Source organism: Actinomadura sp. ATCC 39365 (genome assembly GCF_054392275.1).
In genome coordinates this window covers 3,418,798-3,473,881 of sequence record NZ_CP184335.1, presented here as the reverse complement: position 1 = coordinate 3,473,881, position 55,084 = coordinate 3,418,798, and the positions used below count along the sequence as shown (strand labels likewise).

Here is a 55,084-nt window from a genome sequence, read left to right as displayed (position 1 = left end):
CCAGCAGGCGACCGTTCGGGTCGTATTCCCGCTTGACCGGCCAATAAGCATCACCGTTGTACAGCTCCCAGAACTGCTCACGGGCGTAGAAGGAGGTCGAGTAGAGCGACTTGTGGCCGTCCAGCTCGTGTACCGAGTCCTCGATGAGCCTGTTGTAGTAGCCGTCGAACTGGCCGCGCGGCAGCGGGACCATGCCCCAGAAGCCGAAGTTGACGTAGAGCTTGCCCGGCTCCAGCGGGTACAGCGGCCACTGGGAGCTCGCCCGCAGCGGGCACATCCAGACGGGGGTCATGCCCACCTTGTCGTGGAAGAACTCCAGGAACTGCGCGCCGCGCTCGATCGGCACCTCGACGTCCTGGATGACCGACTCCTGGACGGGCTGGTCGCGCCAGCGGTCGACGCGGGCGGTCAGGCCGGTCCGCCGGTCGAGGGCGACGAGCCTGCGGTAGACGTCGGAGCGCATCCAGCGGCGCGGCATCAGCGAGCGGACCACCGGCTGCTGCACGCCGAACGCCCGCGAGCACCAGAACCAGTCGGTGTCCCAGCGCCACAGGTAGTCGTGGATGCTCAGCCAGTCGCGGCTGCGCTGCCTGATCGACTGGTAGTAGATGCGCATGCCGGTGTAGTCGGAGACGTAGGGCGCGCGGTCGGCGAAGCGGCCCAGCGTGATGTACATCTCCTCCGGGTCGAAGAAGACGCCGTCCACGAAGTCGACCTGCTCGCCGTCGTGCACCATGCTGTCGCAGATCTCCTGCATGGCCAGCATGCACTTGGCCGCGTCGGTGAACCTGATGTGCGTCAGGTGCACGTACGGCTGGACCTTGCGGAGCTTGATCCGGATGCGCAGGGCGTAGCCGAGCGTCCCGTAGGAGTTGGGGAAGGCGCGGAACAGATCCTGGTGCTCGTTGTCGTCGCGGGCCACGATGATGCGGCCGTCGCCGGTGAGGATCTCCAGTTCCTCCACCGACTCGTGCGGGAGACCGTCCCTGAAGCTGGTCGACTCGATGCCGAGGCCGGTCACGGCGCCGCCGAGCGTGATCGTCTTGAGCTGCGGCACCACGTACGGCATGAGCCCGTGCGGCAACGTGGCCTCGACGAGGTGCTCGTACGTGGTCATGCCCTGGACCTCGGCCGTCATCGTCGCCGGGTCGACGCTGATGACCTCGTCGAGGTCTCTGGCCGACAGCTTGGCCGTCCTGCCTCCGTCACGGAACCTGAACAGGTTGGACGTGGACTTGGCCAACCGGGGAGCGGCGTCGCCGGGGATCTCGGCGTAGGACTGCCGGATCTGCTCTACTGCCCGTTGGTGTGTCGACATCGTCGTCGTCACGGAAGCACCCCCTTGAGCTGGTAGAGATCGTCCGTAAGACCGTATCTCCCGCAGCCCGGCTCGAACAGACCGGGGTCGTTAAAGACACGAAAACTGTTCATCGTGCCAGGTGAAACGCCTATGTGGCAGGCAAATGCGGAAATCTCCTGCGAACCAGGGGTGAGACCCCATTGAGCACGGCATGCACTTCTCGTCCCTCCAGTGCCGCTGTGAGGTTGTCCAGCGTGGCCGTGAGCAGGCGCGTCGTCGCCTCGGGCGTCACCCCGGCGGCGTGCGGCGACAGCAGCACGTCCGGCAGATCGCGTAGCGGATCGCCGGCGGGCAGCGGCTCGGTGTCGAACACGTCGAGCGCGGCCCCGCCGAGGTGCCCGTCGCGCAGCGCGGCGACCAGCGCCGCCTGGTCGACGACGCCGCCCCTGGCCGCGTTGACCAGCAGCGCACCCCGCTTCATGCGGCGCGGGTCGATCAGCCCGCGGGTCTCCTCCGACAGCGCGATCACCACGACCAGCACGTCGCTGCCGGTCACCAGCGTCTCCAGGTCGGCGCGGCCGGGCGCCTGCCGCGGGGACCTGGTCCAGTAGAAGACCTCGCAGCCCAGGGCGCCGAACAGGCGCACGCAGTTCTCGCCGATCGGTCCGTACCCGACGACGCCGACCCGGCGGCCGCTCAGCTCGCGCGGGCGCAGGCCCTGCTGCGGCCACTCCCCCGCGCGTACGGCGGCGTCGGCGGCCCCCAGCCGGCGCGACAGGGACAGCGTGGCGGCCAGGCACCACTCCGACACCGCGACGGCGCTGACGCCAGGCGTGTTGGCCAGCGGCACCCCGGCCTCGGCCAGGGCGGCCAGGTCGTGGCCGTCGACGCCCACGGAGGGCTGCTGCACGAAGGCCAGCGCGGGCGCGTGCTTGACCGCCTCGGCGTCGAGCACGAGCGTGGAGGTCCAGTCGCCGAGCACGATCTCGGCCTCGGGCAGCGCGGCCAGCAGCCCGGCCCGGTCACGGGTGGCGGGCACGCGGACCGTCACCCGGTCGCCGAGCGGGGCGAGCAGACCGCGCGTCGCCTCCTCGGGGAGCGGCGGCAGGGCGAGCAGGTTCCAGGGGCTCATGCCTTCACAGTAAAGCTGTCGATCACCTGTCGCATCAGTCCCCTGTTGCGCAGCCACTGGTCCTGGGCGACCGTCCAGGACAGGATGTAGGCCGTCTCGCCGGACACCACCGCGCGGCGCACCTCGTGGTAGGTCATGCCCGGCCTGATCCAGTGCGTGCCGGCGGCGCTGGCGGCGGTCCAGGAGAACTCCCACTCGACCGCCTTGACGCCCCGGTGGTCGACCACGCGGCGGCCGCGGCTGATCACCTCCTGGCCCTCCTGCCGCAGCGTCTCCTCCGAGTCGCGCAGGATCTGGTTGGCGTCGAGGCTGGAGAACAGAGCCTGGACGCCGAGGTGGGCGTTGCCGTCGCGGCGCGTCCACTCGGTGGAGGACTCGCGCAGCGCGCCCCGCCAGCCGATCGGGCGCAGGATCGACCAGCCGTCCCGCGAGGTCCACGCGCGTACGGCCGGGCGCACCCGCCGCACGGTCGGCGTGGGGGTCGCCGACGGCGTCCGGCTCGTCGTGGGCTGCTGCGAGGGGGACGGGCTCAGCGGGCTGGCCGCGGCGGCCGGCTGGGCGGTGCGCGGGGCGCCCTCGGCGGGCGTGGCGAGCTTGAAGTAGGCGACCGCGCCGCCCGCCACGACCACCACGGCGGCGGCGGCCACGGCCAGCACGGCCCGCCCGCGCCCGCTGCCCGGCTTCTTCTCCGGCAGGTCGGTGTAGGCGGGCTTGGCCGCCACCTCGATGGCCGCGAGCAGCCGGTCGGCCTCCTCGGCGTCCACCCGGTCGGCGGGCTCCTTGCGCAGCAGGCCCTTCAGGATCGGATGCATGACCGGCGGGATGCGCCGGTAGTCGGGCTCCTCGTTGAGCAGCGCGTTGATCGTCGCCATGGCCTCGCCGCGGTCGAACGGCGAGCGGCCGACCATCGCGGCGAACAGCGTCGCGCCGAGCGACCACAGGTCGGAGGGCGGTCCGGCCTCGTCCGCGCGCACCCGTTCGGGGGCCAGGAAGCTGGGCGAGCCGGTCACCATGCCCGTACTGGTCAGCGAGGCGTCGCCCTCGACCGTGGCGATGCCGAAGTCCATCAGCACCACGCGGCCGTCGTCGGCGAGCAGGATGTTGGCGGGCTTGACGTCTCTGTGCAGGATCCCGGCCTCGTGGGCGGCCTTGAGCGCCGACAGCACCTGGCGGCCCACGTCGGCCGCCTGCCGTACGGGCAGGGCCCCTGAGGTGGCCACGACCTCTTCGAGCGAGGGGTGCGCGACCAGCTCCATGACGATCCAGGGCCGGCCGCCCTCCTCGACCACGTCGTAGACCGCGACCACGGACGGGTGGTTGAGCTTGGCCGCCGTACGGGCCTCGCGGGCGGTGCGCATGAGGTGGCGCTCCTGCTCGCCCGGCGACAGCCCCTCGGGCAGCAGCACTTCCTTGATGGCCACCTGCCGGTTGAGCAGCGTGTCGTAGCCCTCCCAGACGACGCCCATACCCCCGCGGCCCAGTTCGCGCAGTAACTGGTAGCGCCTGGCGACAAGCCCGTTGCTCTCCGAAACCATGTCCTACCCCTGTAGCGGCGCGAGCGCCTGCTGCAGACAGCCGCTTGACACCGGCGATCTGTAGACCACCCGAACAGTGGGCAAGTTTCCCATACCTCCCACGAGTTCGCGGGAAGGACGCAAAAGGCCGCTTGCCACGACTTGCCGAATGTTGTTCTACTGAGGCAGGTTCGGAGCCGTGAAGCCGAGCGTTTGCCTGCGCAACTGTCGAGGAGATGTCCATGTCGAAGCGTAGTGGCGGCCCGCTGGCCGGAGTGCGCGTGCTGGAGCTCGCGGGGCTGGCCCCGGGGCCGTTCGCCGGGATGATGCTGGCCGACCACGGCGCGGAGGTGCTGCGGGTCGACCGGGTGAAGGCCGTCTCCGACAGACCCCGTACGGACGTCATGGACCGCGGGAAGCAGACGATCGGCCTGGACCTGAAGTCACCCGAGGGCGTGGCCGCCTTCAAGGAGCTGGCCCGCAACGCCGACGTGGTGATCGAGGTCTTCCGTCCCGGCGTCGCCGAACGGCTCGGCATCGGCCCCGCCGACCTGCACGCGGTGAACGAGCGGCTGATCTACGGCCGGATGACGGGCTGGGGCCAGGACGGCCCGCTCGCGCCCACCGCCGGCCACGACATCGACTACATCGCGATCTCCGGCGTGCTGTCGATGCTCGGCCGCGAGGACGGCAAGCCGACCCCGCCGATCAACATCCTCGGCGACTTCGCCGGCGGCGGCCTCATGCTCGCCTACGGCGTGCTGCTGGCCCTGTTCGAACGCGAGCGCACCGGCAAGGGCCGGGTGATCGACGCCGCCATGGTGGACGGCGCCGCCCTGCTGTTCTCGATGTTCTACCAGGCCGCGCAGAGCGGCTTCTGGGGCCCGCGCGGCACCAACCTGCTCGACACCGGCGCTCCCCAGTACGACACCTACGAGACCGCCGACGGCGGCTTCCTGGCCGTCGGCTCGCTCGAACCGCAGTTCTGGGACGCCATGGTGAGCCTGATGGGCCTGACCGGCCTGCCCGACCGGAACGACAGGATGCAGTGGCCCGCGCTCAAGGCCCGGCTGGCCGAGGAGTTCGCCAAGCGCACCCGTGCCGAGTGGGAGGCCCTGTTCGAGGGCTCGGACGCCTGCGTCTCGCCCGTCCTTTCCATGGCCGAGGCCGCGCGGCACCCGCACAACGTCGCCCGGGGCACGTTCGCCGAGGTCGGCGGCGTGACCCACCCGGTGCCCGCGCCGCGCCTGCTCGGCGTGCCGGCCCCGGACCTGTCGCCCGCCACCCGCCTCGCGGACCTGTCCGCGTGGGGGTTGCCGGCGGCGGAGGCGGACAAATTGCGGGAGCAGGGCGTGCTGGCCTGAGCCTTCGTCAGGGGCGGGACGGCGTCGCCGGCCGCGCGTGGGCGGCGTAGTCCTTGAGGCGGATCGAGTCGTGCAGGCGCACCCCCTTGCTGCTGATCTTGGTCGCGGCCCTGGTCAGGGCGACCGGCACGTGGTTGACCAGCCGGACGCCCTGGGCCAGCGCCCACACGTCGAAGCGGCTCCCCGGGACGATCCCCCTGGCCGCGCGGCGGGCGAAGGCGCGGCTGCGGCGCACGTACTCGCCGATCTCGGCCTCGTAGGCGGGGTAGGCCGTGCGGTGGTCGCCGCCGTGCGCGGCCAGCTCGCCCGCCAGCACGTACGCCCCCACGACCGCCAGGCTCGTGCTGCCGCCCACGGCCGGCCCCGGGCAGTAACCGGCGTCGCCGGCCAGCGTCACCCGGCCGCGTGACCAGGAGTCGAGCCTGAGCTGGGTGATGGAGTCGAAGTAGAAGGCGGACGTGCGGTCCACCTCGTCCAGGATCCTGGGGACCTGCCAGCCGAGGCCGCCGAACCGCTCGCGCAGCAGTTCCTTCTGCCGGGCCACGTCCCGGTAGTGGTAGTCGAGCGGCTCCGGCGTCCTGAACAGGAATCCGGCCCGCGCGTCGTCCATGTGCGCGGCGCTGTAGACGGCGGCCATGTAGCCCTCGCCCGCCATGGCCTCCATCCGGCCGTCGAGGCCCAGGAAGTCGGGGACGGAGGCGACGGCGAGGTACGCGCCGATCCAGGTGGCGAAGCGCTCCTCGGGGCCGAAGGTCAGGCGGCGCACGTTGGAGTGCAGCCCGTCGGCGCCGATCACCAGGTCGAAGCGGTCCTGCCGGCCGCTGTCGAAGCACACCTCGCCGTCCTGCGAGATCGAGGCGATGGAGTCGCCGAAGACGTAGGCGGCGTCGTGCCGGGTGGCCTCGTAGAGGACCTCGCTCAGGTCGTCGCGCATGATCTCGATGTGCCGGTCGGAGACGGCGGCGAGGATGCGGCGCAGCTCCAGCCGCACGGGCCGCGCCCGGCCCTCGCGGTGGACGGTGAGCCAGTCGGTGCCCGTCTTCTTCTCCGTGACCGGCTCCAGGAGGCCCATCTTCTCGACGATGTCCATGGCGGGCCGGAACAGGTCCACCGCGTGGCCGCCCGCCTTCCTTAGCGCCGGGGCGCGTTCGACGACCGTGACCTCGAAGCCGTACCTGGTCAGCCAGTACGCCAGCACCGGCCCGGTGACGCTGGCGCCCGAGACGAGGACCTTCATGGCCCCCTCCTTACTTAACGGTTGGTAAGTCCACGCTAGCACGCGTCCTTACTTAACGGTAGGTAAGGGATAAACTTCAGGCATGCCCAGTGACACCAAGTCCCGCATCCAGGCGGTGGCCCGCGAGCTGTTCGCCGAGCAGGGCGTGCAGAACACCAGCCTGCGCCAGATCTCCGACCGGCTGGGCATCACCAAGCCCGCGCTCTACTACCACTTCGCCTCGCGCGACGACCTGGTGCGCAGCATCGTGCAACCGCTGGTGGAGGACTTCGAGCGCTTCACCGCCAGGCAGCGGCCCGGCGACCCGCGCGCGCTGCTCGACGACTACTTCGAGCTCATGTGGCGCCACCGCGACGTGACGGGGATGATGGTGCGCGACATCTCGATCCTGGCCTACCTCGACCTGGGTCAGCGCATGTTCGAATGGCGGCGCGAGCTGATCGCCCTGCTGCTCGGCCCCGACCTCACGCAGGCCCAGCAGATCCGCGCCACACTGGCGCTCGGCGGCATGGCCGACTGCACGGTCGAGTACGCCGGCCTCCCCCTGGAGGAGGTCAAGCCGACGGCCGTCGCGGCGGCGGCCGAGGCGCTCGGCCTGTGACCCCCGGGCCTAGACGGCCACGTAGAGGTCGGCGCCCTCGAAGTGATGGACCTCCAGGTCCGTGGTGAAGGCACGGGAGGGCTGGCCACCCGAGTCGGTGTGCCGCCACACCTGCTGCCACGCCTCGATCAGCGCCTGCGGCAGCTGCCCGCGGGCCTCCAGCCTGATCGACTTGGCGGCCGGCACGCGCACCGCCACCATGCCCTCGGGCAGGCGCGGCACCGTGCGCACGCCGATGCCGACGATCTGCGTGTAGGCGCCGGTGTGGTCGCTCTCGTAGTCGGTCAGCACCGCGTAGAGGTTCTCGTCGATGCGGCCCGGCACGTGCGCGAAGGCCCCCGGTGCGCCCGCCCGCTGCCACAGCGCGGGCAGCGCGGCCCGGGCCGGATCCGCCTCGTCGGCGTTCGTCGTGCGTACGGCGAAGCCCACGACGGTCAGCTCGGCCCGTTCGACGATGTCCACGACTTACCTCCCCCAAATGTGTCCCCGGCCGATCATAAGCCCCGGAGAACGGGGGAAACCCCTTGTTAGACCTGTCACCCCATAAGATGGATGAACGTGAAGTTTCTCAACGACCAAGAGCCTCGTTACGATTTGACTTACAGCGACGTGTTCATGGTGCCGTCGCGCTCCTCGGTCGGATCGCGGCTCGCGGTCGACCTCTCCACGAACGACGGCACAGGCACCACGATCCCCGTCGTCGTCGCCAACATGACCGCGGTCGCCGGCCGCCGCATGGCCGAGACCGTGGCCCGCCGCGGCGGGATCACCGTGATCCCCCAGGACATCCCCCTCGACGTCGTCGCCGACGTGGTCGACTGGGTCAAGAAGCGCGACCTGGTCCACGACACGCCGCTCACCCTCACACCGCACGACACCGTGGGTGAGGCGCTGCAACTGCTGCCCAAACGCGCCCACAACGCGGTCATCGTCGTCGACTGGGACAACCGGCCCGTCGGCGTCGTGACCGAGGCCGACTGCCAGGGCGTGGACATGTACACGCAGCTGTCGGAGGTCATGTCGAGCGAGCTGCTCACGCTGCCCGCCGGGCTCGACCCGCGCGGCGCCTTCGACCGCCTGCACGAGGGCCGCCACCGCCTCGCCCCCATCGTGGACGACGAGGGCCGGCTGGTCGGCATCCTCACCCGTACGGGCGCGCTGCGGGCCACGCTCTACCAGCCCGCGCTCGACGCCCAGGGCCGCCTGCGCATCGCCGCGGCCGTCGGCGTGAACGGCGACGTCGCCGCCAAGGCCAAGGAGCTGCTGGAGGCCGGGGCCGACTGCCTGGTCGTGGACACCGCCCACGGCCACCAGGAGAAGATGATCGCCGCCCTGCGCGCCGTCCGGGCGCTCGACCCCGGCGTGCCGGTCGCGGCGGGCAACGTGGTGACCGCCGAGGGCGTGCGCGACCTGGTCGAGGCGGGGGCCGACATCCTCAAGGTCGGCGTGGGGCCGGGCGCCATGTGCACCACGCGGATGATGACCGGCGTCGGGCGTCCGCAGTTCTCGGCGGTGCTCGAATGCTCGGCCGAGGCCCGCCGGCTCGGCAGGCACGTCTGGGCGGACGGCGGCGTCCGGCACCCCCGTGACGTGGCCCTGGCGCTGGCGGCCGGGGCGTCCAACGTGATGATCGGCTCGTGGTTCGCCGGCACGTACGAGTCGCCCGGCGACGCCCGCACCGACGCCGACGGGCGCAAGTACAAGGAGAACTTCGGCATGGCCTCCTCCCGGGCCGTACGGCTCAGGACGGCCGAGGACTCCGCCTACGACCGGGCCAGGAAGGCGCTGTTCGAGGAGGGCATCTCGACCTCGCGCATGTACCTCGACCCCAAGCGGCCCAGCGTGGAGGACCAGATCGACGGGATCGTCGCGGGCCTGCGGTCGTCGTGCACGTACGCGGGCGCGGCGAACCTGGAGGAGTTCCACCAGCAGGCCGTCGTCGGCATCCAGAGCTCCTCCGGCTACGCGGAGGGCATGCCGCTCCACCAGAGCTGGTGACCTCCCGGCGCCGGTGCCCCCGGCGACGCGCCCGCCGAGCGGCCCGGCGCCGGGAGAAGAGGCGGCCATGAACGACGGCCGTACCCCGACGGCATAGAGTCGTCGGGTTATTGTCACCGTCAACAGGAGCACATTCGTGGCACTCGAGAAGCCCGAGATCGACTTCCCCGAGGGCAACCCGCCCGCCGACCTGGAGATCGTCGACCTCGTCGAAGGCACTGGCCCCGAGGCCAAGCCGGGCCACAACGTCAGCGTCCACTACGTGGGTGTCTCGTTCTCGTCCGGGGAGGAGTTCGACGCGTCGTGGAACCGCGGCCAGGCGTTCGAGTTCCCGCTCGGGGGCGGCCGCGTCATCGCGGGCTGGGACCGCGGGGTCGCCGGGATGAAGGTCGGCGGCCGTCGCAAGCTCGTCATCCCGCCGCACCTCGGTTACGGCGACCGTGGCGCGCCGCCGCGCATCAAGGGCGGCGAGACGCTGATCTTCGTGGTCGACCTGCTCGGCGTCAGCTAGACCGGGAACGGGCGGGCCGCCGACGGCGGCCCGCCCGGCTACCCCTGCTTTGGAAAACCCGGGACATATCGGGTGGGGAAATGTCGGCGTGGTGAGGCACGATAGCGGTGTGCTTCTGATCGACGTGGTCCGGACCTCCGACGCGGTGACGCGCACCTCCGCACGGCTGGGCAAGGTCGGGCATCTGGCCGAGCTGCTCGCCCGGGTCGGCCCGGACGAGGCGGAGATCGCCATCGCCTACCTGTCGGGCGACCTGCCGCAACGCCAGATCGGCGTGGGCTGGCGCTCGCTGGAGGACGTCCCCCAGCCCAAACTCGCCGCCACCGCCACCCTCACAGCCGTCGACGCGCTGCTGACCCGGATCAAGGCCGTCTCCGGCCCCGGCTCGCAGGCGGCGCGCAGGGCGCTGGTCGCCGAGCTGTTCGCCGGGCTGACCAGCCAGGAGCAGCAGTTCATGCGCAGGCTGCTCAACGGCGAGCTGCGCCAGGGCGCCCTCGACGGCGTGATGATCGAGGCGCTGGCCAAGGCGTCCGGCGCGCCGTCGGCCGCGGTGCGGCGGGCGCTCACCCTGCGCGGCTGGCTGCCCGCCGTGGGCGCGGCGGCGCTGACCGGCGGCGTGGCGGCGCTGCACGCGTTCAAGCTGGAGGTGGGGCGGCCGGTCTCCCCCATGCTCGCCGGCAGCGCGCCCAACGTGGCCGCCGCGCTGGAGAAGGCCGGCTCGCCCGCGTCCCTGGAGTGGAAGCTCGACGGCGTACGCGTGCAGGCCCACCGCTCGGGCACGCAGGTGCGAGTCTTCACCCGCACCCTCGACGACATCACCGCGCAGGTGCCCGAGCTGGTCGAGGCGGTGCTCGGGCTCGACTCCGCCGACCTGGTGCTCGACGGCGAGGTCCTCGCGCTGCGGCCGGACGGGCGTCCCCACCCGTTCCAGGTGACCGCGAGCCGCGTCTCCAGCAAGACCGACGTCGCCAGGCTGCGCGAGCAGACCCCGCTCAGCGTGTTCTTCTTCGACGCGCTGCGCGCCGACGGCGCCGACCTGCTCGACCTGCCGTACTCGCAGCGCCAGGAGGCCCTGGCCCGCGCCGTCCCGCCCGGCCTGCTGACGCCGCGGCTGATCACCGCCGACGTGGCCGAGGCGGAGAAGTTCTTCACCGACGTGGTCAAGGCGGGCCACGAGGGCCTGGTGGTGAAGTCCCTGTCCTCCCCGTACGCGGCCGGCCGGCGCGGCGCGGGCTGGATCAAGGTCAAGCCCCGGCACACACTCGACCTGGTGGTCCTGGCGGCCGAGTGGGGCCACGGCCGGCGCGAGGGCAAGCTGTCCAACCTCCACCTGGGCGCGCGCGATCCCGAGGGCGGGTTCGTCATGCTCGGCAAGACGTTCAAGGGGCTCACCGACGAGCTGCTGGCCTGGCAGACCGAACGCTTCCTCGAACTCGCCGACGGCCCCACCGACGAATGGGCGGTCAAGCTGCGGCCCGAACTGGTCGTGGAGATCGCCTTCGACGGCGTGCAGCGTTCGCCGCGCTACCCCGGGGGGATGGCGCTGCGCTTCGCCCGGGTGCTGCGCTACCGCCCGGACAAACGCCCCGAGGACGCCGACACCGTAGCCACCGTCCGCTCCCTCATGCTCTGACCCGCGTGCTTGCCGGGCTGTACGTCCGGAGCGGTGACGGCACGCGGAGGTAGGCGAGGGCTTTGCCCGGCGTTGCCGTCGAATCCCCCGCTGCTCCCTCTCCCGAACGGACGGTACGTCCGGGAGAGATGAAATGCTGCCCCGCCTTACCACCGCAGCCCCCGCACACCCTCCCGCGAACAGACTGCACGCCCCAGACGCAGGCGGAGCGGCACGCCAAGGCGGTGAGCAGGGATTGCCCACCTTGCCGCCGGACTCCCCACCCCCGAACGGACTGCCCATCCAGGGAGCGGGCACATCAGCATGCCAAGGGCCGGCGAGCAGGGTTCCGCGCATCCCCCCGCCCCCTCCCCGGACGGACTGCACACATCCAAGGAGCAGGCAGAGCGGCGACTGAAGAGCGGTGAGGAGGGGCTGGCGGTCTTGTCACCGGGGCCCTCTGTTCATGGCGCGGGCGGATTCCCTCGGTCATGACCCGAGGCTGAGTTGAGCCATTCGCGCCCTGAGTTCGCGTTGGGCCGTTCGCGGCCTTAGGTCAGGCGTGGGCCGTTCGCGATCTGAGGTCGGAATGGCCTGAGGTGTGGTGTTAGACGAGTTCTGTCGTTCTCCAGAAACCCCAAGATCCTCGGCGTACGCTCGGCGTTCTGGGCCTCTTGCGCCCTTAAGTGAGATATGTCACTGTATGTCGCATTAAGTTGTCTTTACCTGCTGTTTGTCGCATATGTTCATCCTCGCCCGCCGGATCCCCCTCCCTTGCGGGCGGACAGGCCGTCACACGCCTCTCACCCCCCTTGACCTGGCCTTTCCCTTTCCTGTCCCCTAGCTAGGACCGTGGTTTACCTTGGGCCAGCACTCCCACAAATCGTCCCCCAACGACCGCAAGCTCTCACCGGGCAAGCGCCGCTGGACCGCCATCGCCGCTGGGGCCGCCGTAGTGGCCGCCGCATCGACCACCGCCTGGGCCGCCGTCGGCAACGACGCTCCCAGCACCACCGCCGCCAAGGACGCCGCCACGGCGACCACGTCCACCGGCACCCCCAACCCGCCGGTCGCGGCCAACGTCTCCCAGGCCAGGACCACCACCCCGGCTCCCACGGCTTCGAGCCCCAGCGCCTCGACCTCCACCGCTTCGGGGCCGAGCGCGAAGGGCGTCCCGAACTCCCCGCACGGCGCCACCCCCGCGCCGAAGGCCCCCGCCGCCGCCCGGCCCGACGCCACCGAAACGTCGGCCTCCGACACAGCCGCGTCCGACGCGACAGCGTCCGACACGGCGAAGAAGACGGCCAAGACCGTCAAACCGGTCAAGCTCCGGGCCACGAAGCCGAAGGTCCGCGTCCTGTCCTCAGGGACGTGTGGCGCCTCGTACTACGGCGAGCCCCAGATGACGGCCAGTGGCGAACGCTTCAACCCCTCCGCCATGACCGCCGCCCACAAGACCCTCCCGCTGGGCAGCCGCGTCCGCGTCACCAACCCGCGTAACGGCTCGTCGGTCACCGTACGCATCAACGACCGCGGCCCGTACGTTGGCGGTCGGTGCCTCGACCTCTCCACGGCCGCGTTCGACGCGATCGGCAGCCTGGGCGCGGGCGTGATGACCGTCCGCTACGAAGTCCTGGCCCGCTGACCGACTCCGGTCTCTCCTCGGCCCCGCCCCCGCTCGTTCGTCACCCGGGGGCGGGCCGGACCCTCCTCAGCACCGCCCCCACGAACCCCCACAAATGCCCCGCCCCTGACCCCCGACAGCCCGAAGACGTCCCCCGATATCCCCGGACGTCCCCCGGCGGCCCTTGAGCCGTTCCTCGGCTGTCTCGTAAATCGCGGTCCCGATACCGCGGTTCCGATGTCTCGGGCCCCCGACCCGAATCCCCCGGCCCCTGATATCCCGGGGGCGCCCCCAAGCCCCCGAAGGTCCCCCGACTGCCCCGGACGTCCCCCAACGTCTCTCGGGCCCGATATCGCGGCGCCTGCCCCGGATCCCCCGGACGTCCCCCGACATCCCTCGGGCCCGATATCGCCGGGCCTGCCCCAGATCCCTCGGTCTCGCCCATTCCCGGACGTCCCCCGACGTCCTTCGGGCCCAATCGGCGTTTCCGGCCCCAACGTCTCTTGGTCCTGATCCAGATCCTCGGACGTCCCGATCCAGCCTCCCGGATATCCCCCGACATCCGCTATCCGCGAGGCACCCCGCATCTGCAGTCCGTGCGTCCGTTCGGTGGCTCCAGCCGGGCGTCGCACTTACCCAGCCCGTGCGCACGCCGCAGTTGCGCCGAGAGCTTGCTCCCCCGCGTGCTGCCGGGAGGCGTTACTTGACCAGCCGGACCGTCAGCGGGTAGCGGAAGCTGCTCTCCGCCAGCGCCGAGATGCCACCGACGATGCCCAGGACGACGGCGCCGACCCAGATCACCGGCAGCAGCACGATGCCGATGACGGTGAGCGGCAGGATGCAGGTGGCCCCCACCACGGTGAGCTGGAAGTTCAGGGCCTCCAGCGCCTGCCGCCGCAGGTACGGAGAGGTCTTGGCCGCCGTGAGCAGCAGGATCAGCGGGCCCACCACCGGGATCCCGATGGCCATCAGCAGGTGGCCGAAGGCGGCCTGGACGCGTTCGTTGCTCTCCGAAGCCCGTTCCGGACGGACCGGCCGAGGCATTGGCGGCGCGAATCTGGGCACCGCCATCGCCCCGTACAGCTCGTTCATGATGGGCAACAGGTCGCCGTGGGTACGCGCGGTCATCGCACGTTCCAGCCGGTCGTCGAACTCCAGCTTGTCGAACCGGCCCTCCGCGTAGGCGGCCTTGACGTGCTCGACGACGTGCTCTCGGTCCTGGTGGGTGACGCGCAGATGAGCTGGCGGCACCTGTCCCGGCCCGGGGGTCTTGGGTACCCCAGCCATGATGGTCATGCCTCTCCTTGGAATCGGCAGTCAACTTTCATACTGCGTCCTCGGAGCCGGACGTGCCATCGGGAGAAACCCCGAGCTGTCCCCGAGATCATCCCCGACACCGGCGCTCCGGACGGTATAAAAAGGATCCATGAGATGGCGAGACCGCTACGGTATCCGTCGGCTGCGCGGGCAGAAGATCGCGCGGTTCGACCGCGAGGCGACCGATGCCGACATCGAAGCGCTCATCGCCTTCGCACGTTCGCGGCGTGGCGTCGAGTTCTACGTCGAGCCTGAGACCTTTGCCACCGACACGACCGCTGTGGCGGTGGCCGACGACGGCGAGTGGACCAGGCGCAGGGTCGGGTCGCCCGCGGTGATCCACAAGGTGGCCCGAGATCTGGCGTTACCGGTGTACGACGTGCAGCTGACGGGCTATCCCCCTCGGATGCGGGCGTACAACGAGCGCCGGCGCCGCGAAGAAGGCAGCCTGTAGTTCTGGCGGGAAGGGTGCTGGTGGAGGCCACCGGCACCCTTTCTTCATGCGCTCCCACCCGCCTTCGGGTGCCGGTCGGGCCCCGGCGGCGACGGGGCGTCGTCGAGCAGGCCGAGCATGGGGATCAGCCAGCCGCCGTTGGCCGGGCCCATGGCGGTGTCGAGCTCGGCGGGGGTGGGCAGGCGGTCTCGGACGACGGCGGGTGAGAGCATGCTCTGCAGGGCGTGCATCAGGAGATTGGCCATCGAGTAGTGGGGGTCGGTGGTGAGGGCGCGTTCGAGGGCGATGGTGGCCAGGATGTTGTCGCCCGCGCGCCAGGCCGCCATGGCCAGCAGGGAAGCGGCCGGCGGGACGAAGCGGGGCTCCAGGCGGCGGGTGAGGTCTTTCCACAGGGGCAGGTGGGCCTCGCGCATCATGGTCCAGGCTTCGTCGCGGACTCTGATCACGGTCAGGGCCAGGCCCAGCCGGGCGGCTGCGATGTCGTCGAGGCGGACGCCGCCGGCGTGGGCGGTCAGCGTCGCGCGGACTTCGGCGAGCGCCTCGGCGACGTAGCCGCGGGCGAAGGTGTCCAGGTCGGGGGCGGCCGTCAGGCGGGCTCGCACCTCGGCTACGGCGGTGGCGGTGGCCTGGCGCATGGCCAGGCGGACCGGGCCGGTGGCGGGGGCGATCGTGCGTTCGAGACTGCGGCGGTCGGGGAGGGCGACCAGGCCCCGCACCGTGGCCTCGGCGGCGATCTGGCTGGTGGTCGGGTCGTACGGGGTGCCTTCGGGCGGGCAGCAGCGGGGCAGGTCGCAGACGTAGGACCAGTAGCGGCCTTCGTGGGCGCGGAGCGCCTCGCCCACGCGGATCTCCGACGCGGCGGCCAGCAGCCTGGCCTCGTCGACGGCGGGCGTGACCGTGTCGCCGCTGCCGTAGCCGACGATGACCAGCTCGGTGACGCCTTCACGGGAGAGGAGGCCGGTGAGGGGGTCGAGGGTGCCCCGGGGGAACGGGAGGTCCCACCTCGCGGCCACCTTGGCCTGGCCGCGGTGGAGGCCGATCACGACCAGGCTGTCGTGGGGGTGGAAGCCGACCAGGTAGGGGACGGCGGCCAGGATGTCGGCCGGGCTGGTCAGGGTGAGGCAGGGGGCCGGGGCGTTGGTCGTCATGAGCGTCAAGGGTGCCGGGTAGGCACGTCCCGAAAACGCCCGAGCGCGGTTCTGTGGACAACGAGCGCCCCGACGCCCACCCCTGTGGACGACCGCGGGGGTGAAACAGACCGGCAGGTCAGGGGCGGGGCCGCGGGTGGAGGTCAGGCGGGCGGGACCACGCGGGTGGGGATCAGGCCGGTCGGATCACACGGGTGGGGATCAGGCTGGTGGGGTCAGGTGGGTGGGGCTGGAGGTGGGGTCCAGCGGTGGGGTGGGGGCGATGCGGGCGCGTACGAGGAGGGCGGCGCCGGCCACCGCGGCCGGCATGGCCACCACCGCCACGAACGGCACCAGGAACAGCAGGAACCCCACCACCCCGAACCCCAGCGTGGTCGCCATGTTCCGGCGCAGCAGCGCGAAGCGTTCCTTCCTGGCCACCCCCGGCGTTCGAGGGCCAGCGTGGTCAGCTCGACCGTCAGGAAGAACCCCGAGATGAAGGCCCCGACCACGGGCACCACCGTCTGGCCGATCACCGGCACGAACCCCAGGAAGAACAGCGGCACGGTGAACAGCAGCACGTAGAACAGGGTGACCAGGCTGTCCCTGATCGAGCGGGGGAGCGTACGCCACCACGGCTGCTCCACCGCGCCGGGCAGCGGGTCGGCCTCGGCCGAGAGGCGTTCGTAGAACGGCTCGCCGATCGCCAGCGTCAGCGCCGCGAACGTCAGCACCGCCAGCGCCAGCCCGCCGAGGAACAGCGCGATGCCCACCAGCGTGCGGAACAGGTCGGCCCAGCTCCACGAGTCGGCGAACGGGGTGAAGAACTCGGCCAGGTCGCGCGCGTGGGTGCCGAGCAGGATCAGCGCCGCCACGTAGACGGCGAACGCGATCACCGCCGGGATCAGCCCGAACAGCCACCACCGGCCGTGCCGCGACACCCAGCCGAGACCCTGGAAGAAGAAGCCGACGCCGGCGGCGAAGTCGCGCAGAGATCGCATGCCCGGCAGGCTAGCGCCAGAACGACGTGATCGCGTAACCCAGTTCGTCGAACAGCTCGCGCAGCAGCGGCAGGGACACCCCGAGCACGTTGCCGTGGTCGCCCTCGATGCCCTCGACGAACCAGCCGCCGCGCCCCTCGATGCTGAACCCGCCGGCCAGGCCGAGCGGCTCGCCGGTGGCGACGTAGGCGGCGATCTCCTCCTCCGACGGCTGGCCGAAGCGCACCACGGTGGAGGCCACCTGCGCCGCCTGCCGGCCCGCCGGCACGTCGATCACGCAGTGGCCGGTCACCAGACGGCCGGTGCGGCCGCGCATGATCCGCCAACGCTCGACGGCCTCCTCGGGCGTGCCGGGCTTGCCGTAGGGGCGCCCGTCGAGCTCGAGGATCGAGTCGCAGCCGATGACCAGGCCCTCCTCCAGCCCGCTCGCGACCGCCTCCGCCTTGGCCCTGGCCAGGACGAGGCTGAGCGCCGCCGGCGAGTGCGCGGAGAAGGCGTCCTCGTCGACCCCGGAGACGATGACCTTGGGGTCGAGGCCGGCGTTGCGCAGCACGGTGAGGCGGGTGGGCGAGGCAGAGGCCAGAACGATCACCGTCCCAGCTTACCGAAGGCCCGCGCGGTCACCAGTCGTGGTTGGGGGTGCCCCTCGCGGGCTGCCGGTCGGCCGGGTCGTACGGGCCGCTCTGGGCCGGGACGGTGCCGCCGAAGATGCCGCTCAGCAGGCCGTCGAGCAGGTGGCCGAGGCCGCCGGGCAGCGAGGCGTGCTCCTCGCGCAGGTCGGCGGCCAGGGCGGAGGCGTCCATGTTGGCCTTCGCGGCGCGGCCGGCCAGGAGGGACATGACCATGGGGGCGACGAGCGGGAGCAGCCTCATGATGGTGCCGGAGCTGACGCCGGCCAGTTGGGAGAGCCCGGCCGCGGCCCGTTCGGTGCCCTGGCCGCCGAGGACGTGGCCGAGGATGCTGTGGCCGTCGCGGGTCAGCGAGGCCACGTCGCCGTTGAAGGGGTCGGCGTCGACGTGGTCGTCGAGGGCGCCGCGCAGGGCCTCGGCGCCGTCGGGGTGCTCGGCGTTGCGGGCCATGCCGCCGATCACGGTGCCGGACACGGCCTCGACGACCTTGCGCGCCGTGGCCGTGTCGGTGCCGAGCATGCCGGCGATCTGGTCTACGCCTGAGTCGCCGAGCTGGGCGAGGAGCTCGTCATTCAGTGTCAAGGCAGTCCCCCGATCCGAGTCGCGGGAGACGTTCCCCGGCCGTGATCGAGGCAAGGCCGGGGTTCCCCTAAGTCTCGGAAAAAGGCGGGTCTGTCGGGGCTCAGTCGAGGGCGGGCTGCTTGCTGCCGCTGGCCAGGCCGGCGGCGGCGTACGCGCTCGCCTCGTCGAGCGTCTCGTGTTCGAGCAGGGCCGCCACGATGCCGTCGAGCCGTTCGCGGTTCTCGGTGAGCACCTGGACGGCGCGCTCGTAGCACTCGTCCACGATGCGCCGCGCCTCCTCGTCGACGGTGGCCAGCGTGGCCGGCGACGCCTGCGGCGAGGAGCCGTCGTTGGGCAGGATGGTCAGCGGGCCGATCTTCTCCGACATGCCCCAGCGGCCCACCATGCCGCGCGCGATCATGGTGACCTGTTCGAGGTCGTTCTCGGCGCCGGTGGTGATGATGCCGTAGACGACCTGCTCGGCCGCCATGCCGCCGAGCGCGCCGGTGATGCGCCCGCGCAGGTACGGCTCGTCGTAGGCGTAGCGGTCGGTGTCGGGGGTGGACAGCGTGACGCCGAGCGCCCGGCCGCGGGGGATGATCGAGATCTTCCTGACCGGGTCGGCGCCGGGCTGGAGCATGCCGAGCAGGGCGTGCCCGGCCTCGTGGAAGGCGGTGCGGGTGCGCTCCTCCTCCGGCATCACGATGCTGCGGGCCGCGCCGAGCTGGAGCTTCTCCAGCGCGTCCGCGAAGTCGGACATGTCGACCTTCTCCTTGCCGCGCTTGGCGGCGAGGAGTGCGGCCTCGTTGACCAGGTTGGCCAGGTCGGCGCCGGTCATGCCGGGGGTGGTCTTGGCGATGCGGTCGAGGCTGACCCCGCCGTCGAGCGGCACGCCGCGCGAGTGGACCTCCAGGATGGCCGTGCGTCCGGCCGCGTCGGGCAGGCCCACCTGCACCGTACGGTCGAAGCGCCCGGGACGCAGCAGCGCCGGGTCGAGGATCTCAGGCCGGTTGGTGGCCCCGATGACGATCACGCCCTCGGCGCCGGAGAAGCCGTCCATCTCGGTGAGGATCTGGTTCAGCGTCTGCTCGCGCTCGTCGTGGCCGCCGATGCCGCCCGCGCCGCCGCGGGCCCGTCCGATGGCGTCGATCTCGTCGATGAACACGATCGAGGGCGCGACCTTGCGGGCCTCCTCGAACAGGTCGCGGACGCGCGAGGCGCCCACGCCGACGATCATCTCGATGAACTCGGAGGCGCTGGCCGAGAAGTACGGCACCTTGGCCTCGCCCGCCACGGCCCTGGCCAGCAGCGTCTTGCCGGTGCCGGGAGGGCCGGCGAGCAGCACGCCCTTGGGCAGCTTGGCGCCCAGCCTGCGGTACTTGCCGGGGTCCTTCAGGTAGTCGACGACCTCGACGAGCTCGTTCTCCACCTCGTCGATGCCGGCGACGTCGTCGAACGTGACGCGCACCTTGCCGGCCTCGACCGGCTTGGCGGCCTTGGACTTGCCGAGCCCGCTCAGGCCGCCGCCCATCATGCTGGCGCCGCGGCGCATGATCCAGATCCACAGGCCGGCCAGCAGCAGCACGGGCAGCAGCGACAGCAGCAGGTTGGAGAAGAAGCCGCGGGTCAGCGGCTTGGACGTGGTCTCCACCTGGGCCGACTTGAGCTGCTGGTCGAGCTGGTCGGTGTTGGCGAAGGCGGGGATCTCGGTCTGGAACTTGGTGTAGGACTCGTTGCTCTCGGGGTTCTTGGCCGCGCTCCTCAGGTCGCCCTCGACCGACAGCCCCTGGGCGTAGATGTCCTTGACGTTCTTCGCATCGACCTGCTTGGTGAACTCGGTGTAGGAGATCGTCTCGACCGAGTTGTTGTCGACCAGCGAGGAGACGACGAAGAAGCCCGCGTACACCACGAGCAGGGTGACGACGAAGCGCCACCAGTTGATCTTCGGCCGCCCGCCTGGCGAACCGGGCAGGCCTTCCGAGCGCCAGGGCGGCTTGACCTTGCCCTTGTTCGGTGCCTGCGGCGGTCCAGAGCGTTCCACGGCGTCACTCCCCCACATCGCCGCATACATGATCTTTCTAGCCTAGAACACGCACTCCTGAGACCACGCGGCCAATATCACGCCAACGCTTTCTCTGCGAGTCAGGCACTGTGACGAACGCAAGTCCCGGCTTGCTCATTCCCCCGTCCATCACCACGACGGCCGCTCGGGAGGAATGTTTGCCGTATTTGACGCGGTATACGAGCATCCATCCGGTTTTGACACGTTGTGAGGCGAGCCAACTGATCTTGGAGCCCTTGGGGTGGTGGTTGAGCGTCCAGCGGGCGGCCAGCAGCGCCGTGTCGCGCGGCGACCGCTGCTCCATGATCGGCAGCGGGCAGGTCACGAGCATGCCGCGCAGCTTGCCGCCGCGCACCGCCGGCAGCACCTGCTTGCTGGTGAACGGCGCCGCGCCGTGCGCCTTCCACGGCTTGCCCAGCCGGGGCACGGCCAGGCCGGTGCGCCTGTCCTTCACCAGGCGCCTGGCCGGCCGGGGCAGGGCCATCCGCTTGACCCGGCCGGTCAGGCGGGGCACCCGCGGGTCGGCGTACAGGGCCTGCATGGCGGTGTAGCCGGGCGCGAGCGAGGCGCCCGGCGACGGGGCCGGGGTCGCCGTGAGGGCGGACGTCGGCGTGAGGGGCGACGTCGGCGTGAGGGTGGGCGACGGCGTGGGGGCCGGAGCGGATGAGGCGGGTGCGGACGAGGCGGGTGCGGCCGGCGGCGCGGTTACCGGCCCCGCCACGACCTCGTCCGGCCCGGAGGGGAGCGCCAGGACGATCACCGTGGCGGCGACCGCCACGGCCGCCACGACGGCGAGCCCCCGATATATCGACCGCATCCGGACATCGCCGATGCGGGAGCGCCTGGGCGGTGAAACAGGGTTCGCAGGGCGGTCTGTGGTTCTCACTCGTGAACCCTCGGTCTCATCTTCCCCATGGAGCACGACGGGAGCGTACGACATATCCCGCCATTGCGTGTGTGAAGCGACCGAAGTGCAATCATGGCGAGGTGGAACAGGTGGAACTGCGGTTCGGCGAGGACTCCCGGTTCGCCCAGACGCACACGAATCTCTCGGCGGTCAGGTGGGAGCCGTCGGGCCTGTGGGTGGCCGGCGACGAGACCGCCACCGTCGAGCGGCTCACCTGGACCGGCGACCACTTCGGCGACGAGCGCTCCTTCTACCTGGCCGACTACGTGGACCTGCCCGCCGGACGCTTCGACGAGGCCGACATCGAGGGCCTGGCCAGGGCCGACGGCCATCTGTGGGCGGTCGGCTCGCACAGCCTCAAGCGCCGCAAGGCCAAGCCGGGCTCGCCGGAGAAGTCGATCAGGAGGCTGGGCACGGTCCTCCGCGAGGAGAACCGGTTCATCCTGGTCCGGCTGCCGCTGGACGGGACCGGGGAGCGTCCGCTGCCGGGCGCGATCCTGTCCGGCGAGCGCAACGTCGCCGCCATGCTGGCCGGCGACCGCCATCTGGCGCCGTTCCTGGCGCTGCCGGGCAAGGACAACGGGCTCGACATCGAGGGCATCGCGGTCGTGGGGGAGCGGGTCTACCTGGGGCTGCGCGGGCCGGTGCTGCGCGGCTGGGCGGTGGTGCTGGAGATCCGTCCGGTCGACGACGGCGGCGGCCGGTTACGGCTCGACGGGCCGTACCGCAAGCACTTCCTGGACCTCGGCGGGCTGGGCGTGCGGGACATGTGCCCGCACGGCGGCGACCTGCTGCTGCTCACCGGCCCCACGATGAGCCTGGACGGCCCGGTGCGGGTCGTGCGCTGGCGGGAGCGGCAGGGCGGCGGGCTCGTGCCCGCGCACGACCTTGAGACGGTCCTGGAGCTGCCCTACGGCGTCGGCGACGACCATCCGGAGGGGCTGGCCGTGCTGCCCGACGGCCGGCTCATGGTCGTCTACGACAGCCCGTCGCCCGCCCGGATCACCCCGGCGGGCGGCGTGCTGGCCGACGTCTTCACGATCTAGCGACCCGCCCGAGAAGCCAGGGCGCCTCGGCGACGAACGTGCACGAGCCCGGCTCGATCTCGGTGAATCCGGCGTCGCGCACCACGGGCAGCCCGGCGGCCACCTTGGCGTCGAAGTCGTCCCTGTCGGGCGCGGCGCGCACGGAGACCGCCAGGCCGTCCGCCCGCCAGGCGGCCCGCTCGGCCTCGTCGCTGGCCCACCAGGCGAGCTGCGCGGCGTGCCCGGCCTGGGCCATGGCCTTGCCCGCCGACATGGTCAGCCTCGGGTTCTCCCACAGGACCGGCGGGCCAGGCGGATCGCCGGGCTCGGCGGTGTCGCTCAGCTCGGTGCCGCCCACCTGGAGCCGGGCCAGGTCCTTGGGCCAGGCGTCGAGCGGGACGGGCGGGTGCACCCGCACCTCCGCCGTGCGGTGCTCGACCGTGCGGCCGGGGAGCGCGGCGGCCCTGCGCCACTCGGCGCCCCTGGCGCGGCGCACCACCTTGCGGATCTTGCCGGTGGACTGCCAGGCGTGCAGCTCGGCGGCCCACTCCCCCGGGTCGTCCAAGAGGCTCAGCACGGCCATGGCGGCGGCCTCCAGCGCGTCGGTGCGCTCGGGGGGAGCGGCCCTCTCGATCCTGACCACGAGGGGGAGGACCATCAGTTCGGTCTCGTTCATCACCGTCTAGCATGCCGGATGGCCAGGGACATTCCCGCGGCCAGCAGGCAGAGGGCGCCGGCGGCGTACCAGGCCAGGTCGTAGGCGCCGAGATGGTCGCGGGTCAGGCCGGCGCCCACGGCGGCGACTGCGGCGCCCACCTGGTGCGAGGCGAACACCCAGCCGAACACGACCGCGCCGTCCTGGCCGTAGATCTGGCGGCACAGGGCGACGGTCGGGGGCACGGTGGCCACCCAGTCCAGGCCGTAGAACACGATGAAGATCAGCATGCTGGGCTCGGTGGTGGCCGCGAACAGGCCGGGCAGCAACATCAGCGACAGGCCGCGCAGGCCGTAGTACACGCCGAGCAGCAGCTTGGGGTTGACCTTGTCGCTGAGCCAGCCGGAGGCGACCGTCCCGGCGATGTCGAAGATCCCGATGATCGCGAGCAGGCCGGCGGCGACCGGCTCGGCCATGCCGTGGTCGTGCGCGGCGGGGATGAAGTGCGTGCCGACCAGGCCGTTCGTGCTCATGCCGCAGATCGCGAAGCCGCCGGCGAGGAACCAGAAGGGCCGCGTGCGCGCGGCCGAGCGCAGCACCGTCAGCGCCCGCGCCGCCGCGTTCCCGCCGGCCGGCCCGGTCCGTACGGCGCCCGCCTCGGCGCCGAGCGCCGTCGTGCCCACCTCCTCGGGGTGGTCGCGCAGCAACCACCAGACGAACGGCACCACCGCGAGCGCGGCGCCCGCCACCGTCAGGGAGGCCACCCGCCAGCCCGGCCCCTCGGCGAGCCAGGCCAGCACGGGCAGGAAGATGAGCTGCCCCGTCGCGCCCGCCGCGGTCAGGATGCCGGTGACCAGCCCCCGGTGCCGGACGAACCAGCGGTCGGTCACCGTGGCGGCGAACACCAGCGCCATCGACCCGGTGCCGAGCCCGATGAACACGCCCCAGAACAGCAGCAGGTGCCAGCTCGCCGTCATGATCACGGTGAGCCCGCTGCCCACCGCGACCAGCAGCAGGGCCAGCGACACCACGCGGCGCATGCCGAAGCGGTCCATCAGCGCGGCGGCGAAGGGCGCGGTCAGCCCGTAGAGCACCAGGTTGATCGACACGGCCAGCGAGATCGTGCCCGTGCTCCAGCCGAACTCGTCGTGCAGCGGGGTGATCAGCACGCCGGGGGTGGCGCGGAAGCCCGCCGCGCCGAGGATGGCCACGAAGGCCACGGCCGCGACCCACCACGCTCGGTGGATCCTGCGGGTCCGCGTGGGGGCGGGGGTGGTGCTCAACGTCATGCGCCAATCCTGATTCATGGCCTTTTGACGGCGTGAGTGGCCCGAAAGCCAATATGTGCAAGAATCGGGCCATGGCCCATCGTGTCGCGGTCGTCGTGCTGAACCACTTCGCCCCGCTCGACCTCGGCGTGCCCGGCCAGGTCTTCGAGTCGGCCGAGACGCCGGACGGCGAGAAGCTCTACGAGGTCGTGACCTGCTCCCCCGACCGCGAGCCGGTCCGCTGCACGGCCGGCTACACCGTGCTGCCCGACCACGACCTCGACGTGCTCGACACGGCCGACACGGTGCTGGTGCCCGGCATCCACGCGGGCCGGGCGATGAAGGACGGCACGATCACCGCCGGCCTGCGGGCGGCCCTGCAGGACCGGCCGCGGGTCATGTCGATCTGCACGGGCGCGTTCGTGCTGGCCGCGGCGGGCCTGCTGGACGGCCGTCCGGCCACCACGCACTGGCGCGAGGCGGGCCGGTTCGCCGCGCTGTTCCCGCAGGTCAAGCTGGACCCCGACGTGCTCTTCGTGGACGACGGCGACGTGCTGACCTCGGCCGGGGTGGCGGCGGGCCTCGACCTGTGCCTGTACGTGATCAAGCGCGACCACGGCACCGAGGTGGCCAACCGGACCGCCCGCCGCTGCGTGATGCCGCCCTGGCGGGACGGCGGCCAGGCGCAGTACATCGAGCGCCCCCTGCCGCACGACGGCGCCGGCGGCACCGCCGCGACCCGCGACTGGATGCTGGCCCACCTCGACGCCCCGCTCGACCTCGCCGTGCTGGCCGCCCACGCCAGGATGAGCGTGCGCACCTTCACCAGGCGCTTTCGCGAGGAGACCGGGATGAGCCCGGCCAAGTGGCTGTCCGGCCACCGCGTCCGCCATGCCAGGCGCCTGCTGGAGACCACCGACCTCGGCGTGGAGGAGGTGGCCAGGCGCTCCGGCTTCGGCACGGCGGTCTCGCTCCGGCAGCACCTGCACGCGGCCGTCGGCGTCGCGCCGCTGACCTACCGGCACACCTTCCGCAGCTCCTGAGAGCCCTACTCGAACAGGTCGGGCTGCTCGCGCACGATCTGGTCGTGCAGCGGCTGGTAGTTGATCCAGCCGACCAGGTCGTTGCCGATCTGCTGGTGGGTGAGCGCGGCGTTGTCGGGCTCGATGGGAACGACCTGCCCGGCGGCCTTGGCCAGGAGCTGCACCTGCGCCGAGCGTTCCATGGTGATGAACCACCAGGCGGCCGCGTCGACCGTGTCGCCGACGGTCAGCAGGCCGTGGTTGCGCAGCACGAGGGCCTTGTTGCCACCCAGGGTCGCGGCGATGCGCTTGCCCTCCTCCAGGTCGGTCACGACGCCCGTGTAGTCGTCGAACAGCGCGTTGTCCTGGTAGAAGGCGCAGGCGTCCTGGGTGATGGGCTCGATGGTCTGGCCGAGCGCCGACAGGGCGCGGCCGTGGATCGAGTGGCTGTGGGCGGCCGCGACGACGTCGGGACGGGCCTGGTGGACCTGGGAGTGGATGGCGAAGGCGGCCTCGTTGACGTGGTAGCGGCCCTCGACGACCTGGCCCTCGTGGTTGACCAGGATGAGGTCGCTGACCCTGACGTGCTTGAACGACATGCCGAACGGATTGACCCAGAAGTGGTCGCTCAGCTCGGGGTCGCGGGCGGTGATGTGCCCGGCCACGCCCTCCTCGAAGCCGAACCTGCCGAAGATGCGCAGCGCCGCCGCGAGCCGTTCCTTGCGGTGCCGGCGCTCCTCCTCGATCGTCTCGAACGTCGGCGGCAGGCGGAAGATGAGGTTGTCCGGCATGGCTCTCCTCGTGCACAGAATGTTGTTCTGACCGCAGACTAACGCTTGAACGGCGCGCCCGCCGTCCGCGACCTGGCCAGGATCACCAGGGCCTCGCCGAGCAGGCCGACGCCGATCGACAGCGGGATCGAGCGCACCTCCTCGTGCATGCCGGTGGCCAGCGCCAGCGCGCCCACGCCGAAGCTGATCGCGAACGTCACGGCCCACACGACCAGCGTCCGCCAGGTGTAGCGCTGCCAGAGCACGCCGTCCTTGGGAAAGACCTGCGTGGTGGCGGCACGCAGGGCACCGAAGGCGACGCCGATCAGGGCGGTGACCGCCAGCCACGTGATGTCGAGCGCGGTGGGGCGCAGGTCGAGCAGGCCGTGGAGGCCGATGCCGATGAGGATGACCGGCGGCGCGTACACGTCCTTGGCGACGAGCGGCTGGCCGATCATGCGCCGGACTACGGCGTAGACGACGAGCGCGGCGATTAGTAGCACGTCCATGCTAAATAAATTAGCAGGGCCGTGCTATAAAGGACAACATGCCGAAAGTCGTGGATCCCGAGGCCCGCCGCGACGAGGTGGCCGACGCCGTGTTCCGGGTCGTGCGCCGCGCCGGGTTCGAGCAGGCGTCGCTGCGGAACGTGGCGGAGGAGGCCGGGCTCGCCATCGGCTCGGTCCGCCATTACTTCGCCGGGCACACCGAGTTGATGACCTTCGCGATGCGCGCCTCGATCGAGCGGGTCGGCGCCCGCCTGGAGGAACGCGTCGGCCCGCTGCTCGCCGCACAGAACGGCGCGGAGCGGACCGAGCTGGTGGAGCAGATGTTGTCGGAGCTGCTGCCCCTGGACGAGCCGCGGCTGGAGGAGGCGGCGGTCTGGCTGGCCTTCACGACGGCCGCGCGCACCCGGCCGGAGCTGCGGCCGCTGGCCCGCGAGGCCTACGACGGCATGCGCCGCCTGGTCGGCCGGATCATCGAGGGCATCGCCGCGCACGGCCGCCCGGGCGCCGACGTCGAGGTGGAGACCGAACGGCTGTGCGCGCTGATCGACGGGCTCACGGTCGAGGGCGTGCTGCACCCCGAGCGGATGACGCCCGGCCTGATGCGCCGCTGTCTACGCCGCCACCTCGACACCCTTGCCGAACCAGGTCTCTAGCGCCTGCGTCAGCGTCTCGTCCGGCGTGCCCGCCCAGGCCACGTAGCCGTCGGGGCGTACCAGCACGGCCTCGGCCGGGCACGACGGCACGGTGACCGTCTCGACCCGCTCGTGGCGCACGCGCAGCTCGCCGGTGCGGTCGAGCAGCAGCGGCCGGGCCCGCAAGGCGGGCTCCGCGGGCAGGTCGGCCAGGAACCGGCCGGCGAGGGGATGCCCGCCGCCGGGCGTCGGGTAGGGCAGGTCGGAGCCCGCCATGAGCGCCGCGACGCGCCGCCGGTTGGCGTCGTCGCCCAGCAGCTCGGCGAACAGCGTGCGCAGGGCGGTCACGTCGGGGCCGGGCGCGGCCAGGGCGAGCTGGGCGCTGGAGTGCACGGCCACCCGCTCGGCGGCGGGCCTGCGCTCGGCGTCGTAGGTGTCCAGCAGCCCCTCGGGCGCCCAGCCCTGGAGCTCGGCGGCCAGCTTCCAGGCCAGGTTGGCGGCGTCCTGGAGGCCGAGGTTGAGCCCGGGGGCGCCCATGGCCGAGTGCACGTGGGCGGCGTCGCCGGCCACGAAGACACGGCCGGCCCGGTAGCGGTCGGCCACCCGGGTCTCGCGGCCGTTCAGACGCCGCAGCAGGTGGGGGCCCTCGCCGGTGGGCGGGGCGAGCGGCAGGTCGGCCCCGAGCACGCGGGCCAGGCTCGCGCGCAGCTCGCCGATCGTCATCGGCACGTCGTCGCCAGGGGTCTCGCCGCCCCACTCCATCGCGGTGACCGAGAGCTCGCCCGGCCCGGTGGGGAGCATCGCGTACGCGCCGCGCTCGGTCCGGTGCCAGGTGTAGAGCACGAACGTGCCGTGGCCGGGCACCTCCATCTCGGCCGTGCCGGGCCGCACGTCCGCCCCCGGCACGGTGACGTGGGCCGTGCGGCTGACCACGTCGGGCGCGCTCACCCCCGGGAAGCCGATGCCGGCCCGCTTCCTGACCAGGCTGTGGGCCCCGTCGCAGCCCACCAGATAGCGCGTACGCAGCTCGCCGGGGCCTTCGGGGCCCGTCACCGCGAGCGTGACGCCCCCGGCGTCCTGCGCGAAACCGGTCAGCTCGTGGCCGCGCCGGATATCCACGCCCAGCTCGGCGGCCCGCCGCTCGAACAGCTCCTCCAGCTCCGGCTGCCGGACGGGGAGCGCGCGCAGCGGGTTGCCGTCGAGCCCGGCCAGGTCGAGCGGCATGGCGCCGAAGACGAACGCGGGCACGGGCACGGGCGCCGCGGCGAGCCCGCGCTGGTGCAGCAGGCCGACGACCTGGCCGATGATGCCGTTGGCCTTGGGCCGGCCGCTGCGGGCGGGCAGGCGTTCGAGCACGACGGACCGGATCCCGGCCAGGCCGAGCTCGCAGGCCAGCATCAGGCCGTTGGGACCGGCGCCGGCGATGACGACGTCCGCGATCGTGGAGTCCGCCGAGGTCACGAGGTCTCTCCTTCGGTTCGGGGGTGGGGGGACGGCAGTCCCGCGGCCAGGCGGTGCAGCGCCTCGCGCAGCACCGGCACCAGCGGGACGGGCGGGTCGGAGCGCAGCCAGTGGCCCACGGCCACCTGCACGGCGGCGCTCACGGTGGCCGCCACCAGGTGCGGGTAGAGGTCTTCGTCCGGATCGGTGCCCGTGCGCTCGGCCACGGCCGCGGCCAGCTCGCCGTCGGCCGCGAACTGGGCCTTCAGCGCCTCGGCGCGCAGCGCGGGCTCCTCGGCCAGCAGCCTGGTGAGGGCCAGCCGGTCGGCGTCGGGCGGCCCCGGGCTGGTCATGGCCTGTTCCCAGGGCTCGGCGACGGCCGCGATCAGCGCCTCCCACAGCGGCTCGGCCGCCGGGCGGGCGCGCAGCACGGCCACCGTCCGCCGGACGCGGTCGGTGTGGCGGGCGGCCAGGGCCTCGTACTTGCTGGAGAAGTAGTTGTTGAACGTGCGTGGCGACACGCCGACCCGCTCGGCGACGTCCTCCACCCGGACGTTCTCCAGCCCGCGCTCCAGGGCGAGCCCGAGCGCCGCGTCCATCAGCGCCTCGCGGGTCGCCTGCTTCTTCCGTTCCCTCAATCCGGTCACCCTTTCAGATTACGCACTTTTGCTGATCGCGCAATCTTTCTGAATAAGCAATTTTTTACCTAACGGGAGCGCCGTGGAGCAGGCGTTAGATTGGAGCCATGTCCACCACGCTGACCATGGAGTTCGCCGGCACGGTCAGGGCCGACCGCCACGGGCCCGTCGACCGGCTCGGCGACGCCGCCGCGATGACCGGATGGCTCCGCGAGCACGCGGCCGACCTGGGCCTGCCGCCCGACTTCAGCGCCACGGAGGAGCTGCGCGAGCAGACCGTACGCCTGCGCCAGGCCGTCAGGGCGCTGCTGGCCAGGGCGATCGCGCCGGAGCCGCCGAGCGTCGCGGACGCGGCCACGCTGCCCGGTTTCGCCGAGTCGCTGGCCCTCGTCAACGCGACCGCCCTGGCCGCCCCCACGGCCCCGCACCTGTCGTGGACCGGCGAGCCGGCGCTGACCATGGTCCCCGCGGTCAAGGCGAACCCGTCCACGCGCCTGCGGGGGCGGCTCGCCGTCGCGGCCATGGAGTTCCTGGCCGGCCCCGAGCACGTCCTGCTCCGCACCTGCGGGGCGCCGCGCTGCGTGCTCTATTTCGTCAAGGAGCACCCGCGCCAGGAATGGTGCTCGCCGGCGTGCGGCAACCGCGCACGGGCGGCGCGACACTACCGGGAGCACAAGAAATAGCCCCCTCTAACGCCAACGAACGACTTTTGCCGTTATATTGATTTCTAACGGCCACTCGGTCGCGCAACCGTTAGAAGGGGAGAGTCGTATGTCGTTCCGGACCGGGCACGTCGGGCTCAATGTCACCGACCTCGACAGGTCGAAGGAGTTCTACGGCCGCGTCTTCGGCTTCACCGTCGCCAGCGAGTCCGCCGAGGACGGCCGCCGCTACGCCCTCCTCGCCCAGGACGGCAAGCTCGTGGTCACGCTCTGGCAGCAGAGCGACGGCCGCTTCCCCACCGCCCTTCCCGGCCTGCACCACCTGTCCTTCCAGGTCGAGGACCTCGACGCGGTGCGCAGGGCCGAGCAGGTCATCAGGGAGATCGGCGCGAAGCTGCACCACGACGGCGTGGTCCCCCACGGCGAGGGCACCTCCTCCGGCGGCGTGTTCTTCGAGGACCCCGACGGCATCCGGCTGGAGATCTCCGCCCCCGGCGCCGCCGGCGACCGTCCCGCTCCCACCGCCGGCGCTCCCACCTGCGGATTCTTCTAAATGAGACACCCAGGGGAGATCGCCGTCCAGGCCCGCGCCGGGGTGCGGACGCCGGGCGCGTTCGGCAGCTCGCGCACCCGTCCCGAGATCCCCGAGGTGGCCGCCGCGTTCCTGGGTGCGCAGCACCTGCTGGTCGCGGGCGCGGCCGACGACCTCGGGCAGGTGTGGGCCGACGTGCTGACCGGGCCGCCGGGGTTCGCCGACGCCGACGACGACCGCACGATCACCGTCCGCGCCCTGCCCGCGGCGCCGCTGCGGGGCCTGTTCACGGCGGAACGCGACATCGGGCTGCTGGCCATCGAGCCGCACACCCGGCGCCGGATGCGCGTGAACGGCACCGCCGTGCAGGCCGGCGGCGGCCTGGTGATCTGGACGGAGCAGGTGTACTCCAACTGCCCCAAGTACATCCAGGCCCGCGAGCCCACCGCCGCGCCCGGCGTCCCGGAGGTCGTCGGCGGCGGGACGCGGCTCGCGCCGGGCCACGTCGAGTGGATCGAGCGGGCCGACACGTTCTTCATCGCCACCCGCGCCGCGGGCCTGGGGGCCGACGTCTCCCATCGCGGCGGCAACCCGGGGTTCGTCCGGGTGACCGGGCCCGGGTTGCTGGAGTTCCCGGACTACGTCGGCAACTCGATGTACATGACGCTCGGCAACCTGGAGCTCGACCCGGCCGCCGGGCTGCTGTTCGTCGACTGGGACAGTGGCCGGACCCTCCACCTGACCGGGCGGGCGGAGGTGGACTGGGCCGCGGAGCAACGGTCGGTGCGGTTCGGGCTGACCGCGTACACGGAGGTGGCCGGCACGGTCGGGGCGGGCTGGACGCCGCCGGAACACCACCGCTTCAACCCGCCCGTCACCCGCTGACGACGGGCGGCGGGCTCACAGGTTCTCGGGCATCGAGGTCATGCCGTTCAGCAGCGGGACGAGCTGTTCCTCCTCGTAGTCCAGGTGGGCCTCCAGCTCGGCGGCCAGCCGGTCGAGCTCGTCGCCCGCGTCCGTGCCGGCCAGGTCGCGGACGCGGGCGACCAGCCGGGCCACCACGCGGTGCTCGGCGCCCAGCCGGGCCAGGACGCCGGCCAGCTCGGGACGCTCGGCGGCCAGGTGCGGGAACAGGACCGCGTCCTCGCCCTCGTGGTGGGCGTGCAGGGCGTCGCAGAAGGCCAGGCAGTGCGTACGCAGGTCGAACCCCTCGCCACCGGCCCGCAGGCGTGCCAGCTCCCGCCGGAAGCCGTCGTGCAGCTTCACCAGCTCGTCGCCCCACGCGATCAGGCGCTGTTCCGCGCTCATGCCCCCACCACCGCCCTCGCCCGGTGGACGGCCGCGAACACGGCGGCCAGCAGGGCGGCCCCGGCGGCGACGCCGAAGCTCCAGCCGGCTCCCCCGGCGGCCGACACGGCCGCGCCGACGGCTCCGGCCAGGCTGCTGCCCACGACTCTGACCAGCGCGTTCACGCCGCCGGCCGCCGCGGTCTTGGCCGGTTCGACGTGCTCGACGGCCATCGTGCCGAGCGCCGCGTAGACCAGGCCCACGCCGAGGCCGAGGACGGCGGCGGCCCCGTACAGGTCGGCGGCGGTGTCGCGGAAGAGCACCAGCCACACCGCGGCGGCGGTGACCAGCGCGGAGCCGCCGGAGACCAGCGCCGCGGCCGGGAAGCGCCGCATCAGGGGCCCGGCCAGCATCGAGACGGCGAGCATCAGCACCGTGGTGGGCAGCAGGTACAGCCCCACCTGCAGCACCGAGGCCCCGAGGGCGCCCTGGGCGACCGCCGACAGCGTGGTGATCGCCCCGAACAGCGCGAACCCGATGAGGAACGAGGCCACCGTGGCCCCGACCGTGCCCCGGTGCAGCAGCATGGGGATCTCGATCAGCGGCGCGGCGGTGCGCCGGGCCGTGGCCACCCACGCCACCGCGAGCACCACCGCCCCCGCGAGCAGCCCCCACGTCGGCGGCGACGTCCAGCCCCAGGCGCCGCCCTTGCTGATCGCGAGCAGCAGGCAGACCAGCCAGCCGGCGACCAGCACGGCCCCCACCAGGTCGGGACGCCCCGCGGGCCCGGCCGGCACGGCCTCCCGCACCAGGGCCGCCACCAGGACGAAGCTCAGCGCGCCCAGCGCCGCCAGGATCCAGAACATGGCCCGGTGGTCGCCGCCGACCAGCCCGGCCAGGATCATGCCGCCGCCGCTGCCCACGCCGATGGTGGCGCTCAGCACGCCGATCGCCGTGGCCAGCCGGTGGGCGGGGACCGCCTGCCTGGCCAGCCCCATGGCCAGCGGGAGCAGCGCGGCGGACACGCCCTGGAGCACCCGTCCCGCGATCACCGCGCCGAGCGTGCCGGACAGGGCGGCGACCGCCGCACCGGCCACGAGCAGGGCGAGCGCGGACAGGGCGACGGCGCGGCGGCCGTACATGTCGCCGAGCCGGGACAGCAGCGGGATCGCGACCGCGCCGGACAGCAGGCCGGCGGTGAGCGTCCAGGAGACGGAGGTGGGTGACGCGCCGAGCTGCCTCTGGAGCAGCGGGAGCATCGGCACGACGACGGTCATCTGGAGTGACCCGACGGCGACGGCGAACGCCAGGACCACCACCGCCGTCCAGGAAGATGTCTTTTTATACATGTATAGAAAGTAACATGACGGCATGCCCGCACGCACTGGAAGGCCGCCCCGGATCTCGCGGGCGGACATCGTGGCAGCGGCGCACCGGGTCATCGAGGCCGACGGAGTCGGCGGGCTGACCATGCGCAGGCTGGCCAAGGAGGTCGGCAGCACGCCGATGGCGCTCTACCACCACGTCCGCGACAAGGAGGAGCTCCTGCTGCTCCTGCTCGACGAGTACGCGGCCGGGCTGCCGCGCCCCGACCTGCCCGCCGACCCGCGCGAACGCGTGGTCGTCGTGGCCCTGGCCATGCGCGACGGGGTGGCCGGCTGCCCGTGGGCGGTGGACGTGCTGCGCGCCGACGACCTGCTCGCGGTCGGCGCGCTGTGGTACCCGGAGAAGATCATCGACGCGGCCCTCGACGCGGGCCTGACGGCCGAGCGCGCCGTGCACCTCTACCGGATCATCTGGCACTACACGGCGGGCGAGATCGCCGTCCGCGCGGCTGCCGGGCGCAGGCGCGAGGAGGGCGGGCCGACCTACCGCGACCAGGTCTTCGCCGGTCTCGACCCGGCCGCCCTGCCCCGCCTGGCCGAACTGGGCGGCCGCTGGGCCGAGCTCACCGCCGAGGACACCTACGAGCTGGGGCTGCGCACCCTGGTGGACGGCCTGCTCCCCCGCCCCGGCCACCCGGCAACGGGTTGAGTCAGGCGCCGAAGGTGCGGCGGTAGGCGGAGGGCGAGGTGCGCATGGCGCGCGTGAAGTGGTGCCGGAACGTCGCCGGGCTCTCGAACCCGACCGCCGCCCCGATCTCCTCCACCGGCACCGCCGTCGACTCCAGCATCGGCAGGCTCGCCGCCACCCGCTGCGAGATGACCCACCGCAGCGGGCTGGTGCCCGTCTGCCGTTTGAAGTGCCTGATGAACGAGCGTTGCGACATGTGCGCCACCGCGGCCAGGTCGGCCACGCCGATCGGCTCGGCCAGGTGCTCGAGCACCCACCCCATGGCCCTGGCCACGCCGCCGTCGTCGGCCACGGGTGTGACGGCGGCCTCGATGAACTGGGCCTGGCCGCCCTCCCGGTGCGGCGGGACGACCAGGCGGCGGGCGACGGCGTTGGCCACGTTCGGCCCGTGGTCGGTGCGTACCAGGTGGACGAGCAGGTCGAGGCCGGCGGCGCTGCCCGCGCTGGTCAGCACGTCGCCGCCGTCCACGTACAGGACCGAGGGGTTGACGCGGACGGCGGGGAAGCGTCGCTGGAGCAGGTCGGCGTACCTCCAGTGGGTGGTGGCCTCGCGGCCGTCCAGGAGACCGGCGGCGGCCAGCGCGAACGCGCCGGAGCAGATCGACACCATCCGGGCGCCCCGGCCGTGGGCCAGGCGCAGCGCCTCGACCAGCTCGCCCGAGACCTCGCCCCGGACGTCGGCCACGCCGGGCACGATGACCGTCCCGGCCCCGGCCAGGACGTCGAGCCCGTGCGCGGCCTGCATGGTGAACCCGCCGACCACGCGCAGCGGCTCGGCGGTCTCCGCGCACACCTTGAGGTCGTACCAGGGCACGTCCAGCTCGGGCCGGGGCAGCCCGAAGAACTCCACCACGCACCCCAGCTCGAACGGCGCCATCCCGTCGAAGGCCAGCACGGCGACCGTGGGCAGCCGGACGGGAACCGGAAGCGGCAGCCGGACGGGGGCCGGAAGCGGGGCGGCGTGGGTGGAGGGCGGTCGGCCGGAGGTCGGAAGCGGCACATCCGCATATTAACCGCCCATATCCGGCGCGAGCAGGTTAGCGCTCCGCTCCCTGCGGCAGGAGTGATATATGCATATTTCGGGGGTAGAGACCGTTTTCCCCGATCACCGCTACGAGCAGGCGGAGATCACCGAAGCGTTCTCCCGTCTGACGGACTGCGACGAGGAGTTGCTGCGGCACTTCCACGCGGCCACCGGCGTCGTGGGCCGCAACCTCGCACTCCCGCTGGACGGCTACACCAAGCTCGACTCCTTCGCCCGCGCCAACGCCATGTACGTCGAGGTCGCCCTCGACCTGGGCGAACAGGCCGTCAGAGGCGCCCTCGAAAAGGCCGACGTGCCGCCGGAGAAGATCGACCACCTGCTGTTCTGCTCGACCACGGGCCTGGCCACGCCCTCGCTGGACGCCAAACTCGCCCAGCGCCTCGGGCTGCGCGGCGACGTCAAGCGGGTGCCGGTGTTCGGCCTGGGCTGCGCGGCCGGGGCCTCGGGCCTGTCGCGCCTGCACGACTACTTGCGCGGCTGGCCCGACCACGCCGCCGTGCTGGTCTGCGTGGAGCTGTGCTCGCTGACCATCCAGCGCGACGACTCCTCGATCGCCAACATGATCGCCAGCGGCCTGTTCGGGGACGGCGCGGCGGCCGTCGTGGCCACCGGGCGCGGCCGGGGCCCCGAGGTCGTCGCCACCCGCAGCAGGCTCTACCCCGACACCGAGCACCTGATGGGATGGGAGGTGGGCGACCACGGCTTCCACATCGTGCTCGACGCCGATCTCACCCACTTCGTGGACCAGGTGCTGGCCGACGACATCAGGGTCTTCCTGGCCGACTACGGCCTGACCCCCGACCAGGTGCCGACGTGGATCTGCCACCCCGGCGGCCCCAAGGTCATCGACAAGATCGTGCAGAGCCTCGACCTCGACCCCAGGGCCCTGGACGTGACATGGCGGTCGCTGCGGACGTACGGGAACCTGTCGTCGGTCTCGGTGCTCCACGTGCTCCAGGAGACCCGCGGGCACCCCGGGCTGCCCGCCGTGCTGATGGCGCTGGGCCCCGGCTTCTCCGCCGAACTGCTCCTGCTGCACTGGTGACGGCGACCGGGCCGCGGCCGGACGAGGTCGATAACGACCGGACGACGGCCGGTAACGACGGGGCGACGGCGGCCTCCTCCGGGCCCGCGCGACCGTCCGCGCCGCTCATCCCCGCCCAGCTCATTTATCCGTATTTGTCACAACTGATCACGTGACGATCGCGGTTTGTGCTCGCTTGCGTCTCCGGCCCGGCCGCTCCGGCGCCGATCTCCGTCATAGGACGCGGAGGTGGTTGCGATGAGATGTCGCCCCTTAGCCATTCGTCCCCTGGCCATCAGCCTCGGGCTCGCCGCGCTTCTCGGACTCGCCGCGTGCGGCGGCTCCGGCGGATCGTCGAGCGGCAGCGCCGCGCGGGCCCCCCTGTCCGACACGCAGCGTCAGCCCGTGCCGAGCGCGTCCCCGGCCGGCACCCAGGAAACCGAGCAGGACACGACCACGGCGCAGATCTCCACCTTCGCCCTGGACGTGGACACCGCCTCGTACGGCTACGCCCGCCGTACGCTCCAGGAAGGGCGCTGGCCCGCGCCCGCCGAGATCCGCCCCGAGGAGTGGGTCAACGCCTTCGGGCAGGACTACGCGCAGCCCGCCGACGACGGCTTCGCCGTGCACGTGGACGGCGCGCGGCTGCCCGGCCGCGACGAGGCCGTGCTCCGCGTGGGCCTGCAGACCCGGGCCTCCGACTCGGCCGCGCGCCGCCCGGCCAACCTCACGTTCGTGGTCGACGTCTCCGGCTCGATGGCCGAGACCGGCCGCCTCGACCTGGTCAAGTCGGCCCTGCACAAGCTGCTCGACCAGCTCGCGCCCGGCGACCAGGTGTCGCTCGTGGCGTTCAGCGACGAGGCGGAGGTGCTGGCCTCCATGACGCCGCTCACCGCCCGGAGCCAGCTCCACGCCGCGGTGGACGAGCTGGCCACCGAGGGCGGCACGAACCTGCAGAGCGGCGTCCTGGCCGGGTACCGGGAGGCGTCCCAGGCGTTCCGGGCCGCCGCCACGAACCGGGTCGTCCTGCTCTCCGACGGCCTGGCCAACCAGGGCGAGACCGAGTGGCGGACCATCGTGGAGCAGGTCAAGGAGTACGCGGGCAAGCAGGTCACGCTGCTCACCGTCGGCGTCGGCCGCGACTACGGCGACGAGCTGATGGAGCAGCTCGCCGACAACGGCGACGGCATGGCCGTCTACGTGGACTCCGAGCAGGAGGCCGAGAAGGTCTTCACCACCCGGCTCCCGGCCAACATCGAGGTACGGGCCCGCGACGCCAAGGCGCAGGTCGTCTTCAACCCCTCGGTCGTGGAGAGCTACCAGCTCATCGGCTACGAGAACCGCGCGATGTCGGCCGAGGAGTTCCGTGACGACAGCCGCGACGGCGGCGAGATCGGCCCCGGCCACTCGGTCACGGCCCTGTACGCCCTCCACCTCAAGCCGGGCGCGCGGGGCCAGCTCGCCCAGGCGACCGTGCGCTGGCAGGACCCCGACACCCGGGCGGCCTCCGAGGCCGGCAAGTCGCTGCGGGCCGACGAGCTGAACCCCTCGATCTGGACCGGTACGCCGGTCCGGCTGCAGGTGGACGTGGTGGTCGCGGCCTTCGCGGTCTACCTGCGCGACAGGAAGGCGTTCGGCCTGGACCTGCCGGCGCTGCGCGAGCACGCCGAGCGCCTGTCGCGGACCTCGGAGGACCCGATGGTCGCCGAGCTGGTCACCCTGATCGACAAGGCCCGCTCGGTCGGCTGACCGGAGCCGGGCCGGCTCAGGCGGGGTCGGGGGCCGGCCGGGAGGCGACGAAGCCCTGGTGGGGCGAGCGCGAGACGGGCAGTGTGCCCGCGTAGAGCTCCCCCACCAGCGGCATGGGCTCGGGATGGCAGAACACCGACGAGCCCGTGCGCAGGATCGCCGGGCTGTTCAGCACCAGCGGCAGCCCGGCCAGCAGGAAGGGCAGCGCGTTCGCGGCCTGCTCGGGGGTGAGCTCCTGCCCGCCGACGCTCGGCAGCACCGCCGCCACGCACCGCGCGCGGAACGCGACGTCTTTCGCGGCCAGCCGCTCCAGCTCCCGCCGGGAGCGCCGGTAGGCGCGGTTGCCGGCCAGCTCGTTCCAGTCGAAGACGGTGGCGTTGGCCGCGCCCATGCCTTCGAGCACCCGGATCACCCGGTTGCGCGTGTTGTTGGCCGCCGACCGCGCCTTGATCAGCGCCGCCCCGGACGGGAGCCCGCGCGCCACCAGCGTGCCGGCCAGCTCGACGCCCGGCACGAGCACGTGCACGCCGGTGAACGTGCGGGTCGCCCACTCCAGCAGGCTGCGGATGGCCCGCAGGGTGAAGAACCCGTTGAACGCGCTGACCTCGACGACGGCATGCTCACGAGCGGCGAGGATCTTCGCGCACCGCGGGGTCAACGGGACGGCCTGCACGCTGGACATGGCACGGAGAGTAGCAAGGTTTGACCGAGCGTATGCCTGGTACGCGCATGTGTGTCGCGGGCCCCGAAGCCCTGTACACTTGTGACCGCAGCAAGGGGCTATGGCGCAGTTGGTAGCGCGCCTCCATGGCATGGAGGAGGTCTGGGGTTCGAATCCCCATAGCTCCACCCCTCATCCACCCGGGCGTTCGCCCGGGTCAGTTCTCCGCCCGCAGCTCGTAGTCCAGGGTGTAGGAGTGCGAGCCGTCCGGGGCGATGGTGATGTTCATCCGTCCCGTGATGCCGGTCAGCTCGCCGACGCCCGAGTCGGGCACGATCATGATGGTCAGCGACTGCCCTCCGCGGTCGCTCGTCGCGTGGTGCGCCACGACGAAGCCGCCCTTCCGGCCCTCCAGGGTGCCCTCGATGCGTTCCAGCGCCACGTACACACGCGAGTCCTCGACCGGGGTCGAGGCCACCATCAGATGGACGACGCTCGTCCCGGTCAGGTCGCCGTGGAAGGTCTTGGTCATGCTGACGAGGCCGAGCGCGACGCCGTCGCGGTCGTCGAAGGGCGGCTTGGCGTCCCAGCCGGCGGTGTCGAAGGTTCCCTTTGCGGTCATGGGAGGCATCCTGCCGGTCTTACCTGTCAGCTTCCGTCAGGTACCGGCCAGACGTTCCACGACGGGCGCGAAGGCGTCGATGAACTGGGCGTTCACCGTCACGTACGAGATCCCGAGCCGGTCCCTGCGCCGCCGCAGGACGTCGGCCATCTCGTCGGGGGTGCCGGTGAGCAGGCCGGTGGCCTCGGGGCCGAGCGGGCCGAAGCGGCCGGTCAGCCAGGCGGGCGGCTCGCCGCCGGCGGCCACCAGGTTCATGCCGAGCTCCAGGTCGTGGAAGCGGTCGCCGGCCAGCTCGTACAGCTCGTCCAGCTTGGCGGCGACCTGGTCCTCGGTGTGCTGCGGCGGCACGCCGAGCGCCACCGTGTCGGCCTTGCGCGCGGCCAGCCCCAGCACGCGGGCGCCCGTCGCGGCGACCAGGATCGGCACGTCCTTGACCGCGTCGATCGTCGCGGCCAGGCGTTCCACGCGCTCGGCCGGGCTGCCGAACGGCACGCCGAGTGCCGCCGCGTCCTGCTCGGCGCCCGGCCGGCCGGCGCCCAGCCCCAGCTCGAAGCGTCCTCCGGTGAGGGTGTGCAGGGTGGCGGTCTCCCAGGCGACGGTCTCGGGCGTGCGGTACGGGGCGCTGACCACGTACGTGCCGACGCGCAACGTCGTGGTGACGGCGGCGGCCGCGGCCGCGGCGGCGAACGGCGACAGCGTCCCGAGCGTGTCGGGGACGAGCAGGGTGGAGAAGCCGAGGCTCTCGACCCTGCGGGCCAGCCCGGTCCAGGCCTGCGCGGTGGGGGCGTAACCGGCGACGGCCCCGAATCTGAACGGGTGATCGGTCATGGGCTCCACGATGCCGCGACGGCCCGGCCGGCACATCGTCCGCCGGACCGGTGGCCCGCTACGACGGCGGGCGCATGCCCGGCGCGGGCCGCTACTCCCCCAGCAGTAGCCGGACGAAGTCGTTGGCGAACTTGCCCGCCGGGTCCAGCCGCCCGGCCAGCTCGCGGAAGTCGCCGGGGCAGGCCGGGCGGCGGGTGAACAGCTTGCCCCAGTGCGGCCGCGGCTCGAAGGGCGCGAGCGTCCGCTCGACCAGGTCGATCGCCGGGAGCACGGTGGCGACGTCCCTGATCCAGGTGAAGTGCACGCCGACGCTGTCGCGGTCGCGGAACGGGCTGAGCCACAGGTCGTCGGCGGCGATCGTGCGCACCTCCGAGATCTGCAGGGCCGGCCGGACGCGGTCGCCGACGGCGTACAGCTCGCGCAGCGCCGCGACCGCGTGCGCCCGGGGCAGCAGGAACTCCGACTGGAGCTCGTCGCCTGCGCCGCTCGGTGGGGCGTCGGGCCGGAAGTGCGGCAGCCGTTCGTGCCAGGGGCCCGGCACGCCGAGCTGCGTGGTGCAGGCGTCGGCGGGCATCCCGGCCAGCGGGTGCCGGGGGGCGGGGGCGGGGCGGGTGCCGTGCCAGGAGTCGCCGGTGAACTCCTCGCGGCGCTTCAGCCAGATCCGGGTGTCGCGCCAGTCGGTGAACAGGCTGACGCTGTAGCCGCCGGCCATGATGTCGTCGAATCCGTCGAGCGCGTCGGGCGTCAGGCCCTCGCGGACGTACTGGCGCAGCTCGAAGGCCGGTACGAGGTCGAGCGTCAGCGTGTGGACGACGCCGAGGGCGCCCAGCGAGACGACCGCGCCGGCGAAGCCGTCGTCCCCGCGGGACAACGACAGCAGCGAGCCGTCGGCGGTGACCAGCTCCAGACCGGACACGGCGGCGGCCAGGCAGCGGTTGGCGTCGCCGGAGCCGTGCGTGCCGGTCGCGACCGAGCCGGCGATCGAGATGTGCGGCAGCGAGGCCATGTTCTCCAGCGCGAACCCGGCCGCGTGCACCGCCTCGGCCAGCCGCGCGTACGTGGTGCCGGCCGCGACCCGGACCTCGCGCGCCGCGCTGCCGATCTCGATCGTCGCGGGCATGCGGTCGAGCACGACGAGGTCGCCGGTGGTGTCGGCGACGTCGTTGAAGGAATGACCGCTGCCCAGGGCCCGCACCCGGTCACTGGCGGCCACCAGGCCGCGCAGCTCGTCGAGCGAGACGGGACGGTGGACGGCCCGCGCCCGGAAGGCGGTGTTGCCCGCCCAGTTGGTCAACATCACGGCTTCACCCTATTCATCCGGTTTCCCTTGCCGACTCCCCCCGCCCGTCACTACGTTCGGCCAAGTGCTGTATCTGTCCGAGGCCATGGGCCTGGCCACCCTCGTGTTGTGGCTCTACTGTCTCTTCGACGTGATCACCACGCCGGACGCGGTCTGCAGGAACCTGCCCAAGATCGTATGGGTGCTGGTGGTCCTGCTGTTCCCGCTGGTCGGCTCGGTCATCTGGCTCGTGGCCGGCCGTCCCGAACGCGCCCCGCAGGCGGCCTCACGCCCGAGCGCGTTCCCCGAGTACGACCGCCCGGGGCGTTTCGCCGCCACCGACCCCGACGACGACGCGGAGTTCCTGCGCCGCTGCCGCGAACGTGCCGAGGAGCAGCGCAGGAACGCCCCGAAGAAGCCGCCGGAGGACTAGAAGCCCTGGGCGAGCCGGTAGTACGCCTGGTTCCAGCGGAGCTCCTTGGCGAACTGCGCCGTCGTCGTGTCCTTGTCGATCACCAGCAGCTCCACCCCGAGCATGTCGGCCAGGTCGGTCAGCTCCTCGCGCCCGACGGCCGTGGACAGCACGGTGTGGTGCGGCGCCCCGGCGGTCAGCCAGGACTCGGTCGAGGTGCGCAGGTTCGGCCGCGGCGACCAGACGGCACGGGCCACGGGCAGCTTCGGCAGCGGCTGCGGCGGCGCGACGACGTCGATCTCGTTGGCCACCAGGCGGAACCGGTCGCCCATGTCGGCCAGGCCGACGACGATGCCGGGGCCGGGCGCGGCGTCGAACACCAGCCGCACCGGGTCCTCCCGCCCGCCGATGCCCAGCGGGTGGATCTCGCACGACGGCGTCCCGGCGGCGATGGACGGGCACACCTCCAGCATGTGCGCGCCGAGGATGAGCTCGTTCCCGGGCGTCAGGTCGTAGGTGTAGTCCTCCATGAACGACGTCCCGCCCGGCCTCATCGCCTTGAGGGTGCGCAGCAGGACCGAGGTCTTCCAGTCGCCCTCGCCGCCGAAGCCGTAGCCGTCGGCCATCAGGCGCTGCACGGCCAGGCCGGGCAGCTGGCGCAGGCCGCCGAGGTCCTCGAAGTTCGTGGTGAAGGCACGGAAGCCGCCGCGCTCCAGGAAACCGCGCAGGCCCAGCTCGATCCTGGCGGCGTACCGCAGCGACTCGTGGCGCTCGCCGAGCAGTTCGGGGGCCACCCGGTACAGCTCGGCGTACTCCTTCACCAGTGCCGACACGTCGGCGTCGGAGGCCGCGTCCACGGCCTCGACCAGGTCGTTGACGCCGTAGGTGTTGACCGAGACGCCGAACCGGAGCTGCGCCTCGACCTTGTCGCCCTCGGTCACGGCCACGTCGCGCATGTTGTCACCGAAGCGGGCCAGCTTGAGCGCCCGCACCTCGGCCACGCCCCTGGCCGCGCGCGCCCACGCCTCGATGCGCGCGCCGACGGCCGGGTCGCTGACGTGCCCGGCGACGGTCTTGCGCGGCACGCCGAGCCGGGTCTGCACGAACCCGAACTCGCGGTCGCCGTGCGCGGCCTGGTTGAGGTTCATGAAGTCCATGTCGATGGAGCTCCACGGCAGCTCGACGTTCGCCTGGGTGTGCAGGTGCAGCAGCGGCTTGCGCAGCGCGTCGAGGCCGGCGATCCACATCTTGGCCGGGGAGAAGGTGTGCATCCAGGCGATGACGCCGGCGCACTCGTCGTCCGCGTTGGCCTCCAGCATGACGCGCCTGATCGCGGCGGCGTCGGTCAGCACGGGCCGCCACTGCACGGGCACGGGAAGCTGCTCGGCGATGCGCCGCGACTGCTCGGCCACCTGGCTCAGCGTGTCCTCGCCGTACAGTCCCTGGCTGCCGGTCAGAAACCAGATGTTCAACGCGGGCTCCTCTGTCCGTAGACGTTCTGATAGCGGTCGTACAGGCGGTCGATGTGGGCCGGGCCGATGGGCAGCGGCGTGCCGAGCTGCCTGGACACGTGGACGGTGCGGGCCACGTCCTCGCACATCACGGCGGCCTTGACGGCGGCCTTGGGGTCCTTGCCGATGCTGAAGACGCCGTGGTTCTGCATGAGGACGGCCGGCGAGCGGTGGCCCTTGAGCGTCTGCACGATGCCCTGGCCGATGGAGTCGTCCCCGATCAGCGCGAACGGGCCGACCGGGATCTCGCCGCCGAACTCGTCGGCCATGGCCGTCAGCACGCACGGGATCGGCTCGCCGCGGGCCGCCCACGCCGAGGCGTAGGTCGAGTGGGTGTGCACGACGCCGCCGACCTCGGGCATCTCGCGGTAGACGCAGGCGTGCGCGGCGGTGTCGCTGGAGGGCGCGTGGGCCCCCTCGACCAGGTTGCCGTCGAGGTCGCAGACGACCATGTTCTCCGGGGTCAGCTCGTCGTAGGAGACTCCGGACGGCTTGATGACGAACAGGTCCTCGCCCGGGACGCGGCCCGAGACGTTGCCCGCGGTCCAGACGACCAGGCCGTAGTTCACCAGCTCGGCGTGCAGCCCGGCGACGGTCGCTCTCATTGCCTCGTGGTTCACTTGGCGGCCTCGTTCCTGATCGCGCGGAGGGCGTGCAGCATGCGCCCGTCCCCGAAGTGGTCGTGCAGTTCGCGGTACTGGGCGTACAGGCGGTCGTAGGCGTCGGCGCGGGCCTCGTCCGGCACGTACGCCGCCCGCGTGCGCTTGCCCATCGCCGCTGCGGCCTCCTCGATGCCCGGGTAGGCCCCGGCGGCGACGGCCGCGTGGACGGCCGAGCCGAGCGCGGGGCCCTGGTCGGAGCCGATGACCGACAGCGGGCGGCGCAGCACGTCGGCGTAGACCTGCATGAGGAAGCGGTTCTTCAGCAGCCCGCCGGCGACCACGAACTCCTCGACGGGCACGCCGGACTTCTCGAACGTCTCGACGATCATGCGGGCGCCGTACGCGGTGGACTCGATGAGCGCGCGGTAGACGTCCTCGGGCCTGGTGGCGAGGGTCTGGCCGACGATCACGCCGGACAGGTCGTGGTCCACGAGCACCGAGCGGTTGCCGCCGAACCAGTCGAGCGCGACCAGCCCGTGCGCGCCGACGGCCTGCTGCTCGGCCAGCTCGGTCAGGCGCTCGTGGCCGTCGGTGCCGAAGGTGTCGACGTACCAGGCGAAGATGTCGCCGACGGCGGACTGGCCGGCCTCGTAGCCCCACAGGCCGGGCACGATGCCGTCCCGGACGACACCACACATCCCGGGCACCTCGGCCAGCCGGTCGCTGGGCATGATGTGGCAGGTGGAGGTGCCCATGATGGCCACCATCTGGCCGGGGCGCACGGCGTCCGCGGCGGCGGCGGTGACGTGGGCGTCCACGTTGCCGACGGCCACGGCGATGCCCTCGGGCAGGCCGGTCCACCCGGCCGCCCGCGCCGTCAGCACACCGGCCAGGCCGCCGAGGGGGGCCAGGGTGGTGCCGTTGACGTCGTCGCCGACCACGCCGGTGGCCAGTTTGCCGGCGAAGCCGGAGAAGCCGGGGTCGAGGGCGGCGAGGAAGTCCTCGGAGGGGTAGCTCCCGTCCTGGAAGACGCCCTTGTAGCCGGCCGTGCAGATGTTGCGGCTCTCGACGCCGGACAGCTGCCAGACGATCCAGTCGGCCGCCTCGATCCAGCGCTCGGCCCTGGCGTACACCTCGGGGGCCTCCTCCAGGACCTGCAGGGCCTTGGCGAACTCCCACTCCGAGGAGATCTTGCCGCCGTAGCGCGGCAGCCAGCTCTCGCCCCGCCGCGCGGCCAGCTCGTTGATGCGGTCGGCGTGCGGCTGGGCGGCGTGGTGCTTCCACAGCTTCGGCCAGGCGTGCGGCTGCTCGGGCGTCTCGAAGCACAGGGGGTGCCGTCGGCCGTGGCCGGCAGGACGGTGCATGCGGTGAAGTCGGTGCCGATGCCGATCACGTCCTCGGCGGCGACCCCGGCGGCGGCCAGGGCCCCGGGCACGGCCACGCGCAGCACGTCCAGCCAGTCGCGCGGCGACTGCAGCGCCCAGTCGGGGCCGAGCCGCACGCCGGCGCCGGGGAGCGTGTGCTCGATGACGCGCTCGGCGTACTCGTGGACGGCGCTGCCCAGCTCGGCGCCGTCGGACACGCGGACGACGACCGCACGCCCCGACAGCGTGCCGAAGTCCACTCCGACCACGAACTTGTTAGCGTTCACATTGCACTCCAGAGAGTTGTCTGTTCGCCTGCCGGCTATCGGGCCGGCGCGGTGCTGGACCTGACGACGAAGCTGGGACGCACCACCATGCGCTCGTACGCCGCCGGCCCGGCGTCGATCTGCCGCAGCAGCACCTCGATGCAGTGGCGGCCCACCACGTCGAAGTCCTGCCGGACCGTGGTGAGCGGCGGGGAGAAGAACTCGGACTCGGGGATGTCGTCGAAGCCCACGACGCTGATCCGCCCCGGGACGGGCACCCCGGCCTCGCTGAGCGCGCGCAGCACGCCCAGCGCCATCTGGTCGTTGGCGGCGAACACCGCGGTGACCCCGTCCATCCCGGCCAGGCGCCGGCCGGCCGCGTACCCGGCGCGCGGGCTCCAGTCGCCGGGCAGCGGCTCGGGCACCGGGCGGCCGGCCGCCTCCAGCGTGGAGCGCCAGCCCTCGACGCGCCCCTCGGTCTCCAGCCAGTCGGGCGGCCCCGCGACGTGCCAGACCGTCTCGTGGCCCAGGTCCAGCAGGTGCCGGGTGGCGAGCCTGGCGCCCTCGACCTGGTCGATGCAGACCGCGGAGACGTCGGCGCCGTGCGCGCCCTCGACCACCACCGCGGGCACCCCGGGCGGCAGGCTCTCCAGGGCGGCGGCGGCCGAGCGCTGCGGCGCGACCACCACCACCCCGTCGACGCTCTGCTCGGCCAGGTAGTCGAGCGCGTCGCGGACGCCGGCCGCGTCGATCGACTTCAGGCTCACGATGCTGACGAAGTAACCCGCGGTCCTGGCCGCCTGCTCGATGCCGTAGACCATGCTGGCCGGGCCGTACAGGGTGGTGTCGAAGCTCACCACCCCGAGGGTGCGCGACCGCTTGGTGACCAGCGCGCGGGCGACCAGGTTGCGCCGGTAGCCCAGCCGGACGATCGCCTCCTCCACCCGGGCGCGGGTGTCGGCCCGGACGTTCGGGTGGTCGTTGAGCACCCGTGAGACCGTCTGGTGCGACACGCCGGCTTCCTTGGCCACGTCGGCCATGACCGGCGGACGCGGCCTGGGGCTCGGTACCACGGGTTCTCCTTTCGCGGGGCTTGCCGGGGCCTGCGGTGGTCAGCGGGAGGCGCCGGCGCGCCGCTTGGTCCACACGTCGAACGCGACGGCGGCCAGCAGCACGGCGCCCTTGACGAGCATCACGCGCTCGCTGGGCGAACCGATGAGCGACATGCCGTTGTTGATGACAGCCATGATCAGACCGCCGGTGATCGCGCCGACGACCTTGCCCACGCCGCCCTGGACGGCCGCGCCGCCGATGAAGGCCGCCGCGATGGCGTCCAGCTCGAAGCTGTTGCCCGCGGTCGGGCCCGCCTGGTTGAGCCGGCCGGCGAAGATGATGCCGGCGACGGAGGCCAGCACGCCCATGTTGACGAAGATCCAGAAGACCACCGACTTGACCTTGACGCCGGACATGACCGCCGCCTGGAGGTTGCCGCCGATGGCGTAGATCTGCCGGCCGAAGACCGTGCGGTTGGCCATCAGCGAGTACGCCAGCACCAGCGCGGCCAGCAGCACCAGCACCCACGGCAGGTTCTTGAAGCGGGCGAGCTGCACGACCAGGAACAGGATCAGCGCGGCGCCGGCCGCCATCTTCAGCGCGAACACGGCCATCGGCTCGACCGACTGGCCGTAACCCCGGCGGGCGTTGCGGGTGCGCCACTGCGCGGCGACCATGCCGCCGATCGCGACCAGGCCGATGATCAGGCTGAACAGGTCGGCGCCGCCCAGCGGGCCGAGGCCCACGTTGCCGAGGTAGCCGTCGGTGAAGCCGTTGGCCAGCGTACGGACCTGGTCGGGGAACGGGCCGATGCCCTGGTTGCCGAGGACGGTCATGGTGAGCGCGCGGAACAGCAGCATGCCGGCCAGCGTGACGATGAAGGCCGGGATGCCGAAGTAGGCGATCCAGTACCCCTGCCAGGCCCCGATCAGCGCCCCGGCGGCCACCGTGATCAGCAGGGCCAGCGGCCACGGCAGGCCCATGTTCACCATGAGCACGGCGGCCAGCGCCCCGGTGACCGCCACCACCGAGCCGACCGACAGGTCGATGTGCCCGGCGATGATGACCAGGATCATCCCGATCGCCAGGATCAGGACGTAGGAGTTCTGGACGATGATGTTGGAGATGTTCTGCGGCTGGAGCAACGCGCCGTCGGTGAGCACCGAGAACAGCACGATGATCAGCGCGAAGGCGATGTAGATGCCGCTCGAACGCAGGTTCAGCGACAGGCCGCCCAGCGAGACCCGGCCGGGCCGCCGCGGCGCTCCCCCGTCGCCTCCCGCGCCGACCTGCACGTCGGCGGGCGTGATGCTGCTCATCGGAGCTACTCCTGTCCCTTGGTCATGAGATGCATGAGGCTTTCCTGGGTGGCCTCCCGGCGGGGGACCTCGCCGGTGACGCGACCTTCGGAGAGCGTGTAGATGCGGTCGCACAGGCCGAGCAGCTCAGGCAACTCACTGGAGATCACCAGCACGGCCTTGCCCTGGTCGGCGAGGCGGTTGATGATCGTGTAGATCTCGTACTTGGCGCCGACGTCGATGCCGCGGGTGGGCTCGTCGAGGATGAGCACGTCAGGCTGCGTCAGGATCCACTTGGAGAGCACGACCTTCTGCTGGTTGCCGCCGCTCAGCTTGCCGACGACGCTGTCGACGCTGGGCGCCTTGATGTTCATGCTCCGGTGGAACTCCTCGGCGACCCTGTACTCCTCGTTCTCGTTCACCCAGCCGCGCCGGGCCAGGCCCTTGAGCCCGGCCGCGCTGATGTTGCGCTTGATGTCCTCGATGAGGTTGAGGCCGTACCGCTTGCGGTCCTCGGTGGCGTAGGCCAGGCCGTGGCGGATCGCGTCCTGCACGTTGCGGATCTCGATCGGCTCGCCGTCCTTGAAGACCTTGCCGGAGATGTGCACGCCGTACGTGCGGCCGAACAGGCTCATCGCCAGCTCGGTGCGCCCGGCGCCCATCAGGCCGGCCAGGCCGACGATCTCGCCCCTGCGCAGGGTGAGCGAGGCGCCGTCCACGACCTTCCGGCCGGGCTGGCTCGGGCTGTGGACCGTCCAGTCCTCGATGCGCAGGGCCTCCTCGCCGATCGTCGACTCGTGCGGCGGGAAGCGGTTGTCCAGCGCGCGGCCGACCATGCCGGAGATGATGCGATCCTCGGTGACGTGGTCGGTGGCCATGTCCAGGGTCTCGATCGTGCGGCCGTCGCGGATGATCGTGACGGCGTCGGCGATCGCGGTCACCTCGTTGAGCTTGTGCGAGATGATCACGCAGGTGATGCCCTCGTCCCGCAGGCCGCGCAGCAGGTCGAGCAGGTGGGCCGAGTCGTCGTCGTTGAGCGCGGCGGTCGGCTCGTCGAGGATGAGCAGCTTCACCTCCTTCGACAGCGCCTTGGCGATCTCGACGAGCTGCTGCTTGCCGACGCCGAGGTCGGAGACCGTGGTGGTGGGGTTCTCCTGCAGGCCGACGCGGCGCATCAGCTCGGCGGCCTCGTAGTTGGTGCGGTTCCAGTCGATGAAGCCGCGCCTGGCACGCTCGTTGCCGAGGAAGATGTTCTCCGCGATCGACAGTTGCGGGCTGAGCGCCAGCTCCTGGTGGATGATGACGATCCCGGCGTGCTCGCTGTCGCGGATGCCGGCGAACTCGCAGCGCCTGCCCTCGAAGGTGATCTCGCCCTCGTAGTCGCCGTGCGGGTAGACCCCGGACAGCACCTTCATCAGCGTCGACTTGCCGGCGCCGTTCTCGCCGCAGACGGCGTGGATCTCGCCGCGCCGGACGGCCAGGTTGACGTCCTGCAGCGCCTTGACACCGGGGAACGTCTTGGTGATCCCGCTCATCCGCAAGATGTGCTCGGTCATATGCCCCTCGCTCAGGTGTGGGAAGTGCCCCCGGGGGATCGCCGTCCCCCGGGGCGGGCCCTTACTTGAGCTGGTCCTCGGTGTAGTAGTTGCCGCCGACGATGATCTCCTTGTAGTTGCTCTTGTCCACGATCACCGGGTCGAGCAGGTAGGAGGGGACGACCTTGTTGCCGTTGTCGTAGTCCTTGGTGTTGTTCACCTCGGGCTTGCCGCCCTTGAGCACCGCGTCGGCCATCTTCACCGTCTGCTCGGCGAGCTTGCGGGTGTCCTTGAAGATGGTGGAGTACTGCTCGTCGGCGATGATCGACTTGACCGAGGCGAGCTCGGCGTCCTGGCCGGTCACGACGGGGTAGGGCTGGCCGCTGGTGCCGTAGCCGGAGCTCTTGAGCGCCGACAGGATGCCGATGGACAGGCCGTCGTACGGGGAGAGCACGCCGTCCACCTTGGTGCCGCCGGTGTAGGTCTTGGTGAGGATGTCCTCCATGCGCTTCTGGGCCGTGGCGGGGTCCCAGCGCAGGATGGCGGCGGTCTTGAAGTCCTTCTGGCCGCTCTTGACCAGCAGGGTGCCGTCGTCGATCTTCGGCTGGAGCACCGACATGGCGCCGTTCCAGAAGAACGTGGCGTTGTTGTCGTCGGGCGAGCCGCCGAACAGCTCGACGTTGAACGGGCCCTTCTTGCCGTCGTCCACGCCGAGGCCCTTGAGCAGGGAGGTCGCCTGCTGCACGCCGACCTTGAAGTTGTCGAAGGTGGCGTAGTAGTCGACGTTGGGGCTGTTGCGGATCAGGCGGTCGTAGGAGATGACCGGGATCTTGGCGTCGGCGGCCTGCTGGAGCTGCGAGGTGATCGCGGTGCCGTCGATCGAGGCGATGATCAGGAGCTTGGCGCCCTTGGTGATCTGGTTCTCGATCTGGTTGGCCTGCGTCGGGATGTCGTTCTCCGCGTACTGGAGGTCGACCTTGTAGCCCAGCTGTTCGAGCTGCTGCTTGACGTTGTCGCCGTCGTGGATCCACCGCTCGGACGACTTGGTGGGCATGGTGACGCCGATCAGGGCGCCCGCGCCCCCGGCGGCGGCCGACGTGGAGGCGTCGGCGTCGACCGTCTTCTGGCTGGAGCCGCAGGCCGTCATGGTCGCGGCGAGCGCGATGGCGGACACCACGCCCCCGATACGTCCCAACCTCATGTGGCACTCCTTGCAATGGGGGTTGCGGCAGCGGAATGTGAGCGTTAACTGCCGATGGTGCAGAGGACTCAGTCACAGAACGTGCCGAATCAGAACAAAGTTCTCGCTTCGTTCTCGCCGATTGTTATCGCTAACAAAGACGATGTCAACGGTTGAGCATAACCTCGCGGAAACCTTTAGGTAACGTTCGCGGCAGACTCCTCGCAGGTCAGCGCCTTGGGCGCGCGCTGAAGATCCGTTGCAGCACGATGAAGACGAAGAGCAGCAGGCCGATGAAGATCTTGGTCCACCAGGAGCTGAGCGTGCCCTCGAAGCTGATGATCGTCTGGATCAGGCCGAGCACCAGCACGCCGAGCACCGTGCCGAGCAGGAAGCCGCTGCCGCCGGTGAGCAGCGTGCCGCCGATCACCACGGCGGCGATGGCGTCCAGTTCCATGCCCACGGCGTGCAGGCCGTAGCCCGAGAGCATGTAGAACGACAGCAGCACGCCGCCCAGCGCCGAGCAGAAGCCGCTCACCGTGTAGACCGTGATCTTCGTCCGGCCCACCGGCAGGCCCATGAGCAGCGCCGACTGCTCGCTGCCGCCCGTCGCGTACACGGCCCGGCCGAACCGGGTGTGGTGCAGCACGTACGCCGCCACCAGCACCACCCCCACCGCGATGAGCACGCTCGGCGAGATCCACAGACCGGCGAACAGGTCGATCCTGGTCTGCGCGAACGCCGTGAACGTCGGGTCCTCGATCGGGATCGAGTCCGTGCCGATCGTGTAGCACAGCCCCCGGGCCAGGAACATCCCGGCCAGCGTCACGATGAACGGCTGGATGTCGAAGGCGTGCACGATGTACCCCATCACCAGCCCGAGCCCGGCCCCGACGGCCAGCACCAGCGGCACCACCACGTACGGCGGCCACCCCGGCCCCGACATCAGCGACGCCGAGATCATCGTGGACAGCGCCACCACCGACCCCACCGACAGGTCGATGCCCCCGGCCAGGATCACGAACGTCATCCCCACCGCCACCACCAGCAGGAACGCGTTGTCGATGAAGACGTTGAGCACCACCTGCCCGCTGGCGAAGCCCTCGTACCGGACGCCGCCCACGACGAACATCGCCACGAACAGGCACGCCGTCACGAGCACGGGCAGGTGGCGGGCCGGCAACGCGACCCGGCCCACGGTCATGGTCGTCACAGGGTCACCCGCACTTTCTCCTCGGGGGCCGGGCTGGGCGGCGCGCTGCCACCGCGCCGGCGCAGCGCCTTCGCGCGGAACGACGGCGACTGCACGAGACAGACCGCCGTCACCACCAGCGCCTTGAACAGCAGGGTCGTCTCGGGCGGCACGCCGATGGAGTAGATCGTCGTGGTGAGCGTCTGGATGACGAGCGCGCCGGCCACGGTCCCGCCCAGCGAGAACCGGCCGCCCGACAACGAGGTGCCGCCGATCACCACGGCCAGGATCGCGTCCAGCTCGATCCACAGGCCGGCGTTGTTGCCGTCGGCGCTGGAGACGTTCGAGCTGATCAGGATCCCGGCGATGCCGGCGCACAGGGCGGCGAAGGCGTAGACCATGATGACGATCCCGCGCGACCTGATGCCCGCGAGCCTGCTGGCCTCGGCGTTCCCGCCGACCGACTCGATCAGCAGGCCCAGCGCCAGCCGGCGGGTCAGGAACGCGGTGACCGCCAGCACGACCGGCACCAGCAGCACCCCGAACGGCACCGCCAGCAGGTACCCACCGCCGATCAGCTTGTACGACGGGCTGTTGACCGTGATGATCTGCCCGTCGGTGATGAGCTGGGCCAGGCCGCGCCCGGCCACCATGAGGATCAGCGTGGCGATGATCGGCTGGATGCCCGCCTGCGCGACCAGGAACCCGTTCCAGGCGCCGAGCAGCAGGCACAGCCCGAGCGCGAGTGCCACGGCGGCGAGCACGCCGGCGTCCTCGCTGATCCGCAGGCAGGCCAGCGCGCCCGAGATCGCCACCACCGAGCCCACCGACAGGTCGATGCCGCCGGTCGCGATGACCAGCGTCATGCCGAGCGAGACCAGGATCAGCGGCGCGCCGAAGCGCAGGATGTCGATCAGGCTCCCGTACAGGTGCCCGTCCCTGACCTGGACGGAGAGGAAGCTGGGGGTGAAGAACACGTTCAGGGCCAGCAGCAGCACGAGCACCGCCACCGGCCACAGCAGCCGCCGCATCAGGCCCGCCCTCCGCTCGCGATCGTCTCCATCAGCACGTCCGAGGTGAGGGCTTCGTCGTTGGGCAGCTCGGCCACCAGCCGCCGGTCGCGCAGCACCTCGACCTTGTGGCTGAGCCGCAGCACCTCCTCCAGCTCGGCGGAGATGAACAGCACCGCCATGCCGCCGTCGGACAGCTCGGCGACCAGGCGCTGGATCTCGGTCTTGGCCCCGACGTCGATGCCGCGGGTGGGCTCGTCGAGGATGAGCAGCCGGGGCTCCAGGATGAGCCAGCGCGCCAGCAGCACCTTCTGCTGGTTGCCGCCGCTCAGGTTCCGCACCAGGTGCTCGGGGTTGGGCGGGCTGATCCGCAGGGCCTTGACGTACCGGCCGACCAGCTCGTCCTGCTGTTCGCGCGGGACCGGCCTGGTCCAGCCCCGGGTGGCCTGGAGCGCCAGGATGATGTTCTCGCGCACGGTGAGGTCGGGGATCAGGCCGTCCTCCTTGCGGTTCTCCGAGCAGAAGGCGATCTTGTGGTTCATCGCCGCGCGCGGGGTGCGCAGCGCGGCGGGCGCGCCGCCGACGGACAGCTCGCCGCCGCTCGCGTGGTCGGCGCCGAACAGCAGTCGCGCGACCTCGGTACGTCCCGAGCCGAGCAGCCCGGCCAGCCCCACGACCTCGCCCTCGTGGATGGTGAGCGAGAACGGCTCGACGGCCCCGGCCCGGCCCAGCCCGCGCGCCTCGACCAGCGGGCGGTCGAAGACCCTGGCCGCGCCGTGCAGGCGTTCGAGCGCGGCCAGCTCCTGGCCGATCATCTTGGCGACCAGGTCGAGCTGGGGCAGCTCGCGGGTCAGGTACTCGCCGACGAGCCGTCCGTTGCGCAGGATCGTCATACGGTCCGAAATTTCGTAGATCTGGTCGAGAAAGTGGGAGACGAAGAGGATGGCGATGCCCTCCTCCTTGAGCCGCCGCATCACCCGGAAGAGCTGCCGCACCTCGTCGGCGTCCAGGCTGGAGGTGGGCTCGTCCAGGATCAGCACCCGCGCCTCGATGTCGACCGCCCGCGCGATGGCCACCATCTGCTGCACCGCCGGCGAGTACGCCGACAGCGGCGCCGAGACGTCGATGCTCAGGTCCAGCCCGCTCAGCAGCTCGCCGGCCCTGGCCCGCACGCGTCTCCAGTCGATGCGCCCGAACCTGCGCGGCTCGCGGCCGATGAAGATGTTCTCGGCCACCGACAGGTTCGCGCAGAGGTTGACCTCCTGGTAGACCGTGCTGATGCCGCCCCGCTGCGCCTCGGCCGGGCCGGCGAAGGCGACGGGCCGCCCGCCCAGCTCGATCGTGCCCGAGTCGGCCGGATGCACGCCGGTGAGCACCTTGATCAAGGTGGACTTGCCGGCGCCGTTCTCGCCCATGAGCGCGTGCACCTCGCCGGGCAGCAGCCGCAGGTCCACGCCGTCCAGGGCCTTGACCCCGGGAAACTGTTTGCCGATCCCGTTCATCGTCAGGACCGGCACGGGTGCGGCCATGGGCCTCCCCTTCCGCCTGAAGGGGCCGGGCCGCCGGGCCCGGCCCGCGCGATCAGTACTGACGGCTGGACAGGACCTGCTTGGCCTGCTCCTGCGTGAACGTGGTCTCCTCGGTCACCACGCGGGCCGGCACCTGCTCGCCCTTGACGACCTTCTTGGCCAGGTCCATGAGCTGCGGGCCGAGCAGCGGCGAGCACTCGACGATGTAGTTGATCTTCCCGTCGGCCAGCGCCTGCATGCCGTCCTTGACGGCGTCGACCGTGATGATCTTGATGTCCTTGCCGGGCACCTTGCCCGCGCCCTCGATGGCCTCGATCGCACCCAGGCCCATGTCGTCGTTGTGGGCGTACAGCACGTCGATGTCCGGGTTGGACTTCAGGAAGGCCTCCATGACCTCCTTGCCCTTGGCCCTGGTGAAGTCGCCGGTCTGCGAGGCGACGACCTTGAACTTCGGGTCGGCGCCGATGACCTGGGCGAACCCGGCCTTGCGGTCGTTGGCGGGGGCCGAGCCGGTGGTGCCCTGGAGCTCGACGATGTTCACCGGGTCCTTGGCGTCCTTGTACTCCTGCACCAGCCACTGACCGGCCTTCTTGCCCTCCTCGACGAAATCGGAGCCGAGGAAGGTCTTGTACAGGGAGGTGTCCTTGGAGTCGACGGCGCGGTCGGTCAGGATGACCGGGATCTTCGCGTCCTTGGCCTCCTTGAGCACCGTGTCCCAGCCGGACTCCACCACCGGCGAGAAGGCGATGACGTCCACCTTCTGCTGGATGTAGGAGCGGATGGCCTTGATCTGGTTCTCCTGCTTCTGCTGGGCGTCGGAGAACTTGAGCGTCACGCCCGCGCTCTTGGCCGAGTCCTGCACGGACTTGGTGTTCGCGGTGCGCCAGCCGCTCTCCGCGCCGACCTGGGCGAAGCCCATGGTGATCGAGCCATCGCCGCCGCCGCTGCCGCCACTGCCTCCGCCGCAGCTCGCCACCGACATCGCGGTGAGCCCGGCGAGCACCAGCGCCGAGATCCTTCTGAACACGTGGGGGGTTCCCTTCTCATGTGAGCGCTAACAACCGCAACCGGCTGCCGGCGCCTTCCTGCCTCGGGGGCCTGCGCGGTCCCGTCGGGCCGTGCCCGTCTCGCGTACCGGCAACCGCGGGGCGCCAGGAGACGGGCCGCCACCTCACCTCCTCGGCCGCGACCGAGGGGAGACGACCCCGGACCGATCCCGCGACCGCTCCTTTCCTGGCTTGGCCACGACTGTGAACGTTAACAAGCACATCCGTCAAGGGCCCTGCGCATCACGGTCACGTCACGCCGGACACCCCTTGACTCCAGGGGTGTCCCCTCCCTAACGTGACGCCGATCACCTTTGTCAGCGGCCACTTCGACTGGTAGCGCTAACAGTCCCTCGCCCGAGGAGCACCTCCCATGAAGCGATCCGTCCCGGCGCCGGGAAGCCCGCGGCCTCC

The 55,084-nt window shown here is 71.7% G+C and carries 52 protein-coding genes, 1 tRNA gene and 1 pseudogene (1 of these 54 cut by a window edge); 18 read left to right on the top strand and 36 right to left on the bottom strand.

The genetic code is table 11. The features are described from left to right. The 3 genes from ACNF49_RS17335 to ACNF49_RS17325 all read right to left on the bottom strand — a co-directional run. A protein-coding gene (locus ACNF49_RS17335; RefSeq protein ID WP_357965882.1) for an FAD-binding oxidoreductase crosses the window boundary here: on the bottom strand, nucleotides 1-1,318 show its 5' portion. The gene continues 32 nt to the left of window position 1, outside the view; the window shows 1,318 of its 1,350 coding nt (coding positions 1-1,318); its start codon is at nucleotides 1,316-1,318; the stop codon falls past the left edge of the window. A 130-nt stretch (nucleotides 1,319-1,448) separates the two neighbouring features. Beyond that, nucleotides 1,449-2,432, bottom strand: coding sequence for a 2-hydroxyacid dehydrogenase (locus ACNF49_RS17330; RefSeq protein ID WP_482944328.1), 984 nt, complete (start codon nucleotides 2,430-2,432; stop codon nucleotides 1,449-1,451). Next, the gene (locus ACNF49_RS17325) at nucleotides 2,429-3,967 is read right to left on the bottom strand and encodes a serine/threonine-protein kinase (RefSeq protein WP_357965809.1); all 1,539 of its coding nucleotides are present in this window, start codon (nucleotides 3,965-3,967) and stop codon (nucleotides 2,429-2,431) included. Before ACNF49_RS17325 ends, ACNF49_RS17330 begins: the two co-directional genes overlap by 4 nt. Nucleotides 3,968-4,188: 221 nt before the next feature. Between ACNF49_RS17325 and ACNF49_RS17320 the strand changes: the two genes are divergently transcribed. Continuing rightward, entirely contained in the window at nucleotides 4,189-5,310 is a 1,122-nt protein-coding gene (locus tag ACNF49_RS17320; protein WP_482944327.1) for a CaiB/BaiF CoA transferase family protein, read from the top strand. Between the two features lie 7 nt (nucleotides 5,311-5,317). On the opposite strand, the gene ACNF49_RS17315 is transcribed toward ACNF49_RS17320, so the two are convergent. Beyond that, nucleotides 5,318-6,547 carry an FAD-dependent monooxygenase gene (locus tag ACNF49_RS17315; RefSeq protein ID WP_482944326.1) on the bottom strand — a complete coding sequence of 410 codons (1,230 nt, stop codon included), beginning with the start codon at nucleotides 6,545-6,547 and terminating at the stop codon, nucleotides 5,318-5,320. 82 nt (nucleotides 6,548-6,629) lie between these two features. Here ACNF49_RS17315 and ACNF49_RS17310 point away from each other — a divergent pair, with 82 nt between their 5' ends. Beyond that, nucleotides 6,630-7,148 (top strand): TetR/AcrR family transcriptional regulator, encoded by a 519-nt coding sequence (locus ACNF49_RS17310; RefSeq protein WP_482944325.1) that lies wholly within the window; start codon nucleotides 6,630-6,632, stop codon nucleotides 7,146-7,148. A gap of 9 nt (nucleotides 7,149-7,157) precedes the next feature. Here ACNF49_RS17310 and ACNF49_RS17305 read toward each other — a convergent pair whose 3' ends face one another. After that, entirely contained in the window at nucleotides 7,158-7,610 is a 453-nt protein-coding gene (locus ACNF49_RS17305; protein WP_482944324.1) for a GyrI-like domain-containing protein, read from the bottom strand. 96 nt (nucleotides 7,611-7,706) lie between these two features. Between ACNF49_RS17305 and ACNF49_RS17300 the strand changes: the two genes are divergently transcribed. The 4 genes from ACNF49_RS17300 to ACNF49_RS17285 all read left to right on the top strand — a co-directional run bounded on the left by ACNF49_RS17300 (nucleotide 7,707) and on the right by ACNF49_RS17285 (nucleotide 12,914). After that, nucleotides 7,707-9,146 carry a GuaB1 family IMP dehydrogenase-related protein gene (locus ACNF49_RS17300; protein ID WP_357965821.1) on the top strand — a complete coding sequence of 480 codons (1,440 nt, stop codon included), beginning with the start codon at nucleotides 7,707-7,709 and terminating at the stop codon, nucleotides 9,144-9,146. Nucleotides 9,147-9,282: 136 nt separating this feature from the next. Then, nucleotides 9,283-9,657 carry an FKBP-type peptidyl-prolyl cis-trans isomerase gene (locus ACNF49_RS17295; RefSeq protein WP_352357863.1) on the top strand — a complete coding sequence of 125 codons (375 nt, stop codon included), beginning with the start codon at nucleotides 9,283-9,285 and terminating at the stop codon, nucleotides 9,655-9,657. Between the two features lie 109 nt (nucleotides 9,658-9,766). After that, nucleotides 9,767-11,290 (top strand): ATP-dependent DNA ligase, encoded by a 1,524-nt coding sequence (locus ACNF49_RS17290; protein ID WP_482944323.1) that lies wholly within the window; start codon nucleotides 9,767-9,769, stop codon nucleotides 11,288-11,290. Between the two features lie 841 nt (nucleotides 11,291-12,131). Beyond that, the gene (locus tag ACNF49_RS17285; RefSeq protein WP_482944322.1) at nucleotides 12,132-12,914 is read left to right on the top strand and encodes a septal ring lytic transglycosylase RlpA family protein; all 783 of its coding nucleotides are present in this window, start codon (nucleotides 12,132-12,134) and stop codon (nucleotides 12,912-12,914) included. Between the two features lie 678 nt (nucleotides 12,915-13,592). Here ACNF49_RS17285 and ACNF49_RS17280 read toward each other — a convergent pair. After that, nucleotides 13,593-14,189: a DUF1707 and DUF4870 domain-containing protein gene (locus ACNF49_RS17280; protein WP_357984882.1), complete on the bottom strand. Its 597-nt coding sequence runs from the start codon at nucleotides 14,187-14,189 to the stop codon at nucleotides 13,593-13,595. Nucleotides 14,190-14,319: 130 nt separating this feature from the next. Between ACNF49_RS17280 and ACNF49_RS17275 the strand changes: the two genes are divergently transcribed. Then, nucleotides 14,320-14,664, top strand: coding sequence for a hypothetical protein (locus tag ACNF49_RS17275; protein WP_352327808.1), 345 nt, complete (start codon nucleotides 14,320-14,322; stop codon nucleotides 14,662-14,664). Between the two features lie 44 nt (nucleotides 14,665-14,708). Here the strand turns inward: ACNF49_RS17275 and ACNF49_RS17270 are convergent, their stop codons facing one another. From ACNF49_RS17270 to ACNF49_RS17245, 6 genes are all read right to left on the bottom strand, one after another. After that, nucleotides 14,709-15,812, bottom strand: a complete 1,104-nt coding sequence (locus tag ACNF49_RS17270) for a DUF4192 domain-containing protein (protein ID WP_482944321.1) — start codon at nucleotides 15,810-15,812, stop codon at nucleotides 14,709-14,711. Nucleotides 15,813-16,027: 215 nt separating this feature from the next. Continuing rightward, nucleotides 16,028-16,792 (bottom strand): EI24 domain-containing protein, encoded by a 765-nt coding sequence (locus ACNF49_RS17265; protein ID WP_482944320.1) that lies wholly within the window; start codon nucleotides 16,790-16,792, stop codon nucleotides 16,028-16,030. A gap of 10 nt (nucleotides 16,793-16,802) precedes the next feature. Further along, nucleotides 16,803-17,384 (bottom strand): Maf family protein, encoded by a 582-nt coding sequence (locus tag ACNF49_RS17260; RefSeq protein ID WP_357984873.1) that lies wholly within the window; start codon nucleotides 17,382-17,384, stop codon nucleotides 16,803-16,805. Nucleotides 17,385-17,412: 28 nt separating this feature from the next. Beyond that, on the bottom strand, nucleotides 17,413-18,003 hold the full coding sequence (locus ACNF49_RS17255) for a DUF937 domain-containing protein (protein WP_357984870.1): 591 nt from the start codon (nucleotides 18,001-18,003) through the stop codon (nucleotides 17,413-17,415). A 100-nt stretch (nucleotides 18,004-18,103) separates the two neighbouring features. Beyond that, entirely contained in the window at nucleotides 18,104-20,023 is a 1,920-nt protein-coding gene (gene ftsH, locus ACNF49_RS17250) for an ATP-dependent zinc metalloprotease FtsH (protein WP_357984867.1), read from the bottom strand. Nucleotides 20,024-20,060: 37 nt separating this feature from the next. Continuing rightward, nucleotides 20,061-20,861: a hypothetical protein gene (locus ACNF49_RS17245; protein ID WP_482944319.1), complete on the bottom strand. Its 801-nt coding sequence runs from the start codon at nucleotides 20,859-20,861 to the stop codon at nucleotides 20,061-20,063. A gap of 170 nt (nucleotides 20,862-21,031) precedes the next feature. Here ACNF49_RS17245 and ACNF49_RS17240 point away from each other — a divergent pair, with 170 nt between their 5' ends. Then, nucleotides 21,032-21,997: a DUF3616 domain-containing protein gene (locus ACNF49_RS17240; protein WP_482944318.1), complete on the top strand. Its 966-nt coding sequence runs from the start codon at nucleotides 21,032-21,034 to the stop codon at nucleotides 21,995-21,997. On the opposite strand, the gene ACNF49_RS17235 is transcribed toward ACNF49_RS17240, so the two are convergent. Both ACNF49_RS17235 and ACNF49_RS17230 read right to left on the bottom strand, forming a co-directional pair. Next, nucleotides 21,987-22,652, bottom strand: coding sequence for a peptidyl-tRNA hydrolase (locus tag ACNF49_RS17235; protein ID WP_482944317.1), 666 nt, complete (start codon nucleotides 22,650-22,652; stop codon nucleotides 21,987-21,989). The genes ACNF49_RS17240 and ACNF49_RS17235 overlap by 11 nt on opposite strands. After that, nucleotides 22,652-23,920 (bottom strand): MFS transporter, encoded by a 1,269-nt coding sequence (locus tag ACNF49_RS17230; protein ID WP_357984854.1) that lies wholly within the window; start codon nucleotides 23,918-23,920, stop codon nucleotides 22,652-22,654. Before ACNF49_RS17230 ends, ACNF49_RS17235 begins: the two co-directional genes overlap by 1 nt. A 71-nt stretch (nucleotides 23,921-23,991) precedes the next feature. Between ACNF49_RS17230 and ACNF49_RS17225 the strand changes: the two genes are divergently transcribed. Further along, nucleotides 23,992-24,942, top strand: a complete 951-nt coding sequence (locus ACNF49_RS17225) for a GlxA family transcriptional regulator (RefSeq protein WP_482944316.1) — start codon at nucleotides 23,992-23,994, stop codon at nucleotides 24,940-24,942. A 5-nt stretch (nucleotides 24,943-24,947) separates the two neighbouring features. Here ACNF49_RS17225 and ACNF49_RS17220 read toward each other — a convergent pair whose 3' ends face one another. Both ACNF49_RS17220 and ACNF49_RS17215 read right to left on the bottom strand, forming a co-directional pair. Continuing rightward, nucleotides 24,948-25,712 carry a class II aldolase/adducin family protein gene (locus ACNF49_RS17220; protein ID WP_352357888.1) on the bottom strand — a complete coding sequence of 255 codons (765 nt, stop codon included), beginning with the start codon at nucleotides 25,710-25,712 and terminating at the stop codon, nucleotides 24,948-24,950. A gap of 38 nt (nucleotides 25,713-25,750) precedes the next feature. Then, nucleotides 25,751-26,200, bottom strand: a complete 450-nt coding sequence (locus ACNF49_RS17215) for a hypothetical protein (RefSeq protein ID WP_482944315.1) — start codon at nucleotides 26,198-26,200, stop codon at nucleotides 25,751-25,753. A 38-nt stretch (nucleotides 26,201-26,238) separates the two neighbouring features. Here ACNF49_RS17215 and ACNF49_RS17210 point away from each other — a divergent pair, with 38 nt between their 5' ends. After that, entirely contained in the window at nucleotides 26,239-26,853 is a 615-nt protein-coding gene (locus ACNF49_RS17210; protein ID WP_482944314.1) for a TetR/AcrR family transcriptional regulator, read from the top strand. Here ACNF49_RS17210 and ACNF49_RS17205 read toward each other — a convergent pair. Both ACNF49_RS17205 and ACNF49_RS17200 read right to left on the bottom strand, forming a co-directional pair. Continuing rightward, on the bottom strand, nucleotides 26,812-28,293 hold the full coding sequence (locus tag ACNF49_RS17205) for an FAD-dependent monooxygenase (RefSeq protein ID WP_482944313.1): 1,482 nt from the start codon (nucleotides 28,291-28,293) through the stop codon (nucleotides 26,812-26,814). The genes ACNF49_RS17210 and ACNF49_RS17205 overlap by 42 nt on opposite strands. Continuing rightward, on the bottom strand, nucleotides 28,290-28,919 hold the full coding sequence (locus ACNF49_RS17200) for a TetR/AcrR family transcriptional regulator (RefSeq protein ID WP_357984841.1): 630 nt from the start codon (nucleotides 28,917-28,919) through the stop codon (nucleotides 28,290-28,292). The genes ACNF49_RS17205 and ACNF49_RS17200 overlap by 4 nt, the downstream gene beginning before the upstream one ends. Nucleotides 28,920-29,017: 98 nt before the next feature. On the opposite strand from ACNF49_RS17200, the gene ACNF49_RS17195 reads away from it, so the two are divergent. The 3 genes from ACNF49_RS17195 to ACNF49_RS17185 all read left to right on the top strand — a co-directional run bounded on the left by ACNF49_RS17195 (nucleotide 29,018) and on the right by ACNF49_RS17185 (nucleotide 30,989). Further along, nucleotides 29,018-29,593, top strand: coding sequence for a CGNR zinc finger domain-containing protein (locus tag ACNF49_RS17195; RefSeq protein ID WP_482944312.1), 576 nt, complete (start codon nucleotides 29,018-29,020; stop codon nucleotides 29,591-29,593). Nucleotides 29,594-29,681: 88 nt separating this feature from the next. Then, nucleotides 29,682-30,125, top strand: coding sequence for a VOC family protein (locus ACNF49_RS17190; protein ID WP_482944311.1), 444 nt, complete (start codon nucleotides 29,682-29,684; stop codon nucleotides 30,123-30,125). After that, complete coding sequence (locus ACNF49_RS17185; RefSeq protein ID WP_482944310.1) at nucleotides 30,126-30,989, top strand: pyridoxamine 5'-phosphate oxidase family protein; 864 nt, start codon at nucleotides 30,126-30,128, stop codon at nucleotides 30,987-30,989. Nucleotides 30,990-31,004: 15 nt separating this feature from the next. Here the strand turns inward: ACNF49_RS17185 and ACNF49_RS17180 are convergent, their stop codons facing one another. Beyond that, nucleotides 31,005-31,412 (bottom strand): hemerythrin domain-containing protein, encoded by a 408-nt coding sequence (locus tag ACNF49_RS17180; protein ID WP_357984829.1) that lies wholly within the window; start codon nucleotides 31,410-31,412, stop codon nucleotides 31,005-31,007. Beyond that, complete coding sequence (locus ACNF49_RS17175; protein WP_482944309.1) at nucleotides 31,409-32,740, bottom strand: MFS transporter; 1,332 nt, start codon at nucleotides 32,738-32,740, stop codon at nucleotides 31,409-31,411. The genes ACNF49_RS17180 and ACNF49_RS17175 overlap by 4 nt, the downstream gene beginning before the upstream one ends. A gap of 22 nt (nucleotides 32,741-32,762) precedes the next feature. Between ACNF49_RS17175 and ACNF49_RS17170 the strand changes: the two genes are divergently transcribed. Then, complete coding sequence (locus tag ACNF49_RS17170) at nucleotides 32,763-33,425, top strand: TetR/AcrR family transcriptional regulator (protein WP_482944308.1); 663 nt, start codon at nucleotides 32,763-32,765, stop codon at nucleotides 33,423-33,425. Nucleotide 33,426: 1 nt separating this feature from the next. Here the strand turns inward: ACNF49_RS17170 and ACNF49_RS17165 are convergent, their stop codons facing one another. After that, the gene (locus tag ACNF49_RS17165) at nucleotides 33,427-34,374 is read right to left on the bottom strand and encodes a helix-turn-helix domain-containing protein (RefSeq protein WP_482945537.1); all 948 of its coding nucleotides are present in this window, start codon (nucleotides 34,372-34,374) and stop codon (nucleotides 33,427-33,429) included. A gap of 160 nt (nucleotides 34,375-34,534) precedes the next feature. Between ACNF49_RS17165 and ACNF49_RS17160 the strand changes: the two genes are divergently transcribed. Together ACNF49_RS17160 and ACNF49_RS17155 are read left to right on the top strand one after the other, a co-directional pair. Beyond that, complete coding sequence (locus ACNF49_RS17160) at nucleotides 34,535-35,554, top strand: type III polyketide synthase (protein WP_482944307.1); 1,020 nt, start codon at nucleotides 34,535-34,537, stop codon at nucleotides 35,552-35,554. 384 nt (nucleotides 35,555-35,938) lie between these two features. Next, the gene (locus ACNF49_RS17155; protein ID WP_357984814.1) at nucleotides 35,939-37,282 is read left to right on the top strand and encodes a vWA domain-containing protein; all 1,344 of its coding nucleotides are present in this window, start codon (nucleotides 35,939-35,941) and stop codon (nucleotides 37,280-37,282) included. A gap of 16 nt (nucleotides 37,283-37,298) precedes the next feature. Here ACNF49_RS17155 and ACNF49_RS17150 read toward each other — a convergent pair whose 3' ends face one another. Further along, nucleotides 37,299-37,964, bottom strand: coding sequence for a tRNA-dependent cyclodipeptide synthase (locus ACNF49_RS17150; protein ID WP_357984811.1), 666 nt, complete (start codon nucleotides 37,962-37,964; stop codon nucleotides 37,299-37,301). Between the two features lie 94 nt (nucleotides 37,965-38,058). Between ACNF49_RS17150 and ACNF49_RS17145 the strand changes: the two genes are divergently transcribed. Beyond that, nucleotides 38,059-38,131 (top strand) — tRNA-Ala (locus ACNF49_RS17145). Nucleotides 38,132-38,160: 29 nt separating this feature from the next. On the opposite strand, the gene ACNF49_RS17140 is transcribed toward ACNF49_RS17145, so the two are convergent. The 3 genes from ACNF49_RS17140 to ACNF49_RS17130 all read right to left on the bottom strand — a co-directional run bounded on the left by ACNF49_RS17140 (nucleotide 38,161) and on the right by ACNF49_RS17130 (nucleotide 40,690). After that, complete coding sequence (locus ACNF49_RS17140; protein ID WP_482944306.1) at nucleotides 38,161-38,565, bottom strand: DUF3224 domain-containing protein; 405 nt, start codon at nucleotides 38,563-38,565, stop codon at nucleotides 38,161-38,163. A gap of 36 nt (nucleotides 38,566-38,601) precedes the next feature. Then, a complete protein-coding gene (locus ACNF49_RS17135; protein WP_357984805.1) occupies nucleotides 38,602-39,393 on the bottom strand; it encodes an LLM class flavin-dependent oxidoreductase in 792 nt (263 codons plus the stop codon). Nucleotides 39,394-39,484: 91 nt separating this feature from the next. Beyond that, nucleotides 39,485-40,690, bottom strand: a complete 1,206-nt coding sequence (locus ACNF49_RS17130) for an FAD-binding protein (protein WP_482944305.1) — start codon at nucleotides 40,688-40,690, stop codon at nucleotides 39,485-39,487. Between the two features lie 67 nt (nucleotides 40,691-40,757). Here ACNF49_RS17130 and ACNF49_RS17125 point away from each other — a divergent pair, with 67 nt between their 5' ends. Next, nucleotides 40,758-41,105 (top strand): PLDc N-terminal domain-containing protein, encoded by a 348-nt coding sequence (locus ACNF49_RS17125; protein WP_387663450.1) that lies wholly within the window; start codon nucleotides 40,758-40,760, stop codon nucleotides 41,103-41,105. Here ACNF49_RS17125 and araA read toward each other — a convergent pair. The 11 genes and pseudogenes from araA to ACNF49_RS17070 all read right to left on the bottom strand — a co-directional run bounded on the left by araA (nucleotide 41,102) and on the right by ACNF49_RS17070 (nucleotide 54,651). After that, complete coding sequence (gene araA, locus ACNF49_RS17120) at nucleotides 41,102-42,556, bottom strand: L-arabinose isomerase (RefSeq protein ID WP_482944304.1); 1,455 nt, start codon at nucleotides 42,554-42,556, stop codon at nucleotides 41,102-41,104. The genes ACNF49_RS17125 and araA overlap by 4 nt on opposite strands. Continuing rightward, entirely contained in the window at nucleotides 42,553-43,200 is a 648-nt protein-coding gene (locus tag ACNF49_RS17115; RefSeq protein ID WP_357984793.1) for an L-ribulose-5-phosphate 4-epimerase, read from the bottom strand. The genes araA and ACNF49_RS17115 overlap by 4 nt, the downstream gene beginning before the upstream one ends. Before the next feature lie 11 nt (nucleotides 43,201-43,211). Further along, nucleotides 43,212-44,830: pseudogene (gene araB, locus ACNF49_RS17110) on the bottom strand (ribulokinase). A gap of 53 nt (nucleotides 44,831-44,883) precedes the next feature. Further along, nucleotides 44,884-45,867, bottom strand: coding sequence for a LacI family DNA-binding transcriptional regulator (locus ACNF49_RS17105; RefSeq protein ID WP_357984894.1), 984 nt, complete (start codon nucleotides 45,865-45,867; stop codon nucleotides 44,884-44,886). Nucleotides 45,868-45,939: 72 nt separating this feature from the next. Next, nucleotides 45,940-47,199, bottom strand: coding sequence for a multiple monosaccharide ABC transporter permease (gene mmsB / locus ACNF49_RS17100; protein ID WP_357984790.1), 1,260 nt, complete (start codon nucleotides 47,197-47,199; stop codon nucleotides 45,940-45,942). A 5-nt stretch (nucleotides 47,200-47,204) separates the two neighbouring features. Continuing rightward, the gene (gene mmsA, locus ACNF49_RS17095) at nucleotides 47,205-48,734 is read right to left on the bottom strand and encodes a multiple monosaccharide ABC transporter ATP-binding protein (protein ID WP_357984787.1); all 1,530 of its coding nucleotides are present in this window, start codon (nucleotides 48,732-48,734) and stop codon (nucleotides 47,205-47,207) included. A gap of 61 nt (nucleotides 48,735-48,795) precedes the next feature. Next, nucleotides 48,796-49,914, bottom strand: a complete 1,119-nt coding sequence (chvE, locus tag ACNF49_RS17090) for a multiple monosaccharide ABC transporter substrate-binding protein (RefSeq protein ID WP_357984784.1) — start codon at nucleotides 49,912-49,914, stop codon at nucleotides 48,796-48,798. A gap of 208 nt (nucleotides 49,915-50,122) precedes the next feature. Beyond that, entirely contained in the window at nucleotides 50,123-51,097 is a 975-nt protein-coding gene (gene yjfF / locus ACNF49_RS17085; RefSeq protein ID WP_357984891.1) for a galactofuranose ABC transporter, permease protein YjfF, read from the bottom strand. 5 nt (nucleotides 51,098-51,102) lie between these two features. Next, the gene (locus ACNF49_RS17080) at nucleotides 51,103-52,116 is read right to left on the bottom strand and encodes an ABC transporter permease (protein ID WP_357984781.1); all 1,014 of its coding nucleotides are present in this window, start codon (nucleotides 52,114-52,116) and stop codon (nucleotides 51,103-51,105) included. Further along, complete coding sequence (locus tag ACNF49_RS17075) at nucleotides 52,116-53,624, bottom strand: sugar ABC transporter ATP-binding protein (RefSeq protein ID WP_357984778.1); 1,509 nt, start codon at nucleotides 53,622-53,624, stop codon at nucleotides 52,116-52,118. Before ACNF49_RS17075 ends, ACNF49_RS17080 begins: the two co-directional genes overlap by 1 nt. A gap of 52 nt (nucleotides 53,625-53,676) precedes the next feature. Continuing rightward, nucleotides 53,677-54,651 carry an ABC transporter substrate-binding protein gene (locus ACNF49_RS17070; protein WP_482944303.1) on the bottom strand — a complete coding sequence of 325 codons (975 nt, stop codon included), beginning with the start codon at nucleotides 54,649-54,651 and terminating at the stop codon, nucleotides 53,677-53,679. Between the last annotated feature and the right edge of the window lie 433 nt (nucleotides 54,652-55,084).

Coding starts and splice junctions, on each gene's coding strand:
- ACNF49_RS17330 (WP_482944328.1), bottom strand. CDS start 2,432: ATGAGCCCCTGGAACCTGCTCGCCCTGCCGCCGCTCCCCGAGGAGGCG.
- ACNF49_RS17325 (WP_357965809.1), bottom strand. CDS start 3,967: ATGGTTTCGGAGAGCAACGGGCTTGTCGCCAGGCGCTACCAGTTACTG.
- ACNF49_RS17320 (WP_482944327.1), top strand. CDS start 4,189: ATGTCGAAGCGTAGTGGCGGCCCGCTGGCCGGAGTGCGCGTGCTGGAG.
- ACNF49_RS17315 (WP_482944326.1), bottom strand. CDS start 6,547: ATGAAGGTCCTCGTCTCGGGCGCCAGCGTCACCGGGCCGGTGCTGGCG.
- ACNF49_RS17310 (WP_482944325.1), top strand. CDS start 6,630: ATGCCCAGTGACACCAAGTCCCGCATCCAGGCGGTGGCCCGCGAGCTG.
- ACNF49_RS17280 (WP_357984882.1), bottom strand. CDS start 14,189: ATGACCATCATGGCTGGGGTACCCAAGACCCCCGGGCCGGGACAGGTG.
- ACNF49_RS17275 (WP_352327808.1), top strand. CDS start 14,320: ATGAGATGGCGAGACCGCTACGGTATCCGTCGGCTGCGCGGGCAGAAG.
- ACNF49_RS17270 (WP_482944321.1), bottom strand. CDS start 15,812: ATGACGACCAACGCCCCGGCCCCCTGCCTCACCCTGACCAGCCCGGCC.
- ACNF49_RS17265 (WP_482944320.1), bottom strand. CDS start 16,792: ATGCGATCTCTGCGCGACTTCGCCGCCGGCGTCGGCTTCTTCTTCCAG.
- ACNF49_RS17245 (WP_482944319.1), bottom strand. CDS start 20,861: ATGCGGTCGATATATCGGGGGCTCGCCGTCGTGGCGGCCGTGGCGGTC.
- ACNF49_RS17235 (WP_482944317.1), bottom strand. CDS start 22,652: ATGAACGAGACCGAACTGATGGTCCTCCCCCTCGTGGTCAGGATCGAG.
- ACNF49_RS17230 (WP_357984854.1), bottom strand. CDS start 23,920: ATGACGTTGAGCACCACCCCCGCCCCCACGCGGACCCGCAGGATCCAC.
- ACNF49_RS17225 (WP_482944316.1), top strand. CDS start 23,992: ATGGCCCATCGTGTCGCGGTCGTCGTGCTGAACCACTTCGCCCCGCTC.
- ACNF49_RS17220 (WP_352357888.1), bottom strand. CDS start 25,712: ATGCCGGACAACCTCATCTTCCGCCTGCCGCCGACGTTCGAGACGATC.
- ACNF49_RS17215 (WP_482944315.1), bottom strand. CDS start 26,200: ATGGACGTGCTACTAATCGCCGCGCTCGTCGTCTACGCCGTAGTCCGG.
- ACNF49_RS17210 (WP_482944314.1), top strand. CDS start 26,239: ATGCCGAAAGTCGTGGATCCCGAGGCCCGCCGCGACGAGGTGGCCGAC.
- ACNF49_RS17195 (WP_482944312.1), top strand. CDS start 29,018: ATGTCCACCACGCTGACCATGGAGTTCGCCGGCACGGTCAGGGCCGAC.
- ACNF49_RS17190 (WP_482944311.1), top strand. CDS start 29,682: ATGTCGTTCCGGACCGGGCACGTCGGGCTCAATGTCACCGACCTCGAC.
- ACNF49_RS17185 (WP_482944310.1), top strand. CDS start 30,126: ATGAGACACCCAGGGGAGATCGCCGTCCAGGCCCGCGCCGGGGTGCGG.
- ACNF49_RS17180 (WP_357984829.1), bottom strand. CDS start 31,412: ATGAGCGCGGAACAGCGCCTGATCGCGTGGGGCGACGAGCTGGTGAAG.
- ACNF49_RS17175 (WP_482944309.1), bottom strand. CDS start 32,740: ATGTATAAAAAGACATCTTCCTGGACGGCGGTGGTGGTCCTGGCGTTC.
- ACNF49_RS17170 (WP_482944308.1), top strand. CDS start 32,763: ATGCCCGCACGCACTGGAAGGCCGCCCCGGATCTCGCGGGCGGACATC.
- ACNF49_RS17160 (WP_482944307.1), top strand. CDS start 34,535: ATGCATATTTCGGGGGTAGAGACCGTTTTCCCCGATCACCGCTACGAG.
- ACNF49_RS17150 (WP_357984811.1), bottom strand. CDS start 37,964: ATGTCCAGCGTGCAGGCCGTCCCGTTGACCCCGCGGTGCGCGAAGATC.
- ACNF49_RS17140 (WP_482944306.1), bottom strand. CDS start 38,565: ATGACCGCAAAGGGAACCTTCGACACCGCCGGCTGGGACGCCAAGCCG.
- ACNF49_RS17135 (WP_357984805.1), bottom strand. CDS start 39,393: ATGACCGATCACCCGTTCAGATTCGGGGCCGTCGCCGGTTACGCCCCC.
- ACNF49_RS17130 (WP_482944305.1), bottom strand. CDS start 40,690: ATGTTGACCAACTGGGCGGGCAACACCGCCTTCCGGGCGCGGGCCGTC.
- ACNF49_RS17115 (WP_357984793.1), bottom strand. CDS start 43,200: ATGAGAGCGACCGTCGCCGGGCTGCACGCCGAGCTGGTGAACTACGGC.
- ACNF49_RS17105 (WP_357984894.1), bottom strand. CDS start 45,867: ATGGCCGACGTGGCCAAGGAAGCCGGCGTGTCGCACCAGACGGTCTCA.
- mmsB (WP_357984790.1), bottom strand. CDS start 47,199: ATGAGCAGCATCACGCCCGCCGACGTGCAGGTCGGCGCGGGAGGCGAC.
- mmsA (WP_357984787.1), bottom strand. CDS start 48,734: ATGACCGAGCACATCTTGCGGATGAGCGGGATCACCAAGACGTTCCCC.
- chvE (WP_357984784.1), bottom strand. CDS start 49,914: ATGAGGTTGGGACGTATCGGGGGCGTGGTGTCCGCCATCGCGCTCGCC.
- yjfF (WP_357984891.1), bottom strand. CDS start 51,097: ATGACCGTGGGCCGGGTCGCGTTGCCGGCCCGCCACCTGCCCGTGCTC.
- ACNF49_RS17080 (WP_357984781.1), bottom strand. CDS start 52,116: ATGCGGCGGCTGCTGTGGCCGGTGGCGGTGCTCGTGCTGCTGCTGGCC.
- ACNF49_RS17075 (WP_357984778.1), bottom strand. CDS start 53,624: ATGGCCGCACCCGTGCCGGTCCTGACGATGAACGGGATCGGCAAACAG.